The organism is Arthrobacter sp. SW1, assembly GCF_001766675.1.
Classification (GTDB): Bacteria; Actinomycetota; Actinomycetes; order Actinomycetales; family Micrococcaceae; genus Arthrobacter.
The window spans coordinates 1-55,476 of the sequence record NZ_MJLT01000010.1 but is presented as its reverse complement, the minus strand read 5'-3'; the positions used below and the strand labels follow the sequence as shown (position 1 = coordinate 55,476).

Sequence of the window (55,476 nt, the reverse complement as noted above, 5' to 3'; positions counted from 1 at the left end):
ACGCCCCCGGCCACGACGCCGAGACGAAGCAATTGGCGTCCACGCGGCAAGGGCTGCCGGGTCGCCGCCAGCGCGATCGCCGCGAGTGCGGCCGCCAGCACGGCGCGGCCGGAGGCCACAAACAGCGGCGGCAACCCAGCCACGGCCAAGCGGGTAAAGGGAACGGTAAAGGAAAATGCCGCCACGCCCAGCAGGCCCCACCACAGTCCGGAGCTGCGCCGGACTGGTATCACTGAGCGAGTAGGGACGGTAGCGCTACTATATACTCTCATGAACAACGATAGCAGTTCGCGGATTGCCGCCGCGCTCCGTGAGTGGATCACCAAGGCTCCGCCGGGGTCCCGCCTGCCGTCCACCCGCACCTTGGTCGCCGAACACCAGGCCAGCCCGGTGACCGTGCAAAAGGCGCTGCAAAGCCTCACCGCGCAAGGCCTCGTGGAGAGCCGGCCCGGCGTCGGGACTTTCGTCCGTGCGGTGCGCACTGCGCGGCCCGCCGACTACGGCTGGCAAACCGCCGCGCTGCGCGCACCGCTGGCGACGGCACGCGCGACGTCGGCCGCGATGCGCGACGTGCCGAACGACATCGTCGCCTTCCACTCCGGCTACCCGGCGCGGGAACTGCTGCCCGAACGGCTGGTCCGCAGCGCACTGGCGCGGGTGGCCCGCAGCGAAGCCGCCCTCTCCCGCACACCGGCAGCCGGCCTGCCGGAACTGCAGTCCTGGTTCGCGCAGGAACTCGAAACCGCTACTCCCTTGGGCTTCACGCCGCCTGCTCCGGGCGACGTCACGGTGCTGCCCGGCAGCCAGAGCGGGCTGGGCTCGGTGTTCCGCTCCCTCGTGGGCACCGGCCAGCCGTTGGTGGTGGAGTCCCCCACCTACTGGGGCGCGGTGCTCGCGGCAGGCCAGGCCGGCGTCCGGCTCGTCCCGGTGCCGAGCGGCCCCCAAGGCCCCGATCCCGACGACCTGGACCGGGCCTTCGCCGAAAGCGGGGCCCGGCTCTTCTACGCCCAGCCCAACTACGCCAATCCCACGGGCGCGCAGTGGCCGGCGGAGCGCGCGGACCGGATCCTGGAGGTGGCCCGAGCGCACGGCGCCTTCGCCCTCGAGGACGACTGGGCACACGACTTCGGCATCACCACCGCCCCCGTACCGCTGGCCAGCCGGGACGACGGCGGACACGTCCTCTACCTCCGCTCCCTCACCAAGAGCGTCTCCCCCGCCATCCGCGTGGCAGCGCTGATCGCGCGCGGCCCGGCACGGGAGCGGATCCTGGCCGAGCGCGGCGCAGAGTCGATGTACGTCAGCGGCCTGCTGCAGGCGGCAGCGCTCGACGTCGTCACGCAGCCCGCGTGGCAAAGCCACCTCCGCAGCCTCCGCCAGCAGCTTCTCGCACGCCGGGACCTGCTGCTGGCGGGTCTTCGGGAGCACGTTCCGCAAGCCCACGTGGCGCATGTCCCCTCGGGCGGCTTGAATCTTTGGGCGCAGCTTCCGGACGGCACGGACGTGGCGCGCCTGGCACGGGAATGCGAGGCGGAAGGCGTGCTGATTGCACCGGGCGCAGAATGGTTCCCCGCCGAGTCCGCGGGCGCGTTCATCCGGCTCAACTACGCCGGGCCCAACCCTTCCGCGTTCACGGAGGGCACCAGGATCCTCGGCGAGGTGCTGGGCCGCGGCTGAACAGGACCCCCGAGCAGCAACCCCGGACCGCTGAACCCGGCAACGCGGGGTCACTTACGGCCCATCCGGATGCCAAACATGGGCCGTAACTGACCCCGCGTTGCTGTACGGAAGGGTGCTGTGTGGAAGGGTGCCGTGCGGAAGGGCAAGAGAGCACGCAAAAGACCCGCAGGGTGCGCTTTGGTGGCGCGCCCTGCGGGTGAAGATGCTGGAAGTACGACGGCGGCGGTGGCCGGGTGCCGGACGGCACCGCATGCACCAGCTAGCCGATGCGGCGGGAATCTACCTCGTCGTCATCGTCATCCAGGTCCTGTCCGTACTTGTCCGCATAAGCCGAGTAATCCGGCTCCGTGGGATCGTCCTGGAAGCGGCTCGCCGCACGACTCGATGGCCCTGCCAGCTCACGCTGAAGGGCCGAATAGTCAGTGTTCGGGGAGTAGTACTTGATGTCCCGAGCCTGCTTGGTAGCTTTTGCCTTTTGACGGCCGCGCCCCATGGCGTGACCCCCTTTTGTACTTGGACCGGAGGTGGTCACCTTTGGCGATCGGTGAGGCCCCGGAATGTTTGATCAATTTGTCGTATGTCTAGATTACATGCTTTCGGCAACGGTTGCGTCCCACCCCGGAGCTCCCGGGCGCCCGGCCGCAGCGCGGACCGCGGTACTCCGGGGCAGGGAAATCTTGGGTAGAGTCTCCCGGAGATGAGCTTTGCACGCATGAAAGGCACGGATTCGGACATGGGCCAGGAAAACCCCTCGCCGTACGGCTCGGACGAAGAGCGCAGTGACGCCGTTCCCCCTGCCCCGGCCACGCCTCCGCGCGGGCCGCGCCCGGCGATGGACCGGCTGAGCAAACAGCGCCTCATCATCGGCGGCATCGTCCTGGGCGTACTGCTGATCATCGGCATCTCCCTGTGGATCCTGCTCGCCGCCCTCAGCAACAAACCCGAGGCCGGCAACCCCGCCGCCACCGCTCCCGCCAGCCGCGGTCCGCTGCCGGCGGACATCGAGGCCAAGGACTACCGCGTGGGCGACTGCTTCAGCGATTTCGATTCCAACGCCAGCAAGGCCCGTGCCGTGGACTGCACCACGCCGCACTCCGCCCAGCTCGGCGCCGTCTTCAACTACAAGGCGAACGACGGCTTCCCGGGCACCAACGCCCTGCGGGACAAAGGCCGCGACGTGTGCCGCACCGTGATGTTGAACGAAGCTTCGCGCAAGTACAACAACCTCCTGCAGCAGAATGTCTACCCGAGTTCGGACAGCTGGAACCGCGGCGACCGCCGGGTGGACTGCTTCATCGTGGTGGACTCCGGCAACACCCTGAAGGAAAGCGTCTTGCAGAAGTAGCGCACAACGAAACGAGGGCCGGGGCAGCGGACGCTGCCCCGGCCCTCGTGTCTGCTACTGCTTCCGGCGCACCACCAGGCCACTGCCGGCCAGGCCGCTGCCGGCGGGAGCACCGCCGTCGGGCCCTTCGAGCGCCTCCAGGCCCTCGATGGTGAGCTCGTCGACGTCGGCCGCGGTGTCCACCAGCACGGTGTCCCCGTCCACGATTTCCCCGGCCAGGATTTCCTTGGCGAGGCGGTCGCCAATCTCACGCTGCACCAGGCGGCGCAACGGCCGGGCACCGTAAGCGGGGTCGTAGCCGGTCATGGCCAGCCAGGCGCGGGCGCCGTCGCTGACCTCGAGGGTGAGCCGGCGGTCGTGCAGGCGCTTGGCGAGCTCGGCCACGTGCAGTTCCACGATGTTCGCCAGCTCGTCCACGCTCAGCGGATCGAACAGCACAATCTCGTCCAGGCGGTTCAGGAACTCCGGCTTGAAGGAGGCCCGCACCACGGACATCACGGCGTCCTGCTTGGCCCGGGCGTCCAGTGACGGGTCCACCAGGAACTGGCTGCCCGAGTTCGAGGTGAGCACCAGGATGGTGTTCCGGAAGTCGACGGTGCGGCCCTGGCCGTCGGTGAGGCGGCCGTCGTCGAGCACCTGCAGGAGGATGTCGAAGACTTCGGGGTGGGCCTTCTCCACCTCGTCCAGCAGCACCACGGAGTACGGGCGGCGCCGCACGGCCTCGGTGAGCTGGCCGCCCTCTTCGTAGCCGACGTAGCCCGGAGGGGCACCGACCAGCCGGGCCACCGAGTGCTTCTCGCCGTATTCGGACATGTCGATCCGGATCATGGCGCGTTCGTCGTCGAAGAGGAAGTCCGCCAGGGCCTTGGCCAGCTCGGTCTTGCCGACGCCGGTGGGGCCGAGGAACAGGAACGAACCCGTGGGCCGGTTGGGGTCGGAGATACCGGCCCGGGCGCGGCGGACGGCATCGGAGACCGCGGTGACGGCCTTGTGCTGACCGATCAGCCGCTTGCCGAGTTCCTCTTCCATGTGCAGCAGCTTCTGGGATTCGCCCTGCAGCATGCGGCCGGCCGGGATGCCGGTCCAGGCGGAGATGACCTCGGCGATGTCGTCCGCGGTGACCTCCTCCGCGACCATCAGCTCCGGCTTATCCTGCGCAGCTTCCTCCGCGGCCGCGGCGTTCAGCTCCCGCTCCAGGGCGGGCAGCTCCCCGTAGAGAATGCGCGACGCCGATTCCAGGTCGCCTTCGCGCTGGTACTTCTCGGCGGCGGAGCGCAGTTCGTCGATCTTCGCCTTGAGGTCGCCCACGCGGTTGAGGCCGGCCTTCTCGGCTTCCCAGCGTGCGTTGAGGGCCGCGAGGGTTTCCTTCTTGTCCGCCATGTCCGCACGCAGCGCGGCCAGGCGCTCCACGGACGCGGCGTCCGACTCGCCGGCCAGGGCGAGCTCTTCCATGGTGAGCCGGTCCACGGCGCGGCGCAGCTGGTCGATTTCCTCCGGTGCGGAGTCGATCTCCATGCGCAGCCGGGACGCAGCCTCGTCCACCAGGTCGATGGCCTTGTCCGGCAGCTGCCGCCCCGCGATGTAGCGGTTGGACAGCGTCGCTGCGGCCACCAGGGCAGAGTCGGCGATGGCCACCTTGTGGTGCGCTTCGTAGCGTTCCTTGAGGCCGCGCAGGATGCCGATGGTGTCATCCACGCTGGGCTCGCCGACGTAGACCTGCTGGAAGCGGCGCTCCAGGGCGGGGTCCTTCTCGATGTTCTCGCGGTACTCGTCCAAGGTGGTGGCACCGATCAGGCGGAGCTCGCCGCGGGCCAGCATGGGCTTGAGCATGTTGCCGGCGTCCATGGCGCTTTCGCCGCTGGCGCCTGCGCCCACCACGGTGTGGATTTCGTCGATGAAGGTGACGATCTGCCCGTCCGAGTTCTTGATCTCCTCCAGCACGGCCTTGAGCCGCTCTTCGAATTCACCGCGGTACTTGGCGCCGGCCACCATCGAGGCCAGGTCCAGGGCGATGAGGGTCTTACCGCGCAGGCTCTCCGGAACGTCGCCGGCCACCATGCGCTGGGCCAGGCCTTCCACGACGGCGGTCTTGCCGACGCCGGGCTCACCGATCAGCACAGGATTGTTCTTGGTGCGGCGGGAAAGTACCTGGATGACGCGACGGATCTCCGAGTCGCGGCCGATCACCGGGTCCAGCTTGCCCGAGCGCGCCACCGCGGTCAGGTCCGTGCCGAACTTTTCGAGCGCCTGGAAGGTGTTCTCCGGGTCCGGCGAGGTCACCTTGCGGTCGCCGCGGACACCCGGCAGGGCGGCGAGGAGCGCCTCATGGGAGGCTCCGGCGTCGCGCAACAGCTTCCCGACGGCGTCGCTCCCGGCGGAGAGGCCCAGCAGCAGGTGTTCGGTGGAGACAAAGGAGTCGCCGAGCTTTTCGGCTTCGCTTTCGGCGGCCTTGATGGCCTGCAGTGCCGGGCGGGAGAGCTGCGCCTGCTGGACAGAGCTGCCCGACGACGACGGCAGGGCCTTGATCGCGGAACTCGCCTGGACGCTCACGGCGTCCGGGTCCGCACCGGTTGCGCGCAGCAGCGCCACCGCGACGCCTTCGCGCTGATCCATGAGGGCCTTGAGCAGGTGGGCAGGTTCAAGTTGCGGGTTGCCGGCAGTGGAGGCGTTCATGGCTGCCGCGGAAAGAGCCTCCTGGCTCTTGGTGGTGAATTTGACGTCCAAAAGAGCTCCTTTCGGGAAGCTGGGATTTTTCCAAAGTTGAGTCAAGCAAGTCTTACAAACTTGAGTCTATCACGCTCAACTTTGAAACAGGCCTCTTGTGGTCCATGCTGGTCCACGTCCGCGGGACTGTCCAGACGTACCATGTGCGCATGAGCACCTTCACCGTCTCCCGTTCCGCCCTGATCCCGGCTCCCCCATCCGCGATCTTCCCCCTGGTCAACGACTTCCACGAATGGACCAAATGGTCGCCCTGGGAAGCCATGGACCCCAACCTCAGCCGCAGCTACTCCGGCCCGGAATCCGGCGTCGGCGCCAAATACGAATGGACCGGCAACAACAAAGTGGGCTCCGGCAACATGGAAATCGTGGGCTCGGACGAACCGTCCCGGGTCCGCATCCGCCTGGAATTCATCAAGCCCTTCAAGGGCGTGAACCCCACCGTGTTCACTTTCGTTCCGGAAGGCGGCGCCACCCGGGTCACCTGGGCCATGACCGGCGAAAACAAAACCCTCCTCTCCAAGCTGTTCTCCTTGGTCATGAACATGGACAAGATGGTGGGCAAGGACTTCGAAAAAGGCCTGGCATCCCTCAGCGTGGAAGCGGTCAAACGGAAGAGCTGACGCAGCCCCCCCACAGAAAACGGCGCCCGGCCTCTTTCGAGACGGGCACCGTTTCGGTGTACGGAGCGCTTGGCGACCTTAAGGCCCTGCGTGTCCGCACACGCCGTCGAGCTTGTGGCCGAACATCGCCGGGCTAGAGAAATCGGTGAACCCGTCCGAAATCACGATGATCGCCCGCAGGCTGCTCGTATCGGAATGGCTTCCGAAGCCCGGCGTCGCTCCGATGGGATCCGCCACATCTCCGAGGGGATGGTGCGCGTCCGCCGTCGCATTGGCGCAATCAGCGGATTCGACGATCGGGTGGATAGTCGCGGAGGCTGCCGGGGCGAAACCCAGCATTCCCGCGAACAGAACGGCACCGGCCGCGGCCGATGCCCTGATCCAAGCCATTGCTTTTCCTCCCTATCAAAAAGAAACCTCGGTTTGGGGCCGTCCTTGGAACAGGCACAGCCTCCTGGCACAGGTCATGCCATGCTCCAATTAACGGCCTCCGGCGGCGCCTCCGCACGAGTAGGCGGTACTCGTTTTTCCAGGCCCATGCGGCCCCGGGCAGAAGCGGCCCGGCCGAAAGAATTTCCTAAGGGTTTCCCCATGGTTGGCGGCTGCTCGGAGCCGTACCCTTTTGCGTGAGGGGTAGGGCCGTGGACGCGGAGGTGTGCCATGGAATGGACCCGGCCCGGCAGCCCGGACTATGAGGAAAAGCGGAAGCTTTTCAACGCGATGATCGACCGCCGCCCGGCGGTGATCGCCCAGTGTGCATCGCCCGCGGACGTGGCCGAGGCACTTCACTACGCCCGCGTCCACCGTCTTGATGTTGCGGTGCGCGCCGGCGGCCACTCGGTGGCAGGAATGTCCACCAACGACGACGGCCTGGTGGTGGACGTCAGGCCCATGAAATCCATCAACGTGGACCGTGACGCCCGCGCCATCACGGTCGGATCCGGCGTGACGTGGGGCGAGTTCGACCGCGCCACCCAGGTACACGGGCTGGCCACCACGGGCGGCCGCGCCTCCACCACCGGCGTGGCCGGCTTTACCCTGGGCGGTGGCTCGGGCTGGCTGGAGCGCTCCTTCGGCTTCGCCTGCGACAACCTGCTCTCCGTGGACCTCGTGACGGCGGCCGGGGACCAGGTGACCGCGAGCGCGCAGGAGAACCCCGAACTCTTCTGGGCCCTGCACGGCGGAGGCGGGAACTTCGGCGTCGCCACCTCCTTCACCTTCGGGCTCCGGGACCTTGGCCCCACAGTGCAGGCCGGACTCATGCTTTTCCCCGGCGCCGCCGCAACGGAGGTGAGCCGCGGCTTCCGGGGCGCGGCGCTGGAAGCCCCCGACGCCGTCGGGACCGCGCTTGTCTACCTCACCGCCCCGCCGGAACCGTTCGTCCCGGAGGACATGGTGGGAAAGATGGCGGTAGGCGTGGCGTACCTCTACGCGGGCGACTCCGAGGAAGGCGCGGAACATGTCCAGCCCTTCCGCGCGATGGGGCCGGCCGTGGACCTGGTGGCGCCCATGGGCTACGCGGATTTCCAATGCATGATCGACGACCCGCCGGGCAAGTACAACTACTGGAGCGCGGACTACCACGACGAACTCACGGATGACGCCCTGGAGCTGTTCGTGGATTCGGCGAACCATCTGCCGGGCGAGAGTTCGCAGCAGCTCATTGCCCGCTGGGGCGGGGCTGTGGGCGGGTCGGCCGCCGCGGCCACTCCCCTGCAAAATCGCAGTGCCGCCTGGGTGAGCCACCCCTTCGGGCTGGCCGACACTCCCGAGGGCGGGCAGGAGGCCAAGGCCTGGGTGAAACGGTTCCGCGAGGACATCGCCCCGTACACCACGGGCGGCGTGTGGCTGAACTTCATCGGCCACGAAGGGCAGGACCGCATCATGGCCGCGTACGGCGAGGAGAACTACCGCCGGCTCTCGCAGGTCAAGCGCGAGTTCGATCCGGAGAACACCTTCCGCGGCAACCAGAACATCCTGCCGGCGGAGCGCTGAGCGGCGCCCTGAGCCGAACGACGGCGGCAGGGCCGGCCGTCCCCTTGCCGGACCCGCCGCCGGGGCTACACTTTGGCCATGGCCGTCTATGTGGATCCGCCCCTATGGCCCGCGCACGGGACCGTGTTCTCCCATTTGGTGTCCGATACTTCCCTTGAGGAACTGCACGCTTTCGCCTTGATGGCCGGCGTTCCGGAGCGGGCGTTCGACGGCGACCATTACGACGTCGCCGAGCACCGTTACGCGGAGCTCGTCGCCGCCGGGGCGATTCCCGTGGAAGCCGGGGTGCTGGTGCGCAAGCTGATCGCCAGCGGCCTGCGGATCCCGGCCCGGCAGCGCAGCAAGGCCCTCACCGTGCCCCTGCTGGAGCGCTGGAATTCCATCCTGCCCGGTCATGAAGAGCTCGGCTTCGAGCTGCTGGAACGCTGGGGCGAAGACCACCGGAAGTACCACAGCCGCACCCACCTCCTGGCGGTCCTCGAAGCCCTGGACGTGTTGACCGAACCGGCGCTGCCCGCCCGGACGGTGGCCCTGGCGGCGTGGTTCCATGACGCCGTCTACGAAGGGATTGCGGGCACGGACGAGGAGGAATCAGCGCTCCTCGCGGAGAAACGGCTGACCTCCGTCGGCCTGCCGGAGGACGACATCGCCGAGGTCGCCCGTTTGGTCCGGCTCACCGCAAGCCACGATCCCGCACCCGATGACTACGCCGGCGCCCTGCTCTGCGACGCGGACCTCTCCGTCCTCGGCGCCGAACCGGCGGCGTACGCCCGCTACCTCGCCGCCGTCCGCGAAGACTACGCGCACGTCAGCGACGCCGACTTCGCCACCGGCCGCGCCGCCGTCGTCCGCCGACTGCTGGCGCTGGACCCCCTGTTCCATAACGCCCGCGCCCGGGAGCTTTGGCTCGACGCCGCGCGCCGCAACCTGCAGGCGGAACTGGCATGACCGCCGGGGCCGTGCACCGGCAGCTGCCGTACCGGATCCGCTTCGAGTGGGGGCTCGACGGCGCCCGCACGGTCGCGTCCGGCGCGGACCTTGCGGTGGTGGTGGACGTGCTGTCGTTCAGCACCTGCGTGAGCGTCGCCGTCGAGCGCGGGGTGGACGTCTACCCGTACCGCTGGAAGGACACCGGCGCGGAAGACTTCGCCGTACACCACGGAGCCACGCTGGCGGGGCCGCGGAACGGCGGCGGGCTGAGCCTGTCTCCGGCGAGCCTGCGGGACACGCCCGGCCTGGAGCGCGTGGTGCTGCCCTCCCCCAACGGCTCGGCCATCTGCCACGAACTGGCGGGTGAGGTGCCGCTGCTGAGCGCCGTCTGCCTGCGCAACGCCGCGGCCACGGCCGAGTGGGTGCTCGCCACGCTTCCGGAGGATGCGGTGATCGCCGTCATCGCGGCCGGCGAGCTATGGCACCACGGCGGACCGGGGAACGACGGCGGACTGCATCACGATGGCGGGCTCCGGCCCGCTGTGGAGGACCTCTGGGGCGCGGGTGCGTTCCTGGCCGGACTGGTCGCAGCCGGGCGCGAAGTGTTCAGCCCCGAGGCGTTCTCGCCGGAGGCCCTCATGGCGGCCGCAGCCTACGATGCCGCCGAGCCGAACCTGCCGGAATTCCTGCGCGGCTGCTCCAGCGGGCGGGAGCTGATCGGCATGGGCTACCCGGAGGACGTGGAGATCGCCGCGGGGCTGGATGCCTCGTCCGTGGTGGCGCTCATGCAGGGTGGTTCTTTCAAGCGCGTCTAGCGTTCCGGCGGGTTTAGCTTTCGCCGGCATGTTTCTCCGTAACGTCTACCGCGGCAGCGGGCCGGTGTAGGAAGCGCGGGCTTCCTCGACAGCCGGCAAATGGTTCTCGGTCCAGTACGCCAGGGATGCGAACACGGGCGAGAGGCTCCGTCCGAGGTCCGTGATTTCGTACTCCACGCGCGGCGGCACTTCCCCGTAGCTGCGCCGCTCCACCAGGCCGTCGCGTTCGAACTGGCGAAGCCGCTGGGTGAGGACCTTGGCCGTGATGCTGCCCAGTTGCTGCTGAAGGTCAACGAAGCGAAGCGGGCCCGATTGGTTGAGCGTCCACAGGATCGGGGTGGTCCACCGGCTGAAGAGCAGGTCGACTGCCGGGCTGATCCGGCACCCCGTGGCCGGGGCTGCGAGGGTTTCGTCAAGCTTGGCCATGCCGCTCCAATACTTTCCTGGGGGAACCTGTTGCGCGAGGCCTCCTAGCCTACTCGTGCAGCCGTCGTCCGGACGGCCCGGATGCCCGGCATGCGTCCGGAAACAGGCAACGAAGGAGAACATCTTGATCGTCGTAACTGGTGCCACGGGCAACGTGGGACGGGTACTCGTTGAGTCCTTGGCCGGTGCCGGCCATCCCGTCACCGCCGTCTCCCGCGGCATGTCGTCACCGCTGCCTGCACGCCGCGGGGTCACGCCCATCGCCGCGGACCTGGCTCACGCGGACAGCCTCGCCCCGGCACTGAAGGGTGCGCAAGCGCTCTTCCTGATGGTCTCCGGTGCCGGAGCCCATGTGGACGGCGCGGCAGTCATGCAGCGCGCCGCCGAGGCCGGTGTGAAACGGGTGGTCCTGCAGTCTTCCCAGGCCGCCGGCACCCGGCCCGGATCTCCGTCCCATGCGCCGCTCGTGGCATTGGAACAGGCCGTCCGGGAGTCCGGGCTCCAGTGGACGATCCTGCGGCCGGGCGGCTTCGCGAGCAACGTCTTCGCGTGGGCTCCTTCGATCCGGCAGGAGCGGAAGGTGTTCGCACCTTACGCCGACGTGGCGCTCCCGGCTGTGGACCCGGCTGACATCGCCGGGGTAGCCGCGGCCTGCCTGACGAGCGATGCCCACGCCGGGAAGAGGTACGTGCTCACCGGCCCGGAACCGAGCAGCCCGCGGCAACGTGCCGCGGTCCTCGCCGAGGCCATCGGAGAGCGGGTGGATTTCGTCGAGCTTGGACACGATCAGGCGCGGGCACAACTGCTGGAAGTGATGCCCGAAGCGGTCGCCGACGGCACGCTCGCGATCCTCGGTCGGCCGACGGCTGAGGAACTCCAGGTGAGTCCCGACGTCGAGACGGTCCTTGGGCGGCCGGCCCGGACCTTCGCCGCTTGGGCACAGCGGAACGCGGAAGCGTTCCGCTGAACTGCAGGTCCTAGCGGTAGTTGCTCACGAAAGGCTGGTTGCTGGGCACGATCTGCTTGCCGAGCGGCATGAGGGACACCGGAATCAGCTTCAGGTTGGCGATGGCCAGCGGGATGCCGATGATGGTGATGGCCATGGCGACGGCGGTGACCACGTGGCCGATCGCGATCCAGATGCCGGCCACGAGCAGCCAGATCACGTTGCCCAGGAGCGTGAAGGGGTTGCCGGATCCCGGCTTGTCCACCACCACACGGCCGAAGGGCCACAGCGTGTAGGCACCGATCCGGAAGGACGCGATCCCCCACGGAATGGTGATGATCAGGATGCAGCACAGGATGCCCGCCGCGAAGTATCCCAGCGCCAGCCAGAACCCGCCGAAAACCAACCAGATGATGTTGAGGAGCGTCTTCATGCCTACCATTCTGCCGCTTGCCTCTGACAGCAAGGCTAGGGGTTTGCCCTGACCGTCCCCTGAAATCGGGGCACGCCCTGAAATCCGGACCGGGCTCCTCAGCCCTTCGCGGCCTTCACGAATGCCCGCACCTTCGCCAGGTCCTTGACCCCGCGGGAGGATTCGACGCCGGAGGACACGTCCACGCCCCAGGCGCCTGCCGCTTCGGCAGCGTCCGCCACGTTCTCCGGCGAGAGTCCGCCGGCCAGCAACCAGTTCCGGCCGTCCAGGCCCTTGTCGCGCATCAGCGCGTAGTCCCAGGCCTCGCCCGAGCCGGGGACCGCGGCGTCCACCAACAGCAGGTCTTCGCCCCAGTCCGCGAACTCTTCCGGAGCGGCACCCAGGGTGACGGCGCGGATCAGCCGCATGCCGGCGTCGTGCACTGTGCGGATGTCCTCCGGCGTGCGGGCGCCGTGCAGCTGGACCCATTCGAGGCCGGCGGCGCGGGCGGTGGCGACGGCGTCGGCGGCGGTTTCGTGGCGGAAGACGCCGACGGCGGCAATCCCCTCAGGGACGCCGGCCAACAGGGCGCGTGCCTGCTCGGGCGAGACCTCGCGGGGGCTCTTGGTGAGCACGAAGCCGACGGCGTCCGTGCCGCTTTCGACGGCGGCCTGCACGGATTCGGGCGTGCTCAGGCCGCACACTTTGACGAACATTCCGCGCCTCCAGCGATGTTTTCCGGACAAGTCTCTACCCCAAGACGGTAGCAAGCCGCGCCGTCCCGTTTCGAACGGTGTCCGCCGTTAAGGTGGGTGCATGGATATCGTCCGCTTTTCCGACATCCGGCCCGAACCTTGGCGCAACGGCGGCGGGGTGACGCGCGAAATCGCCAGCCACCCGAAAGCCGCCTCCGCGCAGGACGGCGCGTGGGACTGGCGGGTCAGCATCGCCGAAGTCGCCACAGCGGGTGCCTTCTCCAAGTTCCCGGGCATGGAACGGGTCATCACGGTGATCGACGGTGAACTGCTGCTGCTCACCGTGGACGGCAAGGAATACCCTCTGGAGAAGTACCGGCCGTTCCGTTTCTCCGGCGACGCCGAGTCCGGCTCGGCGCTACCCACCGGCGATATCCGGGACCTCAATGTCATCTCCCGTGCGGGAGCGTTCAAGGGCTATACCTCCATCATCGAGCTCTCCAAGAAGCGTGCCCACCCGGTCTTCGAGGGCCAGCTGGCGGTCCTGCTGGAGGGCAAGGCTTCGGTGGTTGACGGGGCTGATCCTGACGATGCTTCCACGCCGGCGGCCGAACCCACTGAGCTGGGCCGCTACGACACCGTGGTCGGCTCGGACCGCCGCACCCCGGAAATTCTCGGCCGGGGTTTCCTGGCCGTGATCTCGATCGACCGCGTCACCGAGTAGGCCCGGCGCCCGTCCCGGCCGGCCGGGCGTTTGCTACCCTAGACGGCAAGGCCCGGCACCAGGGCCTCCGGACGACGGTTCAGTACCCGGCACGCGACAAGACTGGCCAAAGGAAACCTCATGTCGTGGATCGTCCTCATTCTTTCCGGCGCACTCGAGGCCGTCTGGGCCGCAGCGCTGCACCGTTCCAAGGGCTTCAAACGCCCGGTGCCGTCCCTCGTTTTCCTCGTCTCCGTCATCGCCAGCACCGGCGGACTGGCTTACGCCATGCAGAGCATCCCCACCGGAACGGCCTATGCCGTGTGGGTGGGAGTCGGCGTGGTCCTGACCGCCGCCTATGCGATGGTCACCAAGGTTGAGCGCCCGACGGCGGCACGCCTGGCCCTGCTGGCCGGGATCGGTGTGTGCGTGGTGGGCCTGAAGGTGGTGGCGTAGATGTCGGTACGTCTTGCCTGGCTGGTGCTGCTGGCCTCCGCCGTCCTCGAAGCCGTCTGGGCCACAGCCCTCGGCCTGTCCCAAGGGTTCAGCCAATTGCTGCCCTCTGTGGTTTTCGCCGTCACCGCCACCCTGAGCATGCTGGGACTGGGCCTCGCCGTGAAGCGCATCCCGCTGGGCACCGCCTACGCCGTGTGGGTGGGAATCGGTGCCGCACTCACGGTTGCCTGGGCCATGGCCACCGGCGTGGAGCCCGCCAATCCGCTGAAGCTTCTGTTCATCGCGGGAATCGTGGGCTGCGCGGCGGGTTTGAAGGCGTTGCCGTCCGGGGCAGCGGCTTCGGAGGACAGGTCCTAGGCTTCGCCCTTTTCCGTGATCCACCATCCAATGCCCAACGGCAGGACGTACCAGAGGGTCAGGGACGAGGCTACTTCGAGGGCTGAAGGCGCCTCGGGTCCACCCAGCAGTGCAGCCGCAGCCGTGATGGTGCTGAGGTAGCCACTCGCTTCCGGAAGGAGCGTGAGGATCAGCCCGTTTCCCACAAGGGTAATGAGGATGACAGCGACGATGGACAAGGCAGTGCGACGTATCGCGGCAGCCATGGCCACGCCGAACAAGGTGCTCAGCAGGCAGGTGGCCACACCGGTCCAGAGTGCCGGGGCCGCGCCGTCGAAGGCCTCTGCTGCTTCGGCGCCTAGTGCCAGGGCCATCACGGCAGACACCACGAAAACAAATCCCTGCAAGGCGAGTGCCAGGACCGCGGCGGCCAGGACCTTTGCCCAGAACTGGGCGGTGCGGCCTCTCATCAGCGGGTAATAGATGTAGCTCGTTCGGTGCGAGATGTCCGAGGTCATCCCCAGGATTCCGATCAGCGGCATGGCGAGGCCCGTGAAGAGCCCGATGCTTCCTGCAAGGCCAGCGAAAGTGGTCACGGTTCCCTGGGCGGCGCCCATCGCTGCGATCCCGACCACCAACGCTGTGGCGAGGACTGCAAGCACCGCAAAGATCGCCAAGGAACTGCGGGTGTCCACCAGTTTGCGGACTTCGACGGCCACCAAGCGCACGAAGCCGGGGCGTGTTTCCATCCTGGCCAGGACGGGCGAGGTAACAGCGGTCTGGCTCATCGGGCTTCCTCCAGCTTGTTGCGGCTGCTGAATTCTCCTGATGTCAGTGCAAGGAAGCGTTCCTCGAGCGCTGAATCAGAGACGTTTGAAAGATGCGTAAGCACTATGCCGTGTTCAAGGCTCGCGCGGCCGATATCCTCGGGAGCGGCGTCAACGACGAATTCCTTGCCCGTGACCTCGACAGTCCACCCACGCGAAGAGCAAACCTCCGCGAGCCGTCCGGGATCGAGGGCGGCAACCCTCGTCCTTGAACTGATGCTGAACCCGGCCGCCTCACCGGACGCCACGATGCGGCCCCGGTCGATCATGACGATATGGTCGGCTACTGCCTGCACATCGCGGAGAAGATGGCTGGACAGGAGAACGGTGCCTCCCCCGGAACTGAAATGCTTCAGGAAGTTCCTGACCCACAGTGCCCCGTCGGCATCGAGCCCGTTGCTTGGCTCGTCCATCACCAGGAACTGCGGCTTGGCCAGGAGAGCCATGCCCAGGACCAGCCGCTGCCTCATGCCCAGCGACAACGAAGCCACACGCTTTTTCCGAACGGCTTCAAGACCCGTGATGCCAAGTACCTCGTCCACCCGTGATCGCGGGATATCCAGGAGCATCGCGTTCAATTTCAGGGTTTCCTGAAGCGTGCGTCCGGGATGCAGCGCCGTGGGATCCAGCACGAAGCCAATGCTTCGTCCCGGGCTTTGCAGGTCCTGCCGCCGGCGCCCCGCGAAGAGGACCTCGCCGGTATCTGCGTGCGTGAGTCCGGCGGCAATCCGCAATGTCGTCGACTTGCCCGCGCCGTTTGACCCCAGAAAGCCGGTGATTGCGCCCTTCGGGCATTCGAAACCCACCGAGTCCACGACGGTCCGCCCGGCATATGTCTTTGTAACCCCCACGAAGGAGATTCCTGCAGCAACTTCAGCCGCTGACCCCAATGGAACTTCCTTTCCCCCAAATAGCTTTCCGACGCTATCACTAAAGACGATGCATTAACCGGTTGCTTCTGTGACTTGAATTCCTCGCCCAGGGGCTCCCTAAGTCGAAAAGCCCATCCGGAATACATCCGTCACCACGCGGGTTCTTGGCAACGGAGACCATCCACGCACCAATCCCCCGAAGGAACGGAAAACGCATGGCACCCGAAAACACCACCCTCGCTCCCGTCCTGCTCGGCGACGGCCTCACGGTCAGCCCGCTCGGCTTCGGAGGCATGGCCCTCACCACCGTGTACGGCGACGCCGATCCCGACGAGTCCCTGCGCACCCTGCACCATGCCGTCGACGCCGGTGTCACCTTCATCGACACCGCGGACGTCTACGGCGCCGGCGGCAACGAAGAACTCATCTCCCAGCTCCTGAAGGACCGCCGGGACGAGGTGCAACTGGCCACGAAGTTCGGCATCGTGGGCAACCCGCGGGACGGTTACACGGATGTCCGTGGCGACGCCGCCTATGTGCGGCAGGCCGCGGAGAACAGCCTGCGCCGCCTCGGCACGGACACGATCGACCTCTACTACCTGCACCGCCGTGACCTCCGCGTTCCGATTGTGGAAACCGTGGAGGCCATGGCGGAGCTGGTCCGGGAGGGCAAGGTGCGGCACCTGGGCCTGTCCGAGGTCACGGCCGAGGAACTCCGTGAAGCCAGTACCGTCCACCCGATCGCCGCTGTGCAGAGTGAGTGGTCCATCTGGAGCCGGGATGTGGAACGCAACGTGGTCCCGGCCGCGAAGGAGCTCGGCACGGGCTTCGTCCCCTACTCGCCCCTGGGCCGCGGCTTCCTCACCGGCACGGTCAGCGCCGCCGACCTCGGCGAAGGCGATTTCCGGCACCGCATCCCGCGCTTCGCCGAGGGTGCGCTGGACGCCAACCAGGCCGTCGTCGCCGCCGTCCGCTCGGTGGCAGGGGAGCTGGGCGCGACGCCCGCGCAGGTGGCCCTGGCCTGGCTGTTCGAGCAGGGCCGCCGGCTGGGCCTGCCGGTGGTGCCGATCCCCGGCACCCGCCGCGCGCAGCGGATCGACGAGAACCTCGGCGCGCCGTCCCTCACCCTGGGTGCCGCCCAGCTGGACGTGCTCGACGGCGCCGCCTCCGCCGTCGTCGGGTCACGTTCCGCAGATCCCAACTGGGTGTCGCAAGGCCGGGAGCAGCGTCCGTAGAGTAGGCGGATGGACTCACTCATTCACTCCCTGCGTGACCTCACCATCCGGCGCATTTCGGTCAGCGGGATGGACAACAACGTGTACCTGCTCACCGCGAAGGCGAGCGGGGCGCAGCTGCTGATCGACGCCGCGGACGACCTTCCGGCCATCCAGGCGATGCTCGCGGAGTCGGCCGCGGACACCACGGCCACGCCGAAGCTCGCCCTGATCGCCACCACGCACCAGCACTGGGACCACGTCCGTGCGTTGCCCGGGCTGGTGGAAGCCACGGGGGCGAAGACCTCGGCGGGAGCGGACGACGCCGAGGCGCTGCCCGTCCCCGTGGACGTGGTGCTGGAGCACGGCGATGTAGGGAACTTCGACGGCTTCGACATCACGGCGGTGCACCTGCGCGGGCACACCCCGGGCTCGATCGCGTACGTGTACCAGGACCCGGACGGCCCGGCACACATTTTCAGCGGGGACTCGCTGTTCCCGGGCGGCGTGGGCAACACGGGCAATGACCCCGCGCGTTTCACCTCGCTGCTGGACGACGTGACTGAGCGGTTGTTCGAGGCTTACCCGGACGACACGGTGGTTCACCCCGGCCACGGCAAGCCCACGACGCTCGGCGCGGAACGCCCGCACCTGCAGGAGTGGCGCGAACGCGGCTGGTGATCGGGCTTGGTGATCGAGCCTGTCCCCGGTGATCCAGCCTGTCGAGATCCTGGTTTCGACAAGCTCAACCACCGGATCTGGAAGCTCAACCACCGGGTCTGGTGATCGAGCCTGTCGAGATCCCCGGTTTCGACAAGCTCAACCACCGGGTCTGGAAGCTCAACCCCCAGGTCTGGTGATCGAGCCTGTCGAGATCCCCGGTTTCGACAAGCTCAATCACCGGGTCTGGTGATCGAGCCTGTCGAGATCCCGGGCTAGCGGCCGCGGCGCTCGTTCGACGCCGGAGCCGACGCCCGGCGCGGACCCTTGCGGGCGGGGCGTCCGGAGTTGCCCGAACCCGCACCGAAGGAGCCGCCGGACGTGCCGCCGGTGGTGGAGGACCATACGGCCTTGCTGCCGGAGTTGCCGGAGCCTGCACCACGGGTAGTGGTGGCCGACGCCGAACGCGGAGCCGTTGCCGACCGGGAACCGGCGGCGCGCTGGCCCGTGGCGGGGCGTCCGTTGCGGCCGCCCTTGCCCTGTGCAGCCGGGACGTCATTGCGGTGGCCGTTGCCACGGCCGCGGGGGTTGCGGGCGACATCCTCGGCTGCGGCTGCGCGGCGGTCCGCACGGTTCAGGTCCGTGCGCACGGGCTCGGCCGACACCTTGCCGCGTCCGCCACGTCCGCCGCGGCCACCCGCAGTGGGGGCTGCCTGGCCGGAGCGGCGGGCCCGCTTGCGCTGGGCGTTCGCACCGGTGGAGGTGCCGCCGCCCTGCTGCGGCAGCTTGGCTGCCAGCAGTGCCGCGCGGGTGCGGGGATCGACCTTCTCGGCGACCTCGCCCACCAGTTCAGCCACCAACGGCGAGCTGGCGGTAACACGTTCGAACGCCACCTCGACGCCGGCGGCCTTCATCAGCTTCTTGACGTCCTGCTGCTGCTCAGGCAGCGTCAGCGTGACCACGGTGCCTTCGGAACCGGCGCGGGCCGTACGGCCGGAGCGGTGCAGGTAAGCCTTGTGCTCGGTGGGCGGGTCCACGTGGATGACCAGTTCGACGTCGTCGACGTGCACGCCGCGGGCCGCGACGTCGGTGGCGACCAGCACGCGGACGTCACCGGAGGAGAACTCTGCGAGGTTGCGGTCGCGGGCGTTCTGCGACAGGTTGCCGTGCAGGTCGACGGCGGGGATGCCGACGTCGGTGAGCTGCTTGGCCAGCTTGCGGGCGTGGTGCTTGGTGCGCATGAAGAGCACGCGGCGGCCGGTGCCGGACGCCAGCTCGACGACCAGCTGCTTCTTCACGGTCTGGTCGTTGACCACCAGGACGTGGTGTTCCATGGTGGTCACGGCGGCCTGCGGGTCATCCACCGAGTGGGTCAGCGGGTTGGACAGGTAACGGTGGACCAGCTTGTCCACACCGTTGTCCAAGGTTGCCGAGAACAGCAGCCGCTGGCCCTGGCTGGGGGTCATGTCCATGAGCTTCTTGACCACGGGCAGGAAGCCGAGGTCTGCCATGTGGTCGGCCTCGTCCAGCACGGTGACCTCGACGGCTTCGAGGGTGACGATGCGCTGGCGGATGAGGTCCTCCAGGCGGCCCGGGCAGGCGATGACGATGTCCACGCCGGCAGCAAGCGCCTTCTCCTGGCGGGCCTGGGAGACGCCGCCGTAGATCACCGTGGTGTTCAGGCCCATGGCCTTGGCGAGCGGTTCCACCGTGGCGTTGATCTGGGTGGCCAGTTCACGGGTGGGTGCAAGGACCAGGCCCATGGGGCGGCCGGGCTTGCGGAAGTATGCGGCTTCGCGCTCGGCCAGGCGGGCTACGAGCGGGATGGCGAAGGCGATGGTCTTGCCCGAGCCGGTACGGCCGCGGCCGAGCACATCGCGGCCGGCGAGGGTATCCGGAAGGGTCTTGACCTGGATGGGGAAGGCTTCTTCGATGCCGTTGGACGCGAGGGATTCGACGATCGCTTTGGGCGTGCCGAGGGCAGCAAAAGTAGTCATGTGTTTCGTGGGGTTCTTTCTGGCGGCGCCCCTGCGGGCTTCGGCCCCCGACGCCGGTTGGGCCAGGGGATCGCCGAGGAAAAGTCAGTGGTCAACCGCCGGGCGGGAAAGCCGGGGCCGGGACCGAACGCGTTCATCGACGCAGGATGTGCCTCTCACATGAATAAGGCCCGCACTCTGCGGGCCCTCCACTGCACATCAAGTGCATCCAGTCTAGCAGTGATCGGGGTGGTGCCTTTCCTCGGCACCTGGGCGCGGGTCAATGCGGGGCCTGCCCTACGTGCTTTGGGTCGCGGATAACACGTAGAGCGGGCCCCGCAACGCCTCAGCCGTGGCGGGAGAGTTCCGGTTCGGCGTCATTGGCTTCGGCGTCATTGGCCACGGGTGCGGTACGCGCGGCGGGGACGATCCGCCGCGCAATGACGACTCCGGCGGCGGCGATGACCGCCGTCAGTGCGAAGACCGCAGCGAACGGGCTCGTCGTCGTGAACGCCGCGAAGACCAGCCCCGTGGCGGCGAGGGACAACGCGCCTCCGAGGGAGTCCGAGATGGACATGGCCGCACTGTTGAACCCCTGGTTCTCCGGGGCGGACAAGGCCAAGGTCATGACGCTCAAGCGCGGATACACGAGCCCCATCCCGCCGCCGGCGAGGATCCAGCCGCCGATCGCCACTGCGGCCGGAAGGTCCAGCGCCGCGGTCGCCAGGGCAGAGGCCACGGCCACCAGGACCAGGGTGGATCCGATCTTCACCGCGAGCTGGTCCGCCAGCCGGGCGCCGAGCCGCCCCTGGACGGCCGACGCCCCGGCCCATGTAAGCGCCGCACCGGTCAGCGTGAGCCCCGCGAACGTAGGCGTGAATCCGTAACGCTCCGTCAACAGGTACGGGAGGTACACCTCGGCCCCGAAGAAAGCGGCCGAGGCAATCCCCCGTGCCAGGATCACACTGGGCAGGCCGCGGCGGGCCGTGAGGGTGCCGCGGGGAACCAGCGGCCTGACGGCAAGCAGCGCGATGGCGAGCGCGACGGCGGCAATCACCCCGCCCGCGCCAGGCACCTCTGCGGACAGGTTAAGGCCGAGGACGGCAAGGGCCGCGAGCGCGGCCCACCCCATGCGGCCGAAAGCCCAGGGGACGGTCTCGACCGCAGCTTCGGAAGCCATGCCCCTGACGGCGGGAACCACCATCAGCAACGCCGGAACCACCAGGCCTACGACGCCCAGGAACACCCAGTGCCAGCTGATCAGCTGCGCAACAACACCTGCGGCGAACGGGCCGATCAGGGATGGGACCACCCAGGACGCAGCGAAGGCCGCGAAGATCTTGGGATGCAGCTCCGGCGGGTAGATGCGGGCCACCAGCACGTAGAGCGCAACGGTCATCGCGCCGCCGCCGAGGCCTTGCACCAGCCGCCCCGCCACCAGCATTTCCATGGTGCCGGCCGTTCCGGCAACCAGCAGGCCTGCAACGAACAACGCCACTGAGGCGTACAGCGGCGCCGCGGGGCCGCGGCGGTCGGACCAGTTGCCTGCCGCCACCATGCCCATCACGCCGGTAGCGAGCGGCCCCGCGAAGGCCAGGGCATAGAGATTGGCGCCATCGAGCTCACGGCTCACCAGCGGCATGATGGTGGTCACCGCGAGGGACTCGAACGCGCCCAGGAAAACAAGCGCGCAGGCCCCGATGGTGGCAAGCAGGTACGGGCGGCCCAGGATCCCGGCCGTGGGGGTCTCAGAAGTCATGGACGCAACCCTAAGACCTCAACTAATGTTGAGGTCAAACCTCACGCCGCACACCGGAGGCGACGCCATGCCCCAAGCTCCTGCCCACCGGCCCCTCACCATCGGCGAGCTCTCCGAGCGGAGCGGAGTGTCGCCGTCGGCCCTTCATTTCTACGAACGCAACGGGCTCATCCAGGCCGAGCGCACGGCCGGCAACCAGCGGCGCTACCGGCGCGACACGCTGCGGCGGATCGCGTTCATCAAAACCTCGCAGCGGGTGGGCCTGCCGCTGAAGGACATCCGGGACGCCTTGGACTCCTTGCCGGACGGACGCACTCCTACCAAGAGGGACTGGACCAGGCTGTCACGGCGGTGGCGCCAGGAGCTGGACGATCGGATCGCCGCACTGGAGCACCTGCGCAACGACCTGGACGGGTGCATCGGCTGCGGCTGCCTGAGCCTGAAGTCCTGCGCACTGCAGAACCCGGCCGATGAGCTCGGCGCGTCCGGGCCGGGGGCCCGGCGCTGGGGGTTGCCAAAATAGCAACGAACGTTGCCAATATTGCGGCCCCGCGGCACGCTGGGTCCATGACTGAACACACGCACGACGGCGACACTCACCATGGCGGGCACCGGCAGGGCGGCCTGAACCTCCACGAGGACGCGGACAACGCCGTGGACATGTGGGACGGGATGTACCGGGAACGCCCGAAGGTGTGGAGCGGCAAACCGAACCCGCAACTGGTAGCGGAAGCCTCCGGCCTGGGACCCGGCACGGCGCTGGTCCGTACGGCACTGGATTTGGGCTGCGGCGAAGGTGCGGACGCAATCTGGCTCGCAGAACAGGGCTGGCGGGTCACCGCCGTCGACGTGTCCGCCGTCGCGCTGGAACGCGCGGCCGGGCACGCAGCGGAGGCGGGCGTGCAGGAGCGGATCTCCTTCGAGCAGCAGGACCTGGCCTCATGGCGGCCGGACGCCGGATTCGGCTTGGTGTCCGCGCAGTACCTGCACTCGCCGTTGCTGGACTGGCGGGCCTCCGCGGTGGCGGCTGCCGCTGCCGTGGCGCCCGGCGGAACCCTGCTGTGGGTGGGCCACTACCCGCATGGCCGGCACGCCGGGCGGGAGATGCTCTATACGGAAAAGCAGCTGGCGGAGGCCATGGAGGCCGTCTTCGCAAGCGGCGAGTGGACCGTGCATGTCCTGGAGACCCGCGAGCGCACTGTCACGGGACCGGACGGCGAGGCCATGCCGCTGATCGACGTCGTGCTGCGCGCCAGCCGGAGCTAGCGAAAAGATCCGCGCCTGACGCCGGCGGAGCTGGCGCCAGGCGGCCGCACGGGGCAGCTAGCTGCGCGCGGGCACCACGGTGCGCTCCGCCGTCGGGGTTTCGCTGGCGCGGGACGAGACGAGCAGGCCGGCGACGGCGATCACCGCCGTCAGCCCGAACACCCCGGCAAAGGCGTAGCCGGACGCGAGCATGTTGAAGATCATGCCCGCCATGGCCAGGGCCAGCGCACTGCCGATGGAATCGGAGATGGAGAGGGCTGAGCTGTTGAAGCCTTGGGAGTCGGGAGCGGAGAGGGCGATGGTCATGGTGCTCAGCCTCGGGAACATGAGGCCCATGCCCGCGCCGCCGAAGGTCCAGCAGATGATCGCCGGCAGCGGCGGCCAGGCGAACACCACGGCAGCAAGCTCGAGCAGCAGCACGGCCACCACAATCCAGGTCCCGGTCCGGATGGCCACGGCATTGCTGATCCGCGAACCCCACCGCCCCTGGATCCCCGACGACGTAGCCCACGCCAAGGCCGACCCCGTAATGGCAAGGCCCGCGAAGGCCGGCGAGAATCCATGGCGTTCCGTCAGTAGATAAGGCATGTACACCTCGGCGCCGAAGAACGCAGCGGAAACCACGCCGCGCAGCAGGATCACGCTCGGCAGGCCGCAGACCGCGGTGAGGGTGCCGCGCGGCACCAGCGGGCGGACGGCCAGCAAGGCTACGAGCAGGGCAACGACGGCCGCCGCCCAGCCCACTGCGGGAATCTGCCCGGACAGGTTCAGCGCCAGGACCGCGACGCCGGCCAGCACCGCCCAGCCGATCCGGCCAAGGTTCCAAGGGACTGCATTCGGATTGGGATCCGCGCCCGGCCGCATCTGCCGCAGCGCAGGAACAGTCATGGCCAGCGCCGGAACCACCAGCACCACCACGCCCAGGAAGACCCAATGCCAGCCCACCGTCTCGGCCACCACACCGGCGGCGAACGGCCCCACCATGGACGGCACCACCCACACCGCGGCGAAGGCGGCGAACATCTTGGCGTGCAGCCGCACCGGATACGCGCGGGCAATCACAACGTACAGCGCAACCGTCATGGCACCGCCACCCAGGCCTTGCACGAAACGCCCGGCAACGAAGACCGGCATGGACAAGGCCGTTCCTGCGATCAGCAGTCCGGCCGCGAACAACACCACCGAGGCATACAGCGGCCCCGCCGGCCCGCGCCGGTCCGACCAGTTGCCGGCCACCACCATGCCCACCACGCTGGTGGCCAACGGAGCGGCGAAGGCCAGGGCGTAGAGATCCAGGCCGTTCAGTTCCCGGCCCACCCTCGGCATGATCGTGGTGACGGCCATGGCTTCGAAGGCGACCATGAACACCAGGGCGCATGAGCCCACGGTGGCCAGGAGGTAGGGACGGCGCAGGATGGTGGCCGTGGAGTCGTCAGGGATCATTGCTCAAGCCTAGTGCGCAGATGATTGCTTTTGTTGCGTTCTGCGCGGAAACAAACAGGAGCGCTCACGCTCCCGTGGGGGCCGCGGCTTACGCCGTCGGGCTCAGCTCGGCAGTCGGCACGACGACGGCGCCGCTCGCCGTCGTGTCCGGGTTCAGCATCCAGCCCACCCGCTTGGCCGAACTGAGGACCACCACGCTTTCCACCAGGTCGATGCCGGGAATGCGCTGCTGCAGTGCGAGCTCGGCGCTCAAGACGTCCGAAAGCGAATGCAGCCACATGACGATGACGAAGTTGGTGCGCCCGGTGGTCGAAGCACTGAGCCGGAGGTTGCGGAAGCCCCGGAGCTCGGCAGCCGCCGCCTCGTGCTGGCCGGGAGGGACGTTGGCGAACCATTGGCAGGTGATCGGGTAGCCGGAGAATTTCTGCGCTACTTCGCAGCGGAAGGACAGCATCCTGCTGGCGAGCAGCCGGTTGAGCTGGCGCTGCACGGTGGCCGGGCTGCGGCCAAGGGCCCGGGCCATGTCCGCAGCGGTGGCCCGGCCGTCGTGCGACAGGAAAGGAATGAGGTCCAGGTGGCTCTGCGGCAGCTCGCGCCCGCCGGTAGCAGGAGCGCCGGCTTCGGTTCCGGCGTAAGCCTGCAGCGCAGCCTGTTGGGCACGGTCCAGGACGTTCAGGCGCCAGGCGTACCCGCCCGTGTGCAGCCGGGTGCAGAGGGAGGTCCGGTACTTCTGCAGCCCTTTGATCTCCTTGAACTGCGGCACCACGGATTCCGTGAACGCAGCAAGGGTGGGCGTGATGACGGTAAGGATCAGGTCGCGGTTGCTGGCGGCCTCTTCCACGGTCACCACCTCCGGAATGGCGGCCAGCGCCGCGGTGACGTCGCCCCTCAGCCGCATCTCGCAGTCGATGTCCACCAAGGCCAGGCACATCTGCTTCGGATCGCCGATCAGGTGCGCGGTGGTCCAGGCCGCCCCCGCGGATCGGAGCCGCTCCCAACGCGCGGCGAGGGTGGTGGCGTGGACTCCCAACACCTCGGCGGCATCGGACCAGCTGATCCGCGGCGCGATCTGGAGGACGTTGATGAGGCTAAGGTCCTCTTCGCCCAGCTCCATGGCACCCCTTTCCAAGCTGCTCGAATCCTGCGAAAATCGTCCCACTTCTGAATTTTTCCTGCCATTCCATCAAATGTGAACGGCATCACTACACAATTGCCTAAGAAGAATTACCGACCGTTCGGAAAGGCAGTAGATGACCATCGCCGCAGACGCCAAGGAACTTCAGGACGATATCGTCCGCTTCCGCCACGAACTCCACCGCGAACCGGAAATCGGCCTGGACCTTCCCCGCACGCAGGAGAAAGTGCTCAAGGCGCTGGACGGGCTGCCGTACGAAATCACCCTCGGCGAGAGCACGACGTCGGTCACTGCGGTCCTGCGCGGCGGCGCCCCCGGAGCTCCGGCGGACAAGCCCGCCGTGCTGTTGCGGGCCGACATGGACGCCCTGCCCGTCCAGGAACGCAGCGGCGTGGACTACACGTCCACGATCGACGGCGCCATGCACGCCTGCGGCCACGACCTCCACACCGCCATGCTCGCCGGAGCCGCCACCATCCTGGCCGAACGGCGGGACCAGCTGGCCGGCGACGTCGTCCTGATGTTCCAGCCCGGCGAGGAAGGATACGACGGCGCCGGGCACATGATCCGCGAAGGCGTGCTGGATGCCGCCGGGCGCCGCGTGGACGCCGCCTATGGGATGCACGTCTTCTCGGCGATGGAACCGTTCGGCCGCTTCTGCACTAAGCCGGGGGTGATCATGAGCGCTTCGGACGGGCTGTTCGTCACCGTGCTGGGCGCCGGCGGCCATGGTTCGGCGCCGTTCGCCGCCAAGGACCCGGTCACCACAGCGGCCGAAATGGTCACCGCGCTGCAGGTGATGATCACCCGCCAGTTCAACATGTTTGATCCTGTCGTCCTCACGGTGGGCCTGTTCCAGGCCGGCACCAAGCGCAACGTCATCCCGGAAACCGCCCACTTCGAGGCAACCATCCGCACCTTCTCCGAGGCCTCGCGCGAAAAGCTGATGACCAGCATCCCCACCCTGCTCAAGGGCATCGCCGCAGCCCACGGCCTGGAAGTGGACGTCGAATACCGCGGCGAATACCCGCTGAGCGTCACCAACGAGGACGAAACCACCACCGCCGAAAAGACCATCCACGAGATGTTCGGCGACTCCCGCCACATCCGCTGGGCAACCCCCCTCAGCGGTTCGGAGGACTTCTCCCGCGTCATGGCCGAGGTGCCCGGCACCTTCATCGGCCTCAGCGCCGTACCGCAAGGGGCGGACCCGATGGCCGCCGCCTACAACCACTCCCCCTACGCCACGTTCGACGACGGCGTGCTGGCCGACGGCGCAGCGCTCTACGCCGAGCTGGCCCTCTCCCGCATCGCCGCCCTCGCCGGCACCCGGAACTGAATCCCCCACTCCCCGTTTGGAGCATGACATGACCGCCACCGCAGGAACCCCCACCTCGGTCCAGGAACACAAGTCGCACCTTCGCACGCTCGTCGGCACCGGCATCGGCAACGCCGTCGAATGGTACGACTGGGCCATCTACGCCACCTTCGCCCCCTTCATCGCGAGCGCGCTCTTCAGCAAAGACGACCCCACCTCCGCCATCCTGTCCACCCTGGCGATCTTCGCCGTCGGCTTCGTGGCGCGGCCCTTCGGCGGCTTCGTGTTCGGCTGGATCGGCGACCGGATCGGCCGCAAGACCTCCATGACCTTCGCCGTGGCGCTCGGCGCCACCGGCAGCCTGCTGATCGGCATCGCCCCCACCTTCGACTCGGTGGGCGTCTTCGCCTCGATCATGCTGCTGCTCGCCCGCCTCATCCAGGGCCTGGCTCACGGTGGCGAGCTGCCGTCGTCGCAGACCTACCTGTCCGAAATGGCACCCAAGGAAAAGCGCGGCTTCTGGGCCACCCTCATCTACACCTCGGGCACGGTGGGCATCCTGTTCGGCACGCTCCTCGGCGCTGTGCTGACCGCCGTCCTGAGCAAGGCCGACATGGCCGCGTGGGGCTGGCGCATCCCGTTCATCATCGGCGGCTTGCTGGGTATCTACGCCCTGGTGATGCGGGCGCGCCTGAAGGAAACCGAAGCGTTCGAGGCGGAGACCGTGAAGGAAAAGCACGAGCCGATCTGGCCGCAGATCTTCCGTCACCGCAAGCAGGCCCTGCAGGTGATCGGCCTGACCGTCGGCCTGACCGTCATCTACTACGTATGGGGCGTCGTGGCGCCGAGCTACGCCGCAACCACGCTGAAGATGGACCGTGGTGAGGCCCTGTGGGCCAGCGTGGTGGGCAACATCGTCTTCATCGCTGCCCTGCCGTTCTGGGGCCGGCTCTCCGACCGCATCGGCCGCAAGCCCGTCCTCATCGCGAGCGCCGCCGGTTCCGCGCTGATGCACTTCCCGATGACCTGGCTGCTGAAGGATTCGCCGTGGCAGCTGGCCGTGGGCATGTCCGTGATGCTGTTCTTCATTGCCGGATCCGCCTCGATTGTCCCCGCCGTCTACGCCGAGCTGTTCCCCACCAAGATCCGCACCGTGGGCGTCGGCGTTCCGTACTCCATCTGCGTGGCAGCCTTCGGCGGCACGGCCCCGTACCTGCAGACCTGGTTCGCGAGCATGGGCCAGGGCAACCTGTTCAACATCTACGCGATCCTGCTGCTCTGCGTCGGCATCGCCTTCGTCTTCACCATTCCCGAGACGAAGGGCAGGGACCTGACGCACTAGGGATGTACCGGCCCCGGAGGACATGTCCTCTGCTCGGCACGAAGGATGGACATATTCCGTATATGTCCATCCTTCGCCGTTTGCAGGGGACATGTGCCTGCCAGCACCCGCCACGGAAGCCCGCACCGGAGTAACAATCCGCAGCCGGACACCGATCGGTGATGCTCGTCACAGTTTTTCTCCACGCAAGCCCAAGAGTTCCTTACGAGTCACAATTAGTTGTACTGGGCCACTGAGCCCTCCGCCTACGTTGGGGCCATGACGAACACCTCTTACGACGTTGTAATTGTTGGTGGCGGACACAACGGCCTCACGGCCGCGGCCTACCTGGCGCGGGCCGGCAAGGACGTGCTCCTCCTTGAGCGCGATGACCACCTGGGCGGCGCGGCAATTTCCGCCACGGCCTTCGACGGCGTGGATGCCCGCCTGTCCCGCTATTCGTACCTGGTCAGCCTGATGCCGAAGCAGATCATCGAGGATCTGGGCCTGGACATCGAACTTGCCCGCCGCCGCTACTCCTCCTACACCCCCGTGCCCGGCAACACCGCCGCAGGCCTGCTGATCGACGGCGGCGATGCGGCCGCCACCCGGGGATCCTTCGAGCGCGTGGCCGGCAACGACGCCGACTTCGACGCCATGCAGGAGTTCAACGCCGCCACGGGCCGCCTGGCCCGGGCCCTCTTCCCCACCTTCTGCGGACCGCTGCCGAGCCGTTCCGAAGCCCGCAAGCTGCTGGACGACGACGCCCTCTGGGACGAACTCATCGAACAGCCGCTCGGCCAGTCCATCACCAAACGCTTCGAAAACGACGTGGTCCGCGGCGTGGTGGCGACCGACGCGCTCATCGGTACCTTCACCTCACTGGACGACGCCTCACTGGACGCCAACCGCTGCTTCCTCTACCACGTCGTCGGGAACGAAACCGGCGACTGGGACATCCCGATCGGCGGCATGGGCGCGGTCTCCCGCGAACTGGAGCGCGCGGCCCGCGAAGCCGGCGCCACGCTGCTGACCGGCGCGGAGGTCACCTCCGTATCGCCCGACGGCGGCGTCCGCTACCGCCTGGACGGCACCGAACACACCACCGAAGGCCGGCACGTGCTGGCGAACGTCGCGCCCGCGGTCCTGCATGGACTGCTCGACGGCGGCCAGTCGCCCGCCGCCGACGCTGCCTCTTCCGAGATTGCCCGCCCCGAAGGTGCCCAGGTGAAGGTCAACCTGCTGCTCTCCCGGCTGCCGCGGCTCAACGACGAAACCGTCGCGCCGGAGGCGGCCTTCGGCGGGACCTTCCACATCAACGAAGGCTACGGCCGCTTGGAAGAGGCGTACCAGGAAGCCTTGGGAGGCGCGGTCCCCAGCCCGCTGCCCTGCGAAATCTACTGCCACTCGCTGACGGACCCGAGCATCCTTTCACCGGAACTCGTCGAGGCCGGGGCCCAGACCTTGACGGTGTTCGGCCTGCACGTTCCGCACCGGCTCATCACGGAAGAGAACAACGATTCCCGCCGCGCGGAGCTCCAGGCCGCCGTACTCGCGTCCCTGAACTCGGTGCTCGCCGAAGCGATCGAAGATCTGATCCTCAAGGACGCCAACGGCAAGCCCTGCATCGAAACCAAGACGACGCTGGACCTGGAGCACGCCATCAACATGACCGGCGGCAACATCTTCCACGGTTCCCTGTCCTGGCCGTTCCTTGAGGACGATGCACCGCGCAACACCGCGGCCGAACGCTGGGGCGTCAGCACCGGCAACCCGCGCATCCTGGTCTGCGGTGCCGGCGCCCGGCGCGGCGGCGGCGTGAGCGGCATTGGCGGCCATAACGCCGCGATGGCCGTGCTGGAAGACCTCGCCGATCACTAAGCCTGATCAGTAAGCCTGACCAGTAAGCACAACCCACCGAAACACCATCCGGCCGGGCAGGCCGGTGACTCCGGCCTGCCCGCACGCCTTCTTCACCCATCTCCCACTCCAGTCACCCACACCGAAGCAAAGGAGCATCAATGATGCCGCTCCCTTCCCGTTCCGTCCCGACCTTCGCAGCCCTGGGACTCGCTGCCGTGCTGGCCCTGACAGCCTGCACCAACGCCTCGGAAACGGCACCTGCCGGACCGGTCGGATCCGGCGCCGCGGAGGCAGCCTTCGACCCCACCACCGTCGCCAAGGACGATGCCCTGGCGGCAATGGTTCCCGCTGCTATCAAGTCCAAGGGCACGCTGAGCTTCGGCTCGGACACCACGTACGCTCCGGCGGAGTTCCTGGCCCCGGACGGCCAGACCGCCACCGGCTACGGGATCGATATCGCCAAGGCAGTCGCCGCGAAGCTCGGCCTGAAAGCCCAGGTCCAGAGCGCAGAGTTCGCCACGATCCTGCCCTCGCTCGGCCCGAAGTTCGACCTGGGCGTCTCGTCCTTCACCGTCAACCCGGAGCGCCTGAAGGCCGTGAACATGGTGAGCTACTTCAACGCCGGGGTGCTGTGGGCCGTCCAGAAAGGCAACCCGAAGAACATCAGCCTGGACGATCTCTGCGGCAAGACCGTGGGCGTACAGACCGGCACCATCCAGGAGAACCCGGACGTCTCCGGCCGCTCCAAAGCCTGTGTTGATGCCGGCAAGCCCTCCATCAACGTGGTCTCCCTGAAAAACCAGGCGGACGTCACCACCCGTCTGGTCAACGGCGGCATCGACGTCATGGCCGCCGATTCACCGATCATCGGCTACGCCCTGTCGCAGACCGGGGACAAGCTGGAGACCCTCGGCGAGATCTACGACGCCGCACCCCAAGGCATCACCGTAGCCAAGAGCGATACCGCCCTCGCCGAACTGGTGACCAAGGCGGTCAACGGCCTCATTGCGGACGGCAGCTACGGCAAGATCCTCAAGAGCTGGAACAACAGCGAGGGCGCCATCGCCAAGGCTGAGCTCAACCCGGCAGTGGCCCCGTGACGCAGGCGGGCACAAGCACGCAGGCGCCGGAGCGCCTGCCGGAGGAACCGGCGTCGGGCGCTGAAACGCAAGGCACTGAAACGCAGGGCAAGCAAACACAGCACGCCCAGGCACCCGTCCTCAACAACGCGGTCCCGGTGCGGCATCCCGGCCGCTGGATCAGCGGCTTCGTGATCCTGGGACTCGTGGCCCTCATGCTGCAGAGCATGGTCACCAACCCGAACTTCCGCTGGGACATCGTGGGCACGTACATCATGGACGTGAAGGTGGTCCAGGGCGTGGGGTGGACGCTGCTGCTGACCGTGGCATCCATGGCGATCGCGGTGGTGCTGGCGATCCTGCTGGCGGTCATGCGGCAATCGGACAACCCGATTTTCCGCTGGTCGAGCTGGCTGTGGGTGTGGTTCTTCCGCGGCACGCCGGTGTACACACAGCTGGTTTTCTGGGGCCTGCTCGCGGTGCTCTACCCGAAGATCAGTGCCGGCGTGCCCTTCGGCCCGGAACTGTTCAACCTCAGCACCTCCTCCGTCATCACCCCGATTGCGGCGGCCATCCTGGGCCTGGCCCTGAACGAATCGGCGTATCTGGCTGAGATCTTCCGGGCCGGCCTGAAATCCGTGGACAAGGGACAGACCGAGGCGGCGGAGGCCCTGGGCATGAGCGACGGCAAGATCATGTGGCGGATCATCCTGCCGCAGGCCATGCGCATCATTGTTCCGCCCACGGGCAATGAAACCATCGGCATGCTCAAGACCACCTCGCTGGTGTTGGCCGTACCGTTCACCCTGGACCTCACCTTCGCCACGAATGCCCTGGCCAACCGCACATACCAGCCCATTCCGCTGCTGATCGTGGCGGCCATCTGGTACCTGGTGATCACCAGCCTCCTGATGGTCGGTCAGCACTACCTGGAGGCGTACTACGGCAAGGGGGTCGACGCCGGACAGGCGGCGGTGGCGGTCAACCCGGCTGCCGCCCGGGCCGCCGCTGCCGTGGCAGCCCCCGCAAGCATCCTTCCCAAAGAGGAGTCACGATGACAGCGATCGCCGAAAAGCCGCTGGTGCGGATCGAAGGCCTGCACAAGTACTACGGCCAGCACCACGTGCTGCGCGGCATTGACCTGACCGTGAAGCAGGGCGAGGTGTCCGTGGTGATCGGGCCTTCCGGTTCCGGCAAGTCCACGATGCTCCGCTGCATCAACATGCTGGAGACGGTCAGCGCCGGGCGGATTTCCGTGGACGGCGAGCTGATCGGTTACCGCGAGGTCAACGGCCGGCTCCACGACTTGAAGAAGAAGGACATCGCCGCCCAGCGACGGGACATCGGCATGGTGTTCCAGCGCTTCAACCTGTTCCCACACAAGACGGCCCTGCAGAACGTCATGGAAGCGCCGGTTCAGGTGAAACGGAAAGGCAAGGACTTCGCACGCAGCCAGGCTTTGGAGCTGCTGGACCGGGTGGGCCTTGGCGAACGTGCCAACCACTACCCGGCCCAGCTCTCCGGCGGCCAGCAGCAGCGGGTGGCGATTGCCCGGGCGCTGGCCATGGAACCCGGGCTGATGCTCTTCGACGAACCGACCTCGGCCCTGGACCCGGAGCTCGTGGGCGATGTACTCAACGTGATGAAGGACCTGGCCAAGTCCGGCATGACCATGATCGTGGTGACCCACGAGATCGGCTTTGCCCGCGAGGTCGGCGACACCCTGACCTTCATGGACGGCGGTGTGGTGGTGGAATCCGGCGACCCCCGGGAGATCATCGCCAACCCGAAGGAGGCACGGACCCGGGAGTTCCTGAGCCGCGTCCTCTAGACCCTCTGCGGCAAAATGAAAGCCCGCGGCACTCCGTCAACGACGGTGTGCCGCGGGCTTGCCGCTGTCCAAGGAAGGTCAGGAGCAACGGCCTCCCCGCCGTTACTGCGCTCCCGCTTCCTGGACAGCGATCTGACGGGCCGCTGCGACAGCCAGACGACCGCAGAACCCGTCCCCATCACCGGGCATTTCCTCCGGGACGATTTCATGGACGGCGCCGTCGCGGTACAGCTCGCGGGCGCCGATCCGTTGTTGTTCCGCCAGCTCCGCCGCGTGCATGGTGTCTCCGTGCACGATCAGGCTGGCTCCTTCGGGCGGCAGCGGGGCCAGCCATGCGTGTTCCGCCGCCACGGTGCGCCGGGCGGCAGCGAGCGCGAGGGCACCTCCCCCGGTGCCCTCACCCATCAGGATCGCGACGCTGGGCACCGTGAGCCGCAACAGGGTGCCGATGCAGTCGGCAATTCCGCCGGCAATCGCGGATTCCTCAGCCCGGACCGACAGCTCGGCGCCCGGGGTGTCCACCACGGTGACCAGCGGCAGCCCGAGTTCCTCCGCCAGCCGCATTCCGCGCCGGGCCTGCGCCAGGCCTGCCGCATTGAGCACGGAGCCGGCGCGCTGTGCGGCCCGGTCCTGCCCGACGACGACCACCGGCCGGGTGCCGCCCGTTACACGCAGCTCAGCCAGCACGACGGCGGTGCTCGCCGACAACTCTCCGCGTCCGGTTCCGGACAAGCGGACCGTGCGGCCGAAGCCGGCGTCGAGCAGTTCGGCCAGGCCCGGACGGCCAGGCTTCCGGGTGCGCAGGACCGAGTCCCATACGGTGCCGGAACGTTCCCCGGGAAGGGGGGCACCGGCGTCGGGCATTCCTGCGTCCGGCAAGGAACGCGAACCGGCCAGGATCCCCAGCACCCCGGCGGCGAGGTTCCGGAATCCGGCAGCGTCCAGGACGGCGTCGACCGTTCCGTGGCTGAACAAGTGCTCGGCGGACTGGACGCCGGCGGGGAACTCCTCACCGCGAAGGCCCGCGTAGACCTTTGGCCCGAGGAAGCCCACCAGGGCGCCGGGCTCGGCCACGGTCAGGTGGCCCAGCGAACCCCACGAAGCGAACACTCCGCCCGTGGTGGGGTGCCGCAGGTACGCGAGGTAGGGCAGCCGGAGCGCCTTGTACGCCGTGAGGGCCTCGGTGATCCGCACCATCTGCAGGAAGGCGAGCGTGCCCTCCTGCATGCGGGTACCGCCGGACGCCGGGGCGGCGATCAGGGGCAGCCGGCGCCGGCCGGCCTCCTCGATGGCTGCGACGATCCGGTCTGCTGTGGCCCGGCCGATCGAGCCGCCCAGGAAGCTGAACTCGCTGGCGATCACCGCCACCGGGTGGCCGTCGATCAGGCCCTCGCCGGAGAGCACGGCTTCGTCGGCGCCGCTGCGTTCGCGGGCCCGTTCAAGGTCGCTCAGGTAAGCGTCCGAAACGGACGGCAACTGCGGGGCGCTGTCCCAGCTGCGGAAGCTGCCGGCGTCGAGCAGTTGCTCCAGCAGCTCCGTGCCGCCCAGCCGGGCGGGCCGGGTGCGGCCGCTTTCGAGGACGGCCGTCATGGCGCTCCGCTTCCGGCAGCTGAACCCGCGACGCCGGCCCCCGCCATGGCGCTTTCCCCAAGCCAGCGGTCCTCCCCAAGCCAGTCGCGGATGCTGTGGTCGTGCTCGCCGAGCCGCGGTGGGGCGCCGTGCCGGAGGCGCGTGGTCTCGGTGCCGTCGCTGTCGAAGAAGCGCAGGGGCGAGCCCGGGATTTCGATCCGGCCGAGCGTGGGGTGCTCGATGTCCAGGAGCAGGTGCTGGCTGCGGGTCTGCTCCCAGGCGAACACCTCGTCCAAGGAGCGCACGCGGCCCGCGGGAATGCCCGCTGCCTCAAGCCGGGCCAGCAGCTCCTCCGAACCGGTCTCCGCGAACACGGCTTCGATGGCCTCGATCAACGAGCTTCGGTTGGCCACGCGCGATTGGTTGTCCTTCCACCGCTCATCCGCGGCAGGCAGGCCGAACCCGGCCGCGAAGCGCTGCCACAGCCCTTCGGAACCCACGGCGATCTGTACGGCCCCGCCGGCGCAACGGAACAGACCGTACGGCGCGATGGAGGGGTGGTGGTTGCCCTGGGCTTCCGGCACCTGCCCGCCCACGGTCCAGCGCGTGCCCTGGAACGCCAGCACGCCCACGATCGAAGACAGCAGCGAGGTGCGGACCACCTTGCCGCGGCCCGTCTGCTCGCGTTCGAGCAGTGCCGCGAGCACCCCGTAGGCGCCGTGGATCCCGGCCAGCACATCACCGATCGGCACGCCCACGCGCTGCAGGTCATCCGCGCCGGAACCGGTGAGGGACATCAGGCCGGCCTCGCCCTGGGCGATCTGGTCGTAGCCGGCGCGGCGGCCTTCGGGGCCATCGTGTCCGAAGCCGCTGATGGCCAGCACGATCAACCGCGGGTTGAGCTCCTCCAGGGTGGCGGGGTCGAAGCCCAGCCGGTCCAGGGTGCCGGGGCGGAAATTCTCGATCAGCACATCCGCCCGGCGCAGGAGCTCCCGGAGGGTTTCCTTGCCGTCTTCGGACTTCAGGTCCAGGCGCAGGGACTCCTTGTTCCGGTTGCAGGACAGGAAGTACGTGGACTCGCGGCCTTCAGGGGTGTCCACGAAGGGCGGGCCCCAGCCGCGGGTGTCGTCGCCGCCGTCGGGATTCTCCACTTTGATGACCCGGGCACCCAGGTCTCCGAGCATCATCCCGGCGTGCGGGCCGGCGAGCGCGCGGGAAAGGTCGACGACGAGCTTGCCGGCGAGCGGTCCGCTTGCCTGGGAAAGCGGTGCCGTGCCGCTCATGCCTTCACCGCCTCGCGGGGCCGGAGTTCGACGTCGAACTCTTCATCGGCTTCCGGCGGCACCGGCGGCTGGCCGGGGCGCAGCATGCGGCGCACCGCTTCGGCCGCGAACAGGACGATGAGGTTGGGCAGGAGGGCGATCAGGCCGGAGTCGATGCCGCCGGTCTTGATGCCGCCGAAGGTGATGATGGCGACGGTCAGGGTACCGGCGAGGATGCCGAGCGTGACCGGGATGCCGCCCACGCGGACCTTGCGGGCGATCGCGAAGGCCACCGCCGGGGCCATCTGGGTGAGGCCGCCGTACGTCAGGAGCAGCAGGGCCGCGATGTCCGACTTCGCCAGACCGAAGACCAGCGCCAGGCCTACCGCCACGGCCACGACGAGGTGGTTGATGCGGAAGCGCAGCTTGGGGTTCTTGATGGACAGGACGTTGTGGGAGACCAACAGCGAGATGCCCATGGCGATGGCGCCGGCCGGGACCATGGCGGCTGCGGCGCCGCCGATGGCGATGACCGCGATGAGCGGCTCCGGCAGGGTTTCCTGCGCAACGCCCAGCAGCACCGAGTTGCCCTTGGTCTTGGGGTCGAGGATGAGGATGCCGGCCAGGCCCGCGAAGATCGGGATGATCAGTGCCAGCTGGTAGATGGCCAGCCAGCTGACGTTGCGGCGCAGCACGGCACCGCTCTTGGCGGCCAGGACCGGCGGCCACAGGTGCGGGAAGGTGTTGAAGCCGGCGCCCAAGCCCGTGACGATCACCGAGGTGATCCAGAAGGTGGTGTCAAAGCCCTTGCGGGAGACGGTGAAGTAGTCCGAGGAGATGGCGTTGACCTTCTCCACGACCTCCGGAATGCCGCCCACGCCGGCGATGACGCCGGCAAGGACAACCACCAGTGCCGTCACCATGATGAAGTCCTTGAAGATGGCCACGCGGGCCAGGCCGCGGATGCCGGCCCAGATCACGAAGACCACTACCAGGACGCTGGCCACGATCATGCTGTAGCTGCTGGCCTGGCCGCTGCCGGTGGCCAGCTGGACGATCAGGCCCAGGCCCGTGATCTGCAGCTGCAGGTACGGGATGAGGAAGATGGCACCCACGACGGCGACCGTCTTGCCGAGGGTGGGGCTGCCGAAGCGGTCCTTGAAGAAGTCCGCCATGGTCAGGTAGCCGCGGTTCGCGCCGAGGGCGCGCTGGCGCGGGGTGATGAAGTACTGCAGCACGCAGGAGATGGTCAGGTAGCCGATGGCGAACAGTGCCGCCACGCCGCCGCCGAAGGCGATGCCGGCCAGGCCCAGGAAGCTGAAGGTGGTGAGGGCCTCACCGGCCTGCAGGAACCAGGTGGTCCAGCGCGGAAGGTCGCGCTTGCCCACGGTCCAGCCGGACAGGGACGTCTGGCGTTTCCGGGTCCAGACACCCAGGACGCCGATGAAGACAATGCCGAGGATGATCAGGGTGGTCAGCATCAGTGGCCCTCCCCTGCGGTGGCGTCCTGCTGTGCGCGGCGGATCGCGTCCCGCTCCCCTTCGAGCCGGTCGAGTTCCGCACCGCCTTCGCGCAGGTAGCTGCGTTCCACGATCTGGAGCGCGACGACGGTCAGGATCACCATGGCGGTCATCCAGACGACGGCGGCCGGAAGACCGAGCCAGAAGGTCGGCGTGTGTACGAACGGGAGAAGCGGGGTGAAGACGATCCCCAGGACGGGGACGGCGGCGATGGCAAGCCGCTTGGGTGATGCGAGGGTAGTGCTCATAGGACTGCAGCTCCTTGGGGACGAACGGCTGAGCAGGATGAGATCTTTTCGAAGGCCGAGGCCAGGCGGAGCAGGCGGACATCGCTGCCGCGCGCCCCGACCATCTGGAGGCCTACGGGAAGGCCGGACGGCGTGAAGCCGGCCGGGACGGACAGGGCGGGAAGGCCCAAAGGGGTGAACAGGTAGGGGGCGCGCATCCAGTCGAGGTAGCTGGTCAGCTGCTGCCCTTCGATTTCGGTGGGGTATTCAAGGTCCGCGTCGAACGGCGCCACCTGCGAGGCCGGCGCGATCACCAGGTCGTAGCGGGTGAAGAACTCCGCCGCCTTGCGGATCAGGCGGGTCATGCCCTCCTCGGCACGGAAGACGTCGCGCCCGCTCAGCTTGGCGCCGTCGCGGATGTTCCCGGCGAGGAAGTGGTTGAAGAGCTCCGGGTCCGCTTCCAGGTCGGCACCCCAGGCGGCGTCGAAGCTTGCCGCCCGCAGCGTGCGGAACACCTCTTCGGAACCGTCCAGGTCCAGGCAGTCCAGCTCCACGTGGGCGCCGAGTGCTTCCAGGGCCTTGGCCTGCGGGTCCAGGACGTCCAGCACTTCGCGGGCCACTGGAATCCGGCCGCCCAGGGTCGGTGCGTACGCGATGCGCAGCCCGGCGAAGTCCTGCGGAGAGGGTTCCCCGGCATCAGCAGCCCCGGCAACGGCGGGGAACTCGGAGAACGGATCGTCCGGCGTCGGGCCCGTCATGGCGGAGAAGAGCAGCGCGGCGTCCGCGGCGGTGCGGCCCATGGGACCGGCAACGCCCAGCGGGAAGAAGACGTTGGCGCCGTCGGTGTTGGGGACCATGCCGGGTGTGGGGCGCAGGCCCACCACATTGCAGAACGACGCCGGATTGCGCAGGGAACCGCCCATGTCGCTGCCGTCGGCGATCGGCTGGAAGCCGGAGGCCAGGGCCGCCGCGGCACCGCCGCTGCTGCCGCCGGCGGACTTGGACGGATCGTACGGGTTGCGGGTGGTGCCGAAGACCCGGTTGAAGGTATGCGAACCGGCCGCGTACTCCGGCACGTTGGTCTTGCCCACCCGGATGGCGCCGGCGTCGAGGATGCGCTGGACGTGCAGGTCGTTGGCTTCCGGGACGAAGTCCGCATGGCGCGGGTGGCCGAAGGTGGTGCGCATGCCGGCCGTGCGGGCGGTGTCCTTGAAGCTGATGGGCAGGCCATGCAGCGGCCCGGTTGCTTCGCCTCCGGCCAGCTTGCGGTCTGCCTCGGCTGCGGCGGCCCGTGCACCATCTTCGTCGATGGTGACCACGGCGTTCACGAGCGGGTTGAGGCGGTCGATCTGTTCGAGGTGGGCTTCGAGCACTTCGACGGCGGATACCTCGCGGGAGCGCAGGAGGGCAGCGAGCTCGACAGCCCCGCAGTACACCAATTCATTCGTCATGATTCATTGAGCCTTTGCTTTGTTTCCTTTTGACCCGTTCATTCGGATCTTCTGGAGTTAATGAATCACCATAGTGGCGTGCATCACGTTTGGCTAGGGGTATGGGAAATTTTCTTTTCCGTGGCCTCGGGGGCGCGGGGTACGGCGTGGCGGTGGGCGACGCCGTCCTGACCTTCCTTGGCACGGCAAAGCCCGCGACACGCCGTAATTCACGGCATGTCGCGGGCTAACGGGGTCGAAAAGAGGTCAGGAAGGAGGCGCTACGGCAGCGGAGGCGGGCCCGTTGGCGCCGGGTCAGGCACTGCCCGTGATGGCCATCCAGATTCCGACGGCTCCGGCAACCACCATGATGACGGCGGTGACCCAGCCGACTGTGGTCGCGAGCCATCCATTGCGGTGCTCGCCCATGATCGAGCGGTCCCCCGCGATCAGCATCGCCACGATGAGGAACGGTGCTGCCGCGATGCCATTGATCATGGCACTGAGGATCAGCAGTCCGATGGGGTCCGAGCTGAAGAAGCTGATAACCACGCCGCCGGCCACTCCAACGCCCAGCAGGAGATAGAAGAAGGGCGCCTTCCTGGGACTCTTGTCGAAACCCCATTCTTTTCCCAGCAGGCCCGCCAGGCCGCTGGCTCCCGCAGCGGCCAGCACCGGGACGGCGAGGATCCCGGAACCGATGAATCCGGCGGCGAAGAGGAACTTGGCGAACGGACCCGCGACAGGCTCCAGGGCCTTCGCGGCGTCCGCGGCGGTGGAGACGTCGGCGCCGTCCTTGCCCAACGTTGCTGCCGTGGCCGCCATGATCGCGAACATGACCAGGACCGAGAAGAACATGCCCACAAACACGTCCACGCGTGCGTTCCGAAGCTTGGCTTTCGCCGGGCCATCCGCCCTTTCCTCCAGCCCCACAGCTCGGTCCTCATCACCGTCGTCACGGAGCTCCTCCACGCGGTGGGCGCTTTGCCAGAAGAACAGGTACGGGGAAATCGTGGTGCCCAACACCGCGACGATCAAACCCAGGTACTCCAGGCTGAATCTGAACTGCAGCCCCAGGACTCCGGCAAGGACGTCGGCCCAGTCCACGTTGGCCGTGAAGAGCACCGCAACGTAGGCAAGGAGGGCCAGGCAAAGCCATTTGAAGACTTTCGCAATGACGGCGAAGCCGCCGGCCATCAAGGTAACGGCGATTCCTATTCCGGCGATGGCGCTCCAGAGCTGGGCCGGCCCGGCGCCCAGGAGTTCCATGCCTTGCCCGATGGCCATCAGGTCCGCCGCGGCGTTCATGGTGTTTGCTGCGAGCAAGGCCACGATCAGGATTCCGATGACCACCCGGGGCTTGCGCGAGAACTTCCGCCGGGCGAGCTTGCCCAGGCTGTCCCCGGTTGCCAGCGCCGTGCGGTCGCAGACTTCCTGGACTGCCATCATCATCGGCAAGGTGGCGGGAGCCGTCCACAGCATGCCGTTCGAAAAAGCGGCCCCGGCCTGGGCATATGTGGCGATTCCGGACGGATCGTCGTCGGCCGATCCGGTTACCAGGCCAGGCCCGAGAATCCCGAAGAACCGCCGGACGGGTGAACGCCTGGCCGTCGAGGAATCCATGTGCGACCCGCTTTCACCCGTCAGAAGATAAGCATACTTACTAACCCCAGGTAGAAATCATCATAAGGCAAAACCGGGCGACAGGCGCGGGCAATCGCTTCCGGACCTGCCGGGAAGCGCGGAATCAGCCGCGTTCAGGCATGCGCACGCCGCCGCGCTTGTACGCGCGGACAATCAACGAGCTGCGCACGGCGAGGGCCCGTTCGGCCCAGGGCGACTCAAGGAGGAAGGCACGCAGCTCGTTGAGCCCGGCCACCGTCACGTTGGCCATGAGCTGGAATTCGCCGAGTGCCATGGCGGCGTACCGCACGCACGGTTCGGCGCTCAGGAGGCGCCCGACGGCGGCCACGTCCGCGGGCGCGGTCCGCACCCAGATGACGGCCTCGATGGGCAGCCCGATGTCAGCGGGTTCCACGATCGCGCGGACACTGAGGTTTCCGCTTTCGAACAGCGCATTGAGCCGGCGGCGCACCGCCGGCGCGGACAGGCCGACGGCCTCCCCGAGATCGGCCACAGGCACCCGGCCGTCCTCGATGAGCAGGCGCACGAGGTGCGCATCGACGTCGTCGAGCACTGCGCTGGCGCTCGGCCGGGACTCGGGCGAGGGAACATCCTGCAGGGCCGCCGTTTCCTCGGCAGTGATGGGGCCGGGGTGCCATTCGGCCACGGTGCGGAAGTACTCCATGAGCGGCCAGGCGTTCACCTGGGTGACGCCCTCAAGCTCCGGGAGCTCCTCCAGTACCAGGCTCGCCAGGCGGCCCGGCCGGGCCTGGACTTCGAACAGCAGGCGGGTGGGGCTGGTCAGGGCGTAAAGGAAGTTGGCGTCCGGGTCCTTGGCGAGTTCCTCGGCGATGCCCGCGAGCTTGGCAGGCTCGCACTGGACCTCAACAAGGTGCGTGGGCCCGAGCGTGACCAGGCCAGCAACCCGCACGGTCCCGGAGTCCAGGAGGGCCATGCCGCGGCGGGTCACGGTGCTGAAGGATTCCCCCAGCACCTCCGCGATGCGCCGCCACGAGGCGCGCCCGTTGACCTGCAGGGCGCCGACGATCCGCCGGTCCAGCCCGTCCAGTTCCCGCAAGGGCGCGTTCATGACCACGAACCCGATTATGCCCCAAGCAACACTTTCATCAGGTGCGGCGCGAAATCCTCCTCGAGTTCCAGGACCACCTGGCAGTGCGCGCCGTCCTGTTCGGGGAAGCCCAGGTACCGGCCGCGCAGATCACAGACGGTCTGCCCGCGGCCGGGGCCGTCGCCGGCGTCGACCTCCACGTGCACCACCGGCGCGGACCGCAGGCCGACGGCGTCCAGCGCCACAGCGGCCGCGAGCGGATCGTGCATCGCCGAGCAGGCGCGGCCGAAGATGCCCTCGTAGAAGCGGTAGTAGTAGCCGAGCATCTCGCCAAGGGCACGGGCCAGCGGGTTCTCCGCGGACAGCAGCTCCAGGCGGTGCTCCTCTTCCAGGACGTTGCTCATGGTCACGTCCAGGGGCACCAGCTTGATGTTCCACGGCGCGGCGAGGACCTCGCGGGCGGCTTCGGGGTCGTTGCCGATGTTGGCCTCGGCCAGCGGGCTGATGTTGCCCGGAACCATGGCGGCGCCGCCCATGATGGTGATGTCGGAGACCAGCTCCGGCAGGCGGGGTTCCAGGCGGAGGGCCTCGGCGATGTTGGTCAGCGGGCCGATCGCCAGGACCCGCAGTTCACCGGCATTTTCGTGCGCCAGGCGGACCAGCATTTCGGCGGCGCTTTCGGCGAGCGGTTCAGCGTCGGCCTTGGGCAGTTCCACGCCGCCGATCCCGTTGGCACCGTGCACGTGCGGCGCGCCGCCGTCGAACGCCCTTGCCTGGAAGTCGTGCGCACCCACGGCCACCGGGATCTCCGTCCGGCCGGCCAGGCGCAGCAGATCCAGGGTGTTCACCGCGCCGGTGGCGGCCGCGACGTTCCCGCTCACGGTGCCGATGCCCAGCAGCCGCGCCTCAGGCGAGGCCAGCAGGTAGGCCAGGGCCAGGGCGTCGTCGATTCCGGTATCGCAGTCCAGGTACAGGGGCTTCATGGTTTCGCTTTCTATCGGGGCGGGAAGGGTCAGTCGGTTTCGGGGGCGGGGACCAGCAGGCTCAGCAGCAATGCGGCCGCGGTGATGCCCACCGAGATCCAGAGCGCGACGGCGTAGCCGCCTTGGGTGCCGAGCCCTGCGAACGGTGCCACGAGCACGACGCCGAGGCTCGCCCCGGTGCCGAAGGAGGCGCCGTTGATGCCGGGTAGGGAGCCGGGCGCGTCCTTCGGGGAAAGGAGCACGGACAAGCCGTTGATCGAGGTGAGGAAGAAGCCGTTGTAGAAGATGCCGAGGGCCGCGACGGCCGCCAGCACCAGCCACTGGTTATCAACGAAGAGCGCGGCAGCCACGGCGCAGACCAGGCTCAGGGCGGTGCCGATGCGCAGGGTGCGGATCCAGCCCACGCGGCCGGTCAGCCAGCCGGCGAGCGGTGCCGCGAACACACCGATCAGCGCCGCCGGGGTGAGGAAGAGCAGGGCCGAGAGCGAGGCGCTCAGGCCGAAGCCGTTCTTGCCGTCCTGGCTGAGCAGCACCACGGTGAAGTTCATGATGGCGAAGATGCCGGCCAGGGTGAGCACGGTGGTGGCGATGACGGTCCAGACCTGGCGGGAGCGCAGGTGGTGCACCGCGATCAGCGGGGAGCTGCGGCGCTTTTCGGCGGCGCAGAAGGCAGCGAAGGATGCGATGGTGCCGGCCAGCAGGGCGAGTGCGGGCACGGAGGTCCATCCGGCGGAGGAGCCGGTGCTGACGAAGTAGCTGAGGCAGACCAGGAACACCGAAAGGAAGCCGGCACCCCACCAGTCCATGCGGCCGGAAGCCGCCGTTCCACCGGAAACCGCCGTGCCGCCGTCGGGCATTGCAGAGTCCATTGCTGCACTGTCGCTTACCGCACTGCCGCCCGGCACGATCCGGACGATGCACACGGCCGCGATCGCTGCGAGGGCCAGGACCACCAGGAAGATCGACTGGAAGCCGAAGGCCTCGGTCATCAGGCCGCCGGCGTAACCGTCGAAGCCTGCCACGCCGCCGTTGACCGCGGCGATGATACCCACGGAGGTACCGAAGGCGCGGGCGTCGAGGTTCTCGCGGAGCACGATGTAGGCCAGGGCGAAGATGGCGCTGGAAACACCCTGCAGGAAGCGGCCGACAATCAGGACCGGCATGCTCGGGGCCAGCAGGCAGAGGATGGTGCCAACGGCCATGACGCCGAGCACCAGCAGGAGCGCGCGGCGGCGGCCGATGAAGTCGCTCCAGCGGCCCATGATGGGCCCGGAGATGGCGCCGGCCAGGAAGAACATGGACTGCACCTGGGCCACGGCGCCGGCGTCGGCGCTGAAGTGGGCGCCGATCTGCGGCAGTGCCGGGGTGACCATGCTGGCGTTGAGCTGGAAGGACAGGACGCCCAGCAGGAGCGTGGTGATGAGGAGGGCAGCTTTGGGGCTGCGGCCGGGCTGTGCGGCGGCGGTGCCGCTTGCGTCGTCTGCGTTGGGCGCCGCGGGCGAAGGCGCGTTGGCGGGTGAGGAAATCACAACAAACTCCCTTGTTCGTCGGGCGGGGTCCCTGGGGGATTCGAGTTGTTATACAAGCACGTATTACGAACAAGTACAACATTCGAGTGTGAAAATGACTACACTGTCCCCCATGACTTCTTCCACGCGTTCAGTGCCGAACAACCCTGTGCCGAGCCGCCCCCTCACCGTGCTCGGCAGCATCAACCTGGACCTCATCGCCACCGCGGAGCGCCTCCCCACGGCGGGCGAAACAATCGGCGGCGGCGCGCTGAGCCGGCAGGCCGGCGGCAAGGGCGCCAACCAGGCCGCCGCGGCAGCCCGGTTGGACGGCTCCGCCCGCATGATCGGCGCCGTCGGTGACGACGACGCCGGCCGGGAAATGCTCGAGGCGCTCACCGCCGCGGGGGTGGACGTGTCCGACGTCGCGCACCGCGGAACGCCCACCGGCACCGCGCTGATCGTCGTCGACGCCGCCGGCGAGAACCAGATCGTCGTCTGCCCGGGGGCGAACGCCGAAGTGTCGCTGGAAGGCGTGGAGTTCGCCGAGGACGAGACGCTGCTCTGCCAGCTCGAAGTGGGGCTCGACGTCGTGGTCGAGGCGGCCCGCCGGCACCCCGGCTTCTTCGCACTCAACGCCGCCCCGGCGCAGTCCCTGCCCGCCGAACTGGTGGAACGCTGCGACCTGGTGATCGTCAACGAAACCGAATACGAGCTCATCCCCGAACTCGCCAACGCCCGCATGGTGGCCGTGACGTACGGCAAGGACGGCTCGGCCCTGCTCCGCGACGGCAAGGAAGTAGCCCGTGCCGCCGGCCTCCGCGCGAACGTGGTCAACACGATCGGCGCCGGCGACGCCTTCTGCGCCGCCTTCGTGCTGGGCTTGCGCCGCGGCCTCTCCGACGAGCAGGCACTTGCCGCTGCCAATGCCGTAGGAGCCGACGCCGTGGGGCAGCACTCCTCGCAGCCGCAGCTTGGGCGCTTGGAAAGTTACGTGGGGGCAGCTTCGGCGTAGGGGTTTGCCGGGCGGTTTCCACGCGGCCTGCCCTTCGGAATCGATGGTTCCCTTCTGAATCGATGGTGCGCACCATCGATTCAGAAGGGAACCATCGATCCGGCTTGTCCACCTGGCCCGGCTTGTCCACATAGCCACGCTTCAGGCTTACGAACGCCTCACCGGGGCTGTGACTCTGGAGCCATGCCACCTCGGGAATTGCCGCAGCTGCCGGCCGGAACAGATCTCTGGCGCACGGAGGAACTCCATCAGGCCGGGTTCGGCTGGCCCGCCATCAGCCGCCTGCTTTCGGACGGCACCCTGTTCCGCTTGCGCCGCGGCTGCTACGCCAGGATGGAGGCGTGGTCCGCCCTTGGAAGTTCCGGCAGGGAACGGATGCTGATCGCGGGCCATGCCCATGGGACCCTGAGCCGCTCCGCCGGGGCCTTCGCCTACAGCCATACCTCGGCCGCACGCCTGCATCGGCTGAAGCTCTGGAACGTGAACAGCCGCATCCACCTGACCCAGGCGGTCTCTCCAGCGCGCACCTCCCACGGGGCCGACGTCATTGCGCACACCCGGGCGTTGGGCAGCAAAGAGGTCGTGACAATCGATGGGCTCCCATGCACCTCCCTTGAACGCACTGTGGTGGACTGCTGCCTCACACTCAACCGCAAGCAGGCCCTCATCCTCATGGATCACGCCTTGCGGATCGGCGCCGACATTGAGCAGCTCCGCGAATCCTGCGCCACATTGGCCGGGCAGCATGGAGTCAAAACGCTCCGCTGGGCCCTCGACAACGCGGATCCGCTTTCGGAATCTCCAGGGGAAACCCTCACCCGGGAACTGCTGGTACGACTGAAACTCCCCATGCCGGTGTTGCAGTTCGAGGTGTCCAGCCGCGAAGGGAACCACCGCATGGACTTCGCCTGGAAGGAATCCAAGATCGCTCTGGAGTTCGACGGCAAGGCCAAGTATTTCGACTACGAACCCGCCGAAGAAGCGCTCTACAAAGAACGCCTCCGCGAACGAGCCCTCACCGAGGACGGTTGGTTCTTCATCCGGCTCCGTTGGCGGGACCTGTTCCGCGAGCAGGAATTCAAGACCCGTATCCTCCGTGCCCTTGGGCAACGGTCCTACGCCGAAGCCGCCTGACCGGAGTCCCCGGCGCGCCTCGCCTACAGCACCGCCGCTGCCCCTCACCTCGCCGGATTCGATGGTTCCCTTCTGAATCGATGGTGCGCATCATCGATTCAGAAGGGAACCATCGATTCCGCGGAGCAGGCGGGGCGGGACGGGGCGTGGCAGGCGGGGCAGGGTGGAGGAGGAACGCGGGGCAGGGTGCCCTACCCCTCCACGTACCTCTTCCGTCCGGCCCCGTAGCCGAACACCGCGGCCAGCGAGCCCACCACCAGGAACAGGATGCCGGCGGCCGCGAATCCGCCCGTGGCCTGGTGCAGCTGACCCACCATCAGCGTGCCCGTGGAGCCCAGCCCGTAGCCCACGCCCTGCATCATGCCGGAAAGGTGCGCCGCCGTGTGCCCGTCGCCGGTGCGCAGCATGATCATGGTCAACGCCACGGCGGTGAGGCTCCCTTGCCCCAGCCCAAGCAAACCGGTCCAGAGCCAGATGAAGTCCACCGGGCCGAAGATGCTCAGCGCGAAGCCCCCGCCGGTCATCAGCGCCACCACCACGTTGATGGCCCGCTGATCCGTGAAGCGCGCGGCCAGGCCCGGGGCGAACAGCGAACCGAGCATCTGCAGCGCAATGGAGACGGACACGATCAACCCGGCTGTGCCGCCGTCGACGCCCCGTTCGCGCAGGATCGGCGCCAGCCAGGCGAACACGCTGAAGGACATCATCGCCTGCAGCACCATGAAGATGGTCACCTGCCAGGCCACCGCGGAGCGCCACACATTGACGCCGTGGCCCTGCAGCTGGTGCCGGACGGCGGGCTGGCGGAGCGCCAGCGGCAGGAAGAGCAGGAGCACGACGGCGGCCGGCACCGCCCAGAACCAAAGCGCCGAAGTCCAGTGGCCGGCTGCCTCGAACAAGGGATAGGTGAAGCCGGCACCGAGTGCCGCGGAGGCGCAGATCGCCGTCGTGTAGAGACCGCCCATGAGGCCAAGCCGGTGCGGGAAGTCGCGTTTCACGACCCCCGGCAGCAGCACATTGCACAGGGCGATCGCGGCACCGCACAGGGCGGTTCCGGCGAGCAACGCGGGAAGATGGCCCGCACCGGGAGCATCAACGGGGCGCAGGAGAAGCCCCGCGCTCAGTACTGCCATGGCGCCCAGGAGTACGCGTTCGGCCCCGAAGCGGCGGGCCAGGACGGGTGCCAGCGGCGCGAAGACGCCGAGCAGCGTCACCGGCACAGTGGTGAGCACCACCACCGCCCAGCCCGGCAGGCCGGCGTCGGCGGTGATTTCCGGTAGCAGCGCGGAAAAACTGGAGAACACGGTGCGCAGGTTGACGCCGATCAGCACCAGGCAGATGCCCAGGTACACGAGGCCCCGTTTCGAGGCGACGCGGGTGGGCGCGGCGGCCGGGACCTCGTCGATTTCGGCGTCGACCAGCAGCTCTGGGTTTTCGGCGTTGCGCGTCACGCTCCGAAATTTACACGCCGGTGCATTGCCGTTCACTTTCCCGGGCCTAAAGTTGTCCCACCAGTAACACTGATCACAGCAGTCATTCCCGTTCACTTACGTCCCGTCGACGACGGCCCCACCGCTGGAGGCGCCATGCCCTTGGACCTGTCTGCACCGATTTCCCGGCGCACTCTGCTGGGGGCCGCGGGCGCCCTCAGCCTCGCTGCGGCCACGGCCGGGCCCGCCCCGGCGGCGGTACCGCGACTGGCGTTCGGCGTCGCCACCCCGGGCGGGCCGTTGGACCTGGCCGGCATGGACGAGGTAGCCCGGCTGGCCGGCGAAACCCCACGGCTTGTGCTGATCTACAAGGATTTCCGGCAGCCCGCGCCGCTGGCCGAAGTCCAGGCCTGCCTGGCCCGCGGCATCCGGCCGGTCATCACCTGGGAACCATGGGCCTGGGGCAGCGGGCTCCACCAGCCGGCCTATGCCCTGTCCCGGATCGCCGCGGGCTACTTCGACGCCTACCTCCGCAGCTGGGCCACGGCCCTGGCCCCCTACGGCAACCGCATTACCATCCGCTTCGCGCACGAGATGAACGGCAACTGGTACCCGTGGTGCCCCGGCGTCAACGGAACCACGGCAGCGGATTACCTCGCGGCCTGGCGGCATATCCACGCCGTCTTCGCCTCCAACGCGGCCCGTCCGAAGTGGATGTGGGCGGTGAACGATCCCTACCCGGGCTCGGTGCCGCTTGCCTCGGTGTACCCGGGCAACAGCGTGGTGGACGAACTCGGCCTGGACTCCTACAACTTCGGCACCAGCCAGAGCTGGTCCACCTGGAAGAGCCCCTCCCAGGTCTTCGCCCCCGGGCTCAACGGCCTGCGGGCACTCGGTACCGGGAAGCGGATCACCATTTCCGAAACGGCCTCCAGCGAACTCGGCGGATCAAAGCCGGCATGGATCCGGGACGGGATCGCCTACCTCGACGCGCAGCCGGACGTTGACGCCTTCATCTGGTTCCACTTCCGCAAGGAAACCGACTGGCGGATCAACAGCAGCAGGTCCTCGGCCTACGCCTTCCGGAAGGCACTCGCCGCCCGCGCCTTAGCATGAACCCATGCGTTTGAACCCTCCGCCGCAGCCGCCGGAGCATCACCCACGGGAGCCAGGCCGGCACGACGGCGTCCCGCGCCGGCGCGTCCTGGCCGCCGGAGCAGCGGGTGCGGCCGCCCTCGCAGCCGCCGCGCTGGGCGGGTGCACTCCTGCGCCCGTCGGTGCGGCGCCGTCGTCGGGCACTGGAACCGTCACTGGAACCGGCACCGGCACGGCCACCGGAATCACGGCCACCCCGACGGCACCGGCATACCCGCCGGTCAGCCGGGCGCGGCTGCGTTTTGGCGTCGCCAGCTCGCACGGCCCGGACGGTACGGACTTCGCGGCGCTGGCGAAGGGCCTGCGGGAGACACCGGCCATCGCGGGCTTCTTCAAGGACTTCACCGCCCCCTTCCCCGCCCGGGAATGCGACAGTGCCGTGCGCCAGGGCGCGGTTCCCATGGTCTCGCTGGAACCCTGGGCGGCCGGGAAGGGCGCCACCCAGCCCGCCTACTCCCTGGCGCGGATCATCGCCGGCGAACACGATGCCTACCTGAAAGCCTGGGGCGAAGGCCTTCGCGATTGGTTCAAGACCCTGCCGCAGCAGGACCGTCCGTTCCTGCTCCGCTTCGCGCACGAGATGAACGGTAACTGGTACCCGTGGGGCGAAACGGTCAACGGCAACCAGCCCGGCCAGTTCGCCGCCGCCTGGCGGCACGTGCACCGGGTGCTCGGCAAGGCCGCGGGGGATACGCCGCTTGAGTGGGTCTGGTCGCCGAATGAAGAGTACGACGGCGGCCAGCAACTGAAGGCCCTCTACCCCGGGAACGATGTGGTGGACGTCGCCGCGGTGGACGGTTACAACTGGGGCAGCAGCCAGCCGTGGAGCGTCTGGCGTACGCCGGAGCAGATCTTCGGGCACTCCATCCGGGCGCTGCAGGAGGCGGCTCCAGGTAAGCCCCTCATGGTGGCGGAGACCGCCTGCGCCGGATCGGGCGGTTCCCGCGCGGACTGGCTCTCGCAACTGGTGGCCTACCTGGACTCGGTGCCCTCGGTGACCGGCGTGGTGCTCTTCGAGGACGTGTCCCAGGTGGACTGGCGGATCGCCAAGGATCCGGCCGCGGTCAAGGCACTGGCCAAAGCCCTCGCCGCCCGCCGCTAGGTCCGGCTACGCGGCAGCGAGGGCGTTGGGCTTCCGCCCGGTGCCAACCGCCTCCTCGATGCTGGCGAAGACCGGCAGCAGGCGGTGCATCCCGGTCCGGACGAGGGCCTTGTGCACCGTGGACGTCCCGTCCACCACCCGGAGGTCGCCGCCGGCCAGCCGGGCCGAGCGCAGCCCGGAGACGATCGCTGCCAGGCCCATGGCGTCGATCTTCGTGACGTCCTTGAGGTTGAGGACCACCAGCGGGGCGTTGGCCAGGGCCGATGCCACGGCGGGCTTGAGGCCCGCGGCGGAGGTCCGGTCCAGCGCTCCTGTGCAGCTGATGGCGGTATGTCGACGACGGCGGTCAAAGCTGAGTTCCATGGGATTCCTAAGGTGTTATTCGGTGGGTGGTGCCCGCCTGCCAGAGCGGGGCTTGCTTAATGCGAAGGCTGATGCGAACAGCTGATGCGGAGAAAGGTTGATGCGGACGGTGTGGGCGGCCGAACGGGTCAGGAGGTATCAGCACCGGCCTTCCCAGGGCCGGGCGTCTCAGGACCGGTCGCGGCGGCGGTCCGTTCGCGCCACGCGGCTTTGAGGACGCAGGACAGCAGGGCGAGGTCGAAGGCGACCCAGACGAGGTTGACGATGATGCCGAGGGTGTCGGCCCGGCCGGTGAACATCCGGTACACGCCCACCGCGCTGGAACCAAGCAGGATCGCCATGGCCCAGAGCTGCGGGCGGATGACGCGGAGGTCCGCCCGGCCGGCCTGGCGCACTTTCGGGGTAACGGCGAAGCCGAGCGGGCGGCCGAACCACACGTTCCGGCAGGCAGTGGTGCAGGCCTTGATCCAGACGGGGAACAGGGCAAAGCTGTACTGCTGCCCTCGCCAAGTGGGGATGCCCCAGCCCGCAACCAGGAACAGCAACTGGCTGCCGAGCAGGAAGGGCAGCAGGTGCACGAAGAAGTCCAGGCCGAGCGCGGTGACGGGCATGATGCCGCTCAGGAAGTAGATCACCGGTGCGGCGAGGAAGACGGCGGTGGCGAAGCCGCTCAGGTAGGACCACATGGTGGCGGTGTACATGAGCCGTTGGGCCAAGGTGAGTCCCGGGCCGTGCCACGGATTTTCGCGGAGGGCCACCTGGACCGTCCCCTGCGCCCAGCGGAGCCGCTGGGTGAGGCTGGTCTTCAGTTCTTCCGGCGCCAGGCCGTGCGCCAGCACCTCGTGGTGGTAGACGCTGCGCCAGCCCATGCGGTGCAGGCGCATGGCGGTGGCCATGTCCTCGGTGACGGAGATGGTGGCCATGGGCATGACGGCCTGGGCTTCACTGCCGCGTTCCACGGAGACGGCGTCCAGGAGCGACTGCACGGATTCCAAGGCGGCCAGCGGACCCCAGTTGCGCTGCGTCATGTGCAGCACCGCGGTGTCCAGTTCCTCCTCGTCCCGCTCCCGGCCGGGCCCGCCCAGTTCGGTGGCCAGGGCATGCAGGGCGTTGCGGTCCGGGGAATCGCTGAGGGCGTGCCGGACCGTAAGCTCCTCGACGGCCAGGGCGATGCTGTCCTGGGCGCGGAACGTCACTTCGGCGAAGGTGGAACCGTCCTTGAGCTCCTGCCGGGCACGGTCCAGCGCCCGCTTCACCTCCTGCAACAGCTCGCCCAGCAGCGGCTTGCCGCGGACCTCAGGACGACGGCGGGCACGGGCTATCACTCGACGTGAGGCACTGAGCGCCTTCCGCAGGTTCCGGCCGGTCTCCTCGACGTACTGGACCAGGCCGAGCTCCATGATGGCCTCGCGCCGAAGCACCGCATTGGAGCCGCAGAAGAACGCGGCGTTCCAGCCGTCCTTGCCCTGCTGGATGGGCCCGTAGAAGAGCGGTGCCTGGCTGCCCAGCGGATCTCCGTCGGGGACGTTGGTGAAGTACTGCGGGGTCTGCACGAATGCCACCAGCGGATCGCTGAAGTAGCCCAGCGTCCGGTCCAGGATGTCCGGGGAGGGGACCTGGTCGGCGTCGAGCACCAGGAAGAATTCGCCGCTGGTGCGCAGCAGCGCGTTGTTCAGGTTCCCGGCCTTGGCGTGGCGGGGCCGGCCGGACCATTCCGGGCCGCGGGTGACGTACCCGATCCCGTGCTGCTCCGCCGCGCGGGCGAGCTCGAAGCGGTTGCCATCGTCGAGGATCCAGGTGTGGTGCGGGTAGCGGATGCCCTTGGCCGCAAGGGCGGTGGCGAGGACCAGGTCCACGGGCTCGTTGTAGCTGGTGATGAACACGTCCACACTGGCACCCACGGGTGGCGCAGGCGGTTCCGGGCGGCGCCGGGCGCGGGCCACCGTGAGGGCGAAAAGCGCGACGTCGGCCAGCATGTACGTCTCGGCGAGCACCAGCGGCACGGAAATCCACCACGCCGCCCAGTTCAGCGACGACGTCCAGCGCCACACGATGTACACCAGGCCCGTCAGCACGGTGAGCGCCGCAAGAAGGCGCACGGCAGCGAGCCGGCGGCGTCCCATGCCGGCGGACCATGCCGGTGGCGCCCCCGTCCCGTGCAATTCTTCCGCCACGGCCGGGGGCATCCCTGCTTGCCCTGAAACCACGTAAAACCCCATCCCTTCGAGGTGACCAACCCCGTGCGGCCCCATGCCACACTCCCCCGCAGTAAGAGTGCGTTTTGACCGGGGAATGTGTTGTGGCGCGCGCGGGAAATTCCTGTGAGGTGGCTCGCAGGGGGTGGTCTGCGTCCTGTGGCCGCCCCGCCGCCCACCGGCTGCCCGGCGGCTGCCCGCCCGCCGTTTCGTGAAGGGCGCCCCGGTATCCTGAAAGGGATGAGCACCCCCGAAACCCCGCAGTCCCCTTCCCCGCGCCCGGTCACCCCCGGCAGCCAGGCGTCCTTCGGCACCTACGGCGGCCGGCCGGTCAGCTTCGTGCGCCGCGGCACCCGCCTGCAGGGCCGCCGGCAGCAGGCGTGGGACGAGCACGCGGACCGCTGGGTGCTGGACGTGCCTCGGCACGTCGCCAACACCTCGGTGCACCCGGAATACGTGTTCGACGCCGAAGCGGAGTTCGGGCGCAAGGCTCCCCTGGTGGTGGAGATCGGCTCGGGCCTGGGCGAGGCCGTGTGCCACGCCGCCGAACAGAACCCGGACAAGGACTTCCTGGCCGTGGAGGTCTACACGCCCGGCCTGGCGAACACCCTGATCAAGATCGCCGGCCGCGGCCTGGAGAACGTGCGCGTGGTGGAGGCCAACGCCCCCGAGGTCCTGGCCACCATGCTTCCCGCCGGCTCCGTCAGCGAAGTATGGGTCTTCTTCCCGGATCCGTGGCACAAGTCCCGCCACCACAAGCGCCGGCTGATCCAGCCGGAGTTCGCCAAACTGGTGGCCCGCGTCCTGGAGCCGGGCGGGCTGTGGCGGATCGCCACGGACTGGTCCAACTACGCCGTACACGTCCGCAACGTGCTGGCTTCGTCCGAGGATTTCGAGAACCTGCACGACGGCGAGCAGTCCGGCCCCGAGAGCCCCCTCACCAAGGTGTGGGAATCCGGCGTCGAATCCGTGGTGGGCGGGGCGCCCGTCAAGGAAGGCCGCGCACCCGTCAGCACCGAACACACCGGCCCCAACGAAGGCGTGGACCACGTGGGCGGCTGGGCTCCACGCTTCGACGGCCGGATCCGTACCAGCTTCGAGAACAAGGCGCACGAGGCCGGCCGCATGATCTTCGACCTCTGCTACCGCAAGGTCTAAGCAACAACTCTTTGGGGGAACACATGAGTCAGCAAGCGGTACCTGCCTACAGTCCGCAACGGCCGCCGTCGGACACCCGGGGCCTCGCCGCGGGAATCGCGAGCATCGTGTGCGCGGTACTGGCGCCGGTGGTGGGCTTCCTGGCCGCGCCGGTGGGCATGGCGGGGGTGTTCTCCCAAGCCTCGATGAATGAGGATTCAGCCACCGGCCCCTGGATTGTGGGCGCCGTGGCGATGGTGGTGGGCGCGCTGCTGCTTTGCCTGGCGGCGATCGTGTGCGGGCTGGTGGCCGTGGTGCGGGCCAAGGGCATGAACGCGGGGCGGATCACGGGCTTCGTGGGCCTGGGGATCATGGCCATGAACCTGCTGAGCGTGGTGGGCATTGTCCTGGGGACTGTTGTTTCCGTGAGGGCCTCCTGATGCCCCAGGTACGCGCCGAGCGCTTCATCCGTTTGGACCCCGCCACCGCGTTCGCGCTCTCCCAGACCACGGGCGAGTTCCGGCTGAAGTGGGATCCGTTCATCTCGGCGCAGTCCTTCGTGGACGGCGCCACCGCGGCCGGGAAAGGCGTGCGCACCCGGACGGTATCCCGCATGGGCCTGCGCATGGTCAGCGAGTACGTCTCCTACACCCCGCCCAAAGCCGTGGGCATGACCATGGTGTCCGGGCCGTGGTTCTTTGAAAACTTCGGCGGCGGCTGGCGTTTCACTCCCGACGACGGCGGGACCCGCGCCGTCTGGAAATACACCCTTTCCTGCCAGCCGGCTTTCCTGAAACCGCTGGCGGAACGGATCGGCAGTTGGGTGCTGGGCCGGGAGATCGAACGCCGGATTGGTGCCTTCGCCCGGGCCTGCGAGGACCCGGTGCTGCTGGCGGAATTCCAACGGACGGCGGCGCCCCGTGAGTGATTCCGGCATGACGGGCGGCCCGGCGCAAGGCCTCTATCCATACCGCGGTCTCATCGGGCCACAGTGGGCCTCACTTGGTTACCCGAGCGAAGCCGTGGCGCGGCACTGGGAGAACCGTTCCTGTGGAGTCCTGAGCCTTCACATTGCCTACCGCCTGCTTTTGGACCACCAGGCCAAGCCGGCGTCGCTCACCGAGGAACTCCTGGCAGCGGGCGCCTACAGCGAACGCAATGGGTGGCTCCACGCGGGCTTGGCCGCGCACGCAAGGAAGAGCGGGCTCAAGGCAGAGCTCATGGTGATTGATGGTCCGGAGGAGTTCGTCCGGCTGTTGCGTGGCCCGGGTCTGTGCATTGCCTCGGTAGGAAGGTCCTTTGACGAGCCGGGTACCCGGGGACATCTGGTCCTCGCTTCCGGAATCACCGAAGGCGAGCACGTCACGGTCCACGATCCGAACGGCTCGGACCCTTCCTCGGGATACAGGCACATCCCCCTCGATGCCTTCTGGGAGCACTTTTCGAAGCGCGTGATTTACCTCAGCGCATGAGGGCCGGCGTCCCGTCTCCCTCGGGCCCGCAAGGGGACTTTGCCCCGCCGCTGCACCGGCCGGTACCCTGTGAAGCGTGCCGCCCCGTGGTGGCACGCGCTTATGATCTGCGGCGGGAGAGTCCTGCCGGTACATTCAGCGGGCGCCGTAGGAGCAAACCCTCCCCGGGAATCTCTCAGGCCCATGTACCGCCGCGGCAAGGCACCTCTGGAAAGCAGTCCGGCCGGACCCACGGCCCGGGCTCACCGACGGGGCAAGCGCATCCCGCAGCGGCGGGCGGCGCGGAATCTCTCAGGTCCAATACAGAGCGGGGAGGAACCCACATCCAGTGGCAGCCGCGCCACCTGAGTCCTGGAGCTCCCCATGAGCCTTAACCTGAACAAGCCCGCACCTGAAGGCCGTAAGTTGCTGCGTGTTGAGCAGCGCAACAAAGCGGTTCCGGTCGAACGCAAGCCCGAGTGGATCAAGGCCAAGGTCCAGATGGGGCCGGAGTTCGTCGGTTTGAAGAACCTGGTCAAAAAAGAAGGCCTGCACACCGTGTGCGAGGAAGCCGGCTGCCCGAACATCTTCGAGTGCTGGGAAGACAAGGAAGCGACCTTCCTGATCGGCGGCTCCGAATGCACCCGCCGCTGCGA

Annotated in this window: 53 protein-coding genes, 1 pseudogene and 2 riboswitches (1 of these 56 only partly in view); of the genes and pseudogenes, 29 read left to right on the top strand and 25 right to left on the bottom strand. The window is 68.2% G+C overall.

The genetic code is table 11. From position 1 onward, the window contains the following. Positions 1 to 272, bottom strand: partial view of a DMT family transporter gene (locus BIU82_RS07165; RefSeq protein ID WP_070348782.1) — the 5' portion only. Its footprint begins 652 nt before the window's first position; the window shows 272 of its 924 coding nt (coding positions 1–272); the start codon lies at positions 270 to 272; the stop codon falls past the left edge of the window. On the opposite strand from BIU82_RS07165, the gene BIU82_RS07160 reads away from it, so the two are divergent. Next, on the top strand, positions 271 to 1,677 hold the full coding sequence (locus tag BIU82_RS07160) for a PLP-dependent aminotransferase family protein (RefSeq protein ID WP_070348781.1): 1,407 nt from the start codon (positions 271 to 273) through the stop codon (positions 1,675 to 1,677). The genes BIU82_RS07165 and BIU82_RS07160 overlap by 2 nt on opposite strands. A gap of 262 nt (positions 1,678 to 1,939) precedes the next feature. Here the strand turns inward: BIU82_RS07160 and BIU82_RS07155 are convergent, their stop codons facing one another. Next, positions 1,940 to 2,173: a DUF3073 domain-containing protein gene (locus BIU82_RS07155; RefSeq protein ID WP_070348780.1), complete on the bottom strand. Its 234-nt coding sequence runs from the start codon at positions 2,171 to 2,173 to the stop codon at positions 1,940 to 1,942. Positions 2,174 to 2,377: 204 nt separating this feature from the next. Between BIU82_RS07155 and BIU82_RS07150 the strand changes: the two genes are divergently transcribed. Beyond that, on the top strand, positions 2,378 to 3,025 hold the full coding sequence (locus BIU82_RS07150) for a septum formation family protein (RefSeq protein WP_253182708.1): 648 nt from the start codon (positions 2,378 to 2,380) through the stop codon (positions 3,023 to 3,025). Positions 3,026 to 3,079: 54 nt separating this feature from the next. On the opposite strand, the gene clpB is transcribed toward BIU82_RS07150, so the two are convergent. Continuing rightward, positions 3,080 to 5,749: an ATP-dependent chaperone ClpB gene (gene clpB / locus BIU82_RS07145; RefSeq protein WP_070348779.1), complete on the bottom strand. Its 2,670-nt coding sequence runs from the start codon at positions 5,747 to 5,749 to the stop codon at positions 3,080 to 3,082. A 149-nt stretch (positions 5,750 to 5,898) separates the two neighbouring features. Here clpB and BIU82_RS07140 point away from each other — a divergent pair, with 149 nt between their 5' ends. Beyond that, on the top strand, positions 5,899 to 6,369 hold the full coding sequence (locus BIU82_RS07140; protein WP_070348791.1) for an SRPBCC family protein: 471 nt from the start codon (positions 5,899 to 5,901) through the stop codon (positions 6,367 to 6,369). 78 nt (positions 6,370 to 6,447) lie between these two features. Here BIU82_RS07140 and BIU82_RS07135 read toward each other — a convergent pair whose 3' ends face one another. After that, entirely contained in the window at positions 6,448 to 6,759 is a 312-nt protein-coding gene (locus BIU82_RS07135) for a hypothetical protein (protein ID WP_070348778.1), read from the bottom strand. A 270-nt stretch (positions 6,760 to 7,029) separates the two neighbouring features. On the opposite strand from BIU82_RS07135, the gene BIU82_RS07130 reads away from it, so the two are divergent. The 3 genes from BIU82_RS07130 to BIU82_RS07120 all read left to right on the top strand — a co-directional run bounded on the left by BIU82_RS07130 (position 7,030) and on the right by BIU82_RS07120 (position 10,109). Continuing rightward, positions 7,030 to 8,364 carry an FAD-binding oxidoreductase gene (locus BIU82_RS07130; RefSeq protein ID WP_070348777.1) on the top strand — a complete coding sequence of 445 codons (1,335 nt, stop codon included), beginning with the start codon at positions 7,030 to 7,032 and terminating at the stop codon, positions 8,362 to 8,364. A 78-nt stretch (positions 8,365 to 8,442) separates the two neighbouring features. Next, positions 8,443 to 9,312, top strand: a complete 870-nt coding sequence (locus tag BIU82_RS07125; RefSeq protein WP_070348776.1) for a DUF4031 domain-containing protein — start codon at positions 8,443 to 8,445, stop codon at positions 9,310 to 9,312. Continuing rightward, positions 9,309 to 10,109 (top strand): 2-phosphosulfolactate phosphatase, encoded by an 801-nt coding sequence (locus BIU82_RS07120; protein ID WP_070348775.1) that lies wholly within the window; start codon positions 9,309 to 9,311, stop codon positions 10,107 to 10,109. Before BIU82_RS07125 ends, BIU82_RS07120 begins: the two co-directional genes overlap by 4 nt. A gap of 45 nt (positions 10,110 to 10,154) precedes the next feature. Here the strand turns inward: BIU82_RS07120 and BIU82_RS07115 are convergent, their stop codons facing one another. Beyond that, entirely contained in the window at positions 10,155 to 10,535 is a 381-nt protein-coding gene (locus tag BIU82_RS07115; RefSeq protein ID WP_070348774.1) for a helix-turn-helix domain-containing protein, read from the bottom strand. Positions 10,536 to 10,659: 124 nt separating this feature from the next. Here BIU82_RS07115 and BIU82_RS07110 point away from each other — a divergent pair, with 124 nt between their 5' ends. After that, a complete protein-coding gene (locus BIU82_RS07110) occupies positions 10,660 to 11,502 on the top strand; it encodes an NAD(P)H-binding protein (protein WP_070348773.1) in 843 nt (280 codons plus the stop codon). Positions 11,503 to 11,512: 10 nt separating this feature from the next. Here the strand turns inward: BIU82_RS07110 and BIU82_RS07105 are convergent, their stop codons facing one another. Together BIU82_RS07105 and BIU82_RS07100 are read right to left on the bottom strand one after the other, a co-directional pair. Further along, complete coding sequence (locus tag BIU82_RS07105; RefSeq protein ID WP_070348772.1) at positions 11,513 to 11,914, bottom strand: YccF domain-containing protein; 402 nt, start codon at positions 11,912 to 11,914, stop codon at positions 11,513 to 11,515. A 98-nt stretch (positions 11,915 to 12,012) separates the two neighbouring features. Next, positions 12,013 to 12,609, bottom strand: a complete 597-nt coding sequence (locus BIU82_RS07100; protein ID WP_070348771.1) for a phosphoribosylanthranilate isomerase — start codon at positions 12,607 to 12,609, stop codon at positions 12,013 to 12,015. A 100-nt stretch (positions 12,610 to 12,709) separates the two neighbouring features. Here BIU82_RS07100 and BIU82_RS07095 point away from each other — a divergent pair, with 100 nt between their 5' ends. The 3 genes from BIU82_RS07095 to BIU82_RS07085 all read left to right on the top strand — a co-directional run bounded on the left by BIU82_RS07095 (position 12,710) and on the right by BIU82_RS07085 (position 14,104). Beyond that, positions 12,710 to 13,312 carry a HutD family protein gene (locus BIU82_RS07095; RefSeq protein WP_070348770.1) on the top strand — a complete coding sequence of 201 codons (603 nt, stop codon included), beginning with the start codon at positions 12,710 to 12,712 and terminating at the stop codon, positions 13,310 to 13,312. 45 nt (positions 13,313 to 13,357) lie between these two features. Beyond that, positions 13,358 to 13,423: riboswitch (guanidine-III (ykkC-III) riboswitch) on the top strand. 9 nt (positions 13,424 to 13,432) lie between these two features. Next, the gene (locus BIU82_RS07090) at positions 13,433 to 13,747 is read left to right on the top strand and encodes a multidrug efflux SMR transporter (RefSeq protein ID WP_070348769.1); all 315 of its coding nucleotides are present in this window, start codon (positions 13,433 to 13,435) and stop codon (positions 13,745 to 13,747) included. After that, positions 13,748 to 14,104 (top strand): multidrug efflux SMR transporter, encoded by a 357-nt coding sequence (locus tag BIU82_RS07085; RefSeq protein ID WP_070348768.1) that lies wholly within the window; start codon positions 13,748 to 13,750, stop codon positions 14,102 to 14,104. Here the strand turns inward: BIU82_RS07085 and BIU82_RS07080 are convergent. Both BIU82_RS07080 and BIU82_RS07075 read right to left on the bottom strand, forming a co-directional pair. Next, positions 14,101 to 14,871 (bottom strand): hypothetical protein, encoded by a 771-nt coding sequence (locus BIU82_RS07080; protein WP_070348767.1) that lies wholly within the window; start codon positions 14,869 to 14,871, stop codon positions 14,101 to 14,103. The two genes, BIU82_RS07085 and BIU82_RS07080, sit on opposite strands and share 4 nt — an antisense overlap. Beyond that, complete coding sequence (locus BIU82_RS07075) at positions 14,868 to 15,725, bottom strand: ATP-binding cassette domain-containing protein (RefSeq protein ID WP_171906514.1); 858 nt, start codon at positions 15,723 to 15,725, stop codon at positions 14,868 to 14,870. The genes BIU82_RS07080 and BIU82_RS07075 overlap by 4 nt, the downstream gene beginning before the upstream one ends. Positions 15,726 to 15,997: 272 nt before the next feature. Between BIU82_RS07075 and BIU82_RS07070 the strand changes: the two genes are divergently transcribed. Continuing rightward, positions 15,998 to 17,017 carry an aldo/keto reductase gene (locus BIU82_RS07070; RefSeq protein WP_070348766.1) on the top strand — a complete coding sequence of 340 codons (1,020 nt, stop codon included), beginning with the start codon at positions 15,998 to 16,000 and terminating at the stop codon, positions 17,015 to 17,017. A 9-nt stretch (positions 17,018 to 17,026) separates the two neighbouring features. Next, positions 17,027 to 17,677 (top strand): MBL fold metallo-hydrolase, encoded by a 651-nt coding sequence (locus tag BIU82_RS07065; RefSeq protein ID WP_070348765.1) that lies wholly within the window; start codon positions 17,027 to 17,029, stop codon positions 17,675 to 17,677. A gap of 254 nt (positions 17,678 to 17,931) precedes the next feature. On the opposite strand, the gene BIU82_RS07060 is transcribed toward BIU82_RS07065, so the two are convergent. Together BIU82_RS07060 and BIU82_RS07055 are read right to left on the bottom strand one after the other, a co-directional pair. Further along, entirely contained in the window at positions 17,932 to 19,653 is a 1,722-nt protein-coding gene (locus tag BIU82_RS07060; RefSeq protein WP_070348764.1) for a DEAD/DEAH box helicase, read from the bottom strand. A 325-nt stretch (positions 19,654 to 19,978) separates the two neighbouring features. After that, entirely contained in the window at positions 19,979 to 21,391 is a 1,413-nt protein-coding gene (locus BIU82_RS07055) for an MFS transporter (RefSeq protein ID WP_070348763.1), read from the bottom strand. Here BIU82_RS07055 and soxR point away from each other — a divergent pair. Next, positions 21,390 to 21,914 (top strand): redox-sensitive transcriptional activator SoxR, encoded by a 525-nt coding sequence (soxR, locus tag BIU82_RS07050; RefSeq protein WP_070348762.1) that lies wholly within the window; start codon positions 21,390 to 21,392, stop codon positions 21,912 to 21,914. The genes BIU82_RS07055 and soxR overlap by 2 nt on opposite strands. A gap of 44 nt (positions 21,915 to 21,958) precedes the next feature. Then, positions 21,959 to 22,657 carry a class I SAM-dependent methyltransferase gene (locus BIU82_RS07045; protein ID WP_070348761.1) on the top strand — a complete coding sequence of 233 codons (699 nt, stop codon included), beginning with the start codon at positions 21,959 to 21,961 and terminating at the stop codon, positions 22,655 to 22,657. 57 nt (positions 22,658 to 22,714) lie between these two features. Here BIU82_RS07045 and BIU82_RS07040 read toward each other — a convergent pair whose 3' ends face one another. Continuing rightward, positions 22,715 to 24,100, bottom strand: coding sequence for an MFS transporter (locus BIU82_RS07040; RefSeq protein ID WP_070348760.1), 1,386 nt, complete (start codon positions 24,098 to 24,100; stop codon positions 22,715 to 22,717). 88 nt (positions 24,101 to 24,188) lie between these two features. Continuing rightward, positions 24,189 to 25,214, bottom strand: coding sequence for an AsnC family transcriptional regulator (locus BIU82_RS07035; protein ID WP_070348759.1), 1,026 nt, complete (start codon positions 25,212 to 25,214; stop codon positions 24,189 to 24,191). 136 nt (positions 25,215 to 25,350) lie between these two features. Between BIU82_RS07035 and BIU82_RS07030 the strand changes: the two genes are divergently transcribed. From BIU82_RS07030 to BIU82_RS07005, 6 genes are all read left to right on the top strand, one after another. Next, a complete protein-coding gene (locus BIU82_RS07030; RefSeq protein ID WP_070348758.1) occupies positions 25,351 to 26,574 on the top strand; it encodes a M20 family metallopeptidase in 1,224 nt (407 codons plus the stop codon). Between the two features lie 28 nt (positions 26,575 to 26,602). Next, the gene (locus BIU82_RS07025) at positions 26,603 to 27,895 is read left to right on the top strand and encodes an MFS transporter (RefSeq protein WP_070348757.1); all 1,293 of its coding nucleotides are present in this window, start codon (positions 26,603 to 26,605) and stop codon (positions 27,893 to 27,895) included. A 258-nt stretch (positions 27,896 to 28,153) separates the two neighbouring features. Further along, entirely contained in the window at positions 28,154 to 29,755 is a 1,602-nt protein-coding gene (locus BIU82_RS07020; RefSeq protein WP_070348756.1) for an NAD(P)/FAD-dependent oxidoreductase, read from the top strand. A 140-nt stretch (positions 29,756 to 29,895) separates the two neighbouring features. Beyond that, positions 29,896 to 30,837, top strand: a complete 942-nt coding sequence (locus BIU82_RS07015) for an ABC transporter substrate-binding protein (protein WP_083292237.1) — start codon at positions 29,896 to 29,898, stop codon at positions 30,835 to 30,837. Positions 30,838 to 30,974: 137 nt separating this feature from the next. Beyond that, the gene (locus BIU82_RS07010) at positions 30,975 to 31,874 is read left to right on the top strand and encodes an amino acid ABC transporter permease (protein WP_253182709.1); all 900 of its coding nucleotides are present in this window, start codon (positions 30,975 to 30,977) and stop codon (positions 31,872 to 31,874) included. Beyond that, on the top strand, positions 31,871 to 32,647 hold the full coding sequence (locus BIU82_RS07005; RefSeq protein WP_070348755.1) for an amino acid ABC transporter ATP-binding protein: 777 nt from the start codon (positions 31,871 to 31,873) through the stop codon (positions 32,645 to 32,647). Before BIU82_RS07010 ends, BIU82_RS07005 begins: the two co-directional genes overlap by 4 nt. Before the next feature lie 102 nt (positions 32,648 to 32,749). Here the strand turns inward: BIU82_RS07005 and BIU82_RS07000 are convergent, their stop codons facing one another. The 9 genes from BIU82_RS07000 to BIU82_RS06960 form a co-directional block, all read right to left on the bottom strand. Continuing rightward, positions 32,750 to 34,237 (bottom strand): carboxyl transferase domain-containing protein, encoded by a 1,488-nt coding sequence (locus BIU82_RS07000; protein ID WP_070348754.1) that lies wholly within the window; start codon positions 34,235 to 34,237, stop codon positions 32,750 to 32,752. Continuing rightward, complete coding sequence (locus BIU82_RS06995; protein WP_083292236.1) at positions 34,234 to 35,499, bottom strand: CoA transferase; 1,266 nt, start codon at positions 35,497 to 35,499, stop codon at positions 34,234 to 34,236. Before BIU82_RS06995 ends, BIU82_RS07000 begins: the two co-directional genes overlap by 4 nt. After that, positions 35,496 to 36,959: a sodium:solute symporter gene (locus tag BIU82_RS06990; RefSeq protein WP_070348753.1), complete on the bottom strand. Its 1,464-nt coding sequence runs from the start codon at positions 36,957 to 36,959 to the stop codon at positions 35,496 to 35,498. The genes BIU82_RS06995 and BIU82_RS06990 overlap by 4 nt, the downstream gene beginning before the upstream one ends. Next, entirely contained in the window at positions 36,959 to 37,246 is a 288-nt protein-coding gene (locus BIU82_RS19845) for a hypothetical protein (protein ID WP_070348752.1), read from the bottom strand. Before BIU82_RS19845 ends, BIU82_RS06990 begins: the two co-directional genes overlap by 1 nt. Beyond that, the gene (locus BIU82_RS06980) at positions 37,243 to 38,676 is read right to left on the bottom strand and encodes an amidase family protein (protein ID WP_070348751.1); all 1,434 of its coding nucleotides are present in this window, start codon (positions 38,674 to 38,676) and stop codon (positions 37,243 to 37,245) included. The genes BIU82_RS19845 and BIU82_RS06980 overlap by 4 nt, the downstream gene beginning before the upstream one ends. A gap of 294 nt (positions 38,677 to 38,970) precedes the next feature. Then, the gene (locus BIU82_RS06975) at positions 38,971 to 40,278 is read right to left on the bottom strand and encodes an Nramp family divalent metal transporter (RefSeq protein ID WP_070348750.1); all 1,308 of its coding nucleotides are present in this window, start codon (positions 40,276 to 40,278) and stop codon (positions 38,971 to 38,973) included. Between the two features lie 124 nt (positions 40,279 to 40,402). Further along, positions 40,403 to 41,368, bottom strand: a complete 966-nt coding sequence (locus tag BIU82_RS06970) for an Lrp/AsnC family transcriptional regulator (protein ID WP_070348749.1) — start codon at positions 41,366 to 41,368, stop codon at positions 40,403 to 40,405. Between the two features lie 14 nt (positions 41,369 to 41,382). After that, positions 41,383 to 42,330, bottom strand: a complete 948-nt coding sequence (locus BIU82_RS06965; RefSeq protein WP_070348748.1) for a nucleoside hydrolase — start codon at positions 42,328 to 42,330, stop codon at positions 41,383 to 41,385. A 29-nt stretch (positions 42,331 to 42,359) separates the two neighbouring features. Further along, a complete protein-coding gene (locus tag BIU82_RS06960) occupies positions 42,360 to 43,856 on the bottom strand; it encodes an MFS transporter (protein WP_070348787.1) in 1,497 nt (498 codons plus the stop codon). 115 nt (positions 43,857 to 43,971) lie between these two features. On the opposite strand from BIU82_RS06960, the gene BIU82_RS06955 reads away from it, so the two are divergent. Beyond that, positions 43,972 to 44,853, top strand: a complete 882-nt coding sequence (locus BIU82_RS06955; protein WP_070348747.1) for a PfkB family carbohydrate kinase — start codon at positions 43,972 to 43,974, stop codon at positions 44,851 to 44,853. 183 nt (positions 44,854 to 45,036) lie between these two features. Continuing rightward, positions 45,037 to 45,987, top strand: coding sequence for a hypothetical protein (locus tag BIU82_RS06950; protein ID WP_070348746.1), 951 nt, complete (start codon positions 45,037 to 45,039; stop codon positions 45,985 to 45,987). Positions 45,988 to 46,178: 191 nt separating this feature from the next. Here the strand turns inward: BIU82_RS06950 and BIU82_RS06945 are convergent, their stop codons facing one another. Beyond that, the gene (locus BIU82_RS06945; protein ID WP_083292234.1) at positions 46,179 to 47,438 is read right to left on the bottom strand and encodes an MFS transporter; all 1,260 of its coding nucleotides are present in this window, start codon (positions 47,436 to 47,438) and stop codon (positions 46,179 to 46,181) included. A gap of 135 nt (positions 47,439 to 47,573) precedes the next feature. Between BIU82_RS06945 and BIU82_RS06940 the strand changes: the two genes are divergently transcribed. Both BIU82_RS06940 and BIU82_RS06935 read left to right on the top strand, forming a co-directional pair. Continuing rightward, on the top strand, positions 47,574 to 48,533 hold the full coding sequence (locus BIU82_RS06940; RefSeq protein ID WP_070348744.1) for a glycosyl hydrolase: 960 nt from the start codon (positions 47,574 to 47,576) through the stop codon (positions 48,531 to 48,533). Positions 48,534 to 48,537: 4 nt separating this feature from the next. Continuing rightward, positions 48,538 to 49,674, top strand: a complete 1,137-nt coding sequence (locus tag BIU82_RS06935) for a glycosyl hydrolase (RefSeq protein ID WP_083292233.1) — start codon at positions 48,538 to 48,540, stop codon at positions 49,672 to 49,674. A 6-nt stretch (positions 49,675 to 49,680) separates the two neighbouring features. Here BIU82_RS06935 and BIU82_RS06930 read toward each other — a convergent pair whose 3' ends face one another. Together BIU82_RS06930 and BIU82_RS06925 are read right to left on the bottom strand one after the other, a co-directional pair. Continuing rightward, the gene (locus tag BIU82_RS06930; RefSeq protein WP_070348743.1) at positions 49,681 to 50,037 is read right to left on the bottom strand and encodes an STAS domain-containing protein; all 357 of its coding nucleotides are present in this window, start codon (positions 50,035 to 50,037) and stop codon (positions 49,681 to 49,683) included. Between the two features lie 128 nt (positions 50,038 to 50,165). After that, positions 50,166 to 52,160: a glycosyltransferase family 2 protein gene (locus BIU82_RS06925; protein ID WP_070348742.1), complete on the bottom strand. Its 1,995-nt coding sequence runs from the start codon at positions 52,158 to 52,160 to the stop codon at positions 50,166 to 50,168. Positions 52,161 to 52,472: 312 nt separating this feature from the next. Between BIU82_RS06925 and trmB the strand changes: the two genes are divergently transcribed. The 5 genes and pseudogenes from trmB to BIU82_RS06900 all read left to right on the top strand — a co-directional run. Beyond that, positions 52,473 to 53,390, top strand: coding sequence for a tRNA (guanosine(46)-N7)-methyltransferase TrmB (gene trmB / locus BIU82_RS06920; protein WP_070348741.1), 918 nt, complete (start codon positions 52,473 to 52,475; stop codon positions 53,388 to 53,390). A gap of 23 nt (positions 53,391 to 53,413) precedes the next feature. Continuing rightward, entirely contained in the window at positions 53,414 to 53,809 is a 396-nt protein-coding gene (locus tag BIU82_RS19610; RefSeq protein WP_070348740.1) for a hypothetical protein, read from the top strand. Beyond that, positions 53,809 to 54,297 (top strand): SRPBCC family protein, encoded by a 489-nt coding sequence (locus BIU82_RS06910; RefSeq protein WP_070348739.1) that lies wholly within the window; start codon positions 53,809 to 53,811, stop codon positions 54,295 to 54,297. Before BIU82_RS19610 ends, BIU82_RS06910 begins: the two co-directional genes overlap by 1 nt. Then, positions 54,290 to 54,841 (top strand): hypothetical protein, encoded by a 552-nt coding sequence (locus BIU82_RS06905; protein ID WP_253182706.1) that lies wholly within the window; start codon positions 54,290 to 54,292, stop codon positions 54,839 to 54,841. Before BIU82_RS06910 ends, BIU82_RS06905 begins: the two co-directional genes overlap by 8 nt. Before the next feature lie 103 nt (positions 54,842 to 54,944). After that, positions 54,945 to 55,042, top strand: a riboswitch (glycine riboswitch). Between the two features lie 162 nt (positions 55,043 to 55,204). Continuing rightward, positions 55,205 to 55,476 (top strand): annotated as a pseudogene (locus BIU82_RS06900) (lipoyl synthase); the annotation flags it as partial.

Coding starts and splice junctions, on each gene's coding strand:
- BIU82_RS07090 (WP_070348769.1), top strand. CDS start 13,433: ATGTCGTGGATCGTCCTCATTCTTTCCGGCGCACTCGAGGCCGTCTGG.
- BIU82_RS06925 (WP_070348742.1), bottom strand. CDS start 52,160: ATGGGACGCCGCCGGCTCGCTGCCGTGCGCCTTCTTGCGGCGCTCACC.
- BIU82_RS07000 (WP_070348754.1), bottom strand. CDS start 34,237: ATGACGGCCGTCCTCGAAAGCGGCCGCACCCGGCCCGCCCGGCTGGGC.
- BIU82_RS07125 (WP_070348776.1), top strand. CDS start 8,443: ATGGCCGTCTATGTGGATCCGCCCCTATGGCCCGCGCACGGGACCGTG.
- BIU82_RS07105 (WP_070348772.1), bottom strand. CDS start 11,914: ATGAAGACGCTCCTCAACATCATCTGGTTGGTTTTCGGCGGGTTCTGG.
- BIU82_RS07030 (WP_070348758.1), top strand. CDS start 25,351: ATGACCATCGCCGCAGACGCCAAGGAACTTCAGGACGATATCGTCCGC.
- BIU82_RS06975 (WP_070348750.1), bottom strand. CDS start 40,278: ATGGATTCCTCGACGGCCAGGCGTTCACCCGTCCGGCGGTTCTTCGGG.
- BIU82_RS07035 (WP_070348759.1), bottom strand. CDS start 25,214: ATGGAGCTGGGCGAAGAGGACCTTAGCCTCATCAACGTCCTCCAGATC.
- BIU82_RS06965 (WP_070348748.1), bottom strand. CDS start 42,330: ATGAAGCCCCTGTACCTGGACTGCGATACCGGAATCGACGACGCCCTG.
- BIU82_RS06970 (WP_070348749.1), bottom strand. CDS start 41,368: ATGAACGCGCCCTTGCGGGAACTGGACGGGCTGGACCGGCGGATCGTC.
- BIU82_RS07025 (WP_070348757.1), top strand. CDS start 26,603: ATGACCGCCACCGCAGGAACCCCCACCTCGGTCCAGGAACACAAGTCG.
- BIU82_RS07120 (WP_070348775.1), top strand. CDS start 9,309: ATGACCGCCGGGGCCGTGCACCGGCAGCTGCCGTACCGGATCCGCTTC.
- BIU82_RS07045 (WP_070348761.1), top strand. CDS start 21,959: ATGACTGAACACACGCACGACGGCGACACTCACCATGGCGGGCACCGG.
- BIU82_RS07085 (WP_070348768.1), top strand. CDS start 13,748: ATGTCGGTACGTCTTGCCTGGCTGGTGCTGCTGGCCTCCGCCGTCCTC.
- soxR (WP_070348762.1), top strand. CDS start 21,390: ATGGACGCAACCCTAAGACCTCAACTAATGTTGAGGTCAAACCTCACG.
- BIU82_RS07130 (WP_070348777.1), top strand. CDS start 7,030: ATGGAATGGACCCGGCCCGGCAGCCCGGACTATGAGGAAAAGCGGAAG.
- BIU82_RS06980 (WP_070348751.1), bottom strand. CDS start 38,676: ATGACGAATGAATTGGTGTACTGCGGGGCTGTCGAGCTCGCTGCCCTC.
- BIU82_RS07115 (WP_070348774.1), bottom strand. CDS start 10,535: ATGGCCAAGCTTGACGAAACCCTCGCAGCCCCGGCCACGGGGTGCCGG.
- BIU82_RS07005 (WP_070348755.1), top strand. CDS start 31,871: ATGACAGCGATCGCCGAAAAGCCGCTGGTGCGGATCGAAGGCCTGCAC.
- BIU82_RS06990 (WP_070348753.1), bottom strand. CDS start 36,959: ATGCTGACCACCCTGATCATCCTCGGCATTGTCTTCATCGGCGTCCTG.
- BIU82_RS07135 (WP_070348778.1), bottom strand. CDS start 6,759: ATGGCTTGGATCAGGGCATCGGCCGCGGCCGGTGCCGTTCTGTTCGCG.
- BIU82_RS07160 (WP_070348781.1), top strand. CDS start 271: ATGAACAACGATAGCAGTTCGCGGATTGCCGCCGCGCTCCGTGAGTGG.
- BIU82_RS07070 (WP_070348766.1), top strand. CDS start 15,998: ATGGCACCCGAAAACACCACCCTCGCTCCCGTCCTGCTCGGCGACGGC.
- BIU82_RS07015 (WP_083292237.1), top strand. CDS start 29,896: ATGATGCCGCTCCCTTCCCGTTCCGTCCCGACCTTCGCAGCCCTGGGA.
- BIU82_RS07080 (WP_070348767.1), bottom strand. CDS start 14,871: ATGAGCCAGACCGCTGTTACCTCGCCCGTCCTGGCCAGGATGGAAACA.
- trmB (WP_070348741.1), top strand. CDS start 52,473: ATGAGCACCCCCGAAACCCCGCAGTCCCCTTCCCCGCGCCCGGTCACC.
- BIU82_RS19845 (WP_070348752.1), bottom strand. CDS start 37,246: ATGAGCACTACCCTCGCATCACCCAAGCGGCTTGCCATCGCCGCCGTC.
- BIU82_RS07065 (WP_070348765.1), top strand. CDS start 17,027: ATGGACTCACTCATTCACTCCCTGCGTGACCTCACCATCCGGCGCATT.
- BIU82_RS19610 (WP_070348740.1), top strand. CDS start 53,414: ATGAGTCAGCAAGCGGTACCTGCCTACAGTCCGCAACGGCCGCCGTCG.
- BIU82_RS07060 (WP_070348764.1), bottom strand. CDS start 19,653: ATGACTACTTTTGCTGCCCTCGGCACGCCCAAAGCGATCGTCGAATCC.
- BIU82_RS06910 (WP_070348739.1), top strand. CDS start 53,809: ATGCCCCAGGTACGCGCCGAGCGCTTCATCCGTTTGGACCCCGCCACC.
- BIU82_RS07055 (WP_070348763.1), bottom strand. CDS start 21,391: ATGACTTCTGAGACCCCCACGGCCGGGATCCTGGGCCGCCCGTACCTG.
- BIU82_RS06950 (WP_070348746.1), top strand. CDS start 45,037: ATGCCACCTCGGGAATTGCCGCAGCTGCCGGCCGGAACAGATCTCTGG.
- BIU82_RS06935 (WP_083292233.1), top strand. CDS start 48,538: ATGCGTTTGAACCCTCCGCCGCAGCCGCCGGAGCATCACCCACGGGAG.
- BIU82_RS07020 (WP_070348756.1), top strand. CDS start 28,154: ATGACGAACACCTCTTACGACGTTGTAATTGTTGGTGGCGGACACAAC.
- BIU82_RS07100 (WP_070348771.1), bottom strand. CDS start 12,609: ATGTTCGTCAAAGTGTGCGGCCTGAGCACGCCCGAATCCGTGCAGGCC.
- BIU82_RS06955 (WP_070348747.1), top strand. CDS start 43,972: ATGACTTCTTCCACGCGTTCAGTGCCGAACAACCCTGTGCCGAGCCGC.
- BIU82_RS07095 (WP_070348770.1), top strand. CDS start 12,710: ATGGATATCGTCCGCTTTTCCGACATCCGGCCCGAACCTTGGCGCAAC.
- BIU82_RS06930 (WP_070348743.1), bottom strand. CDS start 50,037: ATGGAACTCAGCTTTGACCGCCGTCGTCGACATACCGCCATCAGCTGC.
- BIU82_RS07150 (WP_253182708.1), top strand. CDS start 2,378: ATGAGCTTTGCACGCATGAAAGGCACGGATTCGGACATGGGCCAGGAA.
- BIU82_RS07140 (WP_070348791.1), top strand. CDS start 5,899: ATGAGCACCTTCACCGTCTCCCGTTCCGCCCTGATCCCGGCTCCCCCA.
- BIU82_RS07155 (WP_070348780.1), bottom strand. CDS start 2,173: ATGGGGCGCGGCCGTCAAAAGGCAAAAGCTACCAAGCAGGCTCGGGAC.
- BIU82_RS07040 (WP_070348760.1), bottom strand. CDS start 24,100: ATGATCCCTGACGACTCCACGGCCACCATCCTGCGCCGTCCCTACCTC.
- BIU82_RS06940 (WP_070348744.1), top strand. CDS start 47,574: ATGCCCTTGGACCTGTCTGCACCGATTTCCCGGCGCACTCTGCTGGGG.
- BIU82_RS06995 (WP_083292236.1), bottom strand. CDS start 35,499: ATGAGCGGCACGGCACCGCTTTCCCAGGCAAGCGGACCGCTCGCCGGC.